This window comes from Kosakonia oryzendophytica (genome assembly GCF_027886705.1).
Classification (GTDB): Bacteria; Pseudomonadota; Gammaproteobacteria; order Enterobacterales; family Enterobacteriaceae; genus Kosakonia; species Kosakonia oryzendophytica.
Genome location: NZ_CP115659.1, coordinates 173,015 through 230,685, shown reverse-complemented (window position 1 = coordinate 230,685; position 57,671 = coordinate 173,015). Strand labels below are relative to the sequence as shown.

The 57,671-nt window shown below is 55.1% G+C and carries 46 protein-coding genes and 1 tRNA gene (2 of these 47 running past the window's edge); 19 read left to right on the top strand and 28 right to left on the bottom strand.

The annotated features are described in order from the left end of the window. Positions 1-1,612: the 3' portion of a cellulose biosynthesis protein BcsG gene (gene bcsG, locus O9K67_RS01010; RefSeq protein WP_061492595.1), read on the top strand. It extends 68 nt beyond the left edge of the window; 1,612 of the gene's 1,680 nt are visible here — the last part of the coding sequence; its start codon lies beyond the left edge, outside the window; the stop codon is at positions 1,610-1,612. 329 nt (positions 1,613-1,941) lie between these two features. On the opposite strand, the gene O9K67_RS01005 is transcribed toward bcsG, so the two are convergent. The 17 genes from O9K67_RS01005 to O9K67_RS00925 all read right to left on the bottom strand — a co-directional run bounded on the left by O9K67_RS01005 (position 1,942) and on the right by O9K67_RS00925 (position 24,923). After that, positions 1,942-2,937 carry a glycosyl hydrolase family 8 gene (locus O9K67_RS01005; protein ID WP_061492593.1) on the bottom strand — a complete coding sequence of 332 codons (996 nt, stop codon included), beginning with the start codon at positions 2,935-2,937 and terminating at the stop codon, positions 1,942-1,944. An 8-nt stretch (positions 2,938-2,945) separates the two neighbouring features. Further along, entirely contained in the window at positions 2,946-3,425 is a 480-nt protein-coding gene (bcsD, locus tag O9K67_RS01000; RefSeq protein WP_061492591.1) for a cellulose biosynthesis protein BcsD, read from the bottom strand. Next, entirely contained in the window at positions 3,425-7,408 is a 3,984-nt protein-coding gene (locus O9K67_RS00995; protein WP_061499691.1) for a cellulose biosynthesis protein BcsC, read from the bottom strand. The genes bcsD and O9K67_RS00995 overlap by 1 nt, the downstream gene beginning before the upstream one ends. Positions 7,409-7,422: 14 nt before the next feature. Then, on the bottom strand, positions 7,423-9,699 hold the full coding sequence (bcsB, locus tag O9K67_RS00990; protein ID WP_061492590.1) for a cellulose biosynthesis cyclic di-GMP-binding regulatory protein BcsB: 2,277 nt from the start codon (positions 9,697-9,699) through the stop codon (positions 7,423-7,425). Further along, the gene (gene bcsA / locus O9K67_RS00985) at positions 9,696-11,810 is read right to left on the bottom strand and encodes a UDP-forming cellulose synthase catalytic subunit (RefSeq protein ID WP_061492587.1); all 2,115 of its coding nucleotides are present in this window, start codon (positions 11,808-11,810) and stop codon (positions 9,696-9,698) included. Before bcsA ends, bcsB begins: the two co-directional genes overlap by 4 nt. 17 nt (positions 11,811-11,827) lie before the next feature. Beyond that, entirely contained in the window at positions 11,828-12,631 is an 804-nt protein-coding gene (gene bcsQ / locus O9K67_RS00980) for a cellulose biosynthesis protein BcsQ (protein WP_061492585.1), read from the bottom strand. After that, complete coding sequence (bcsO, locus tag O9K67_RS00975) at positions 12,622-13,158, bottom strand: cellulose biosynthesis protein BcsO (protein ID WP_061492583.1); 537 nt, start codon at positions 13,156-13,158, stop codon at positions 12,622-12,624. Before bcsO ends, bcsQ begins: the two co-directional genes overlap by 10 nt. Before the next feature lie 620 nt (positions 13,159-13,778). Continuing rightward, the gene (dppF, locus tag O9K67_RS00970) at positions 13,779-14,792 is read right to left on the bottom strand and encodes a dipeptide ABC transporter ATP-binding subunit DppF (RefSeq protein WP_061492581.1); all 1,014 of its coding nucleotides are present in this window, start codon (positions 14,790-14,792) and stop codon (positions 13,779-13,781) included. Further along, positions 14,789-15,772 carry a dipeptide ABC transporter ATP-binding protein gene (gene dppD, locus O9K67_RS00965; protein WP_061492579.1) on the bottom strand — a complete coding sequence of 328 codons (984 nt, stop codon included), beginning with the start codon at positions 15,770-15,772 and terminating at the stop codon, positions 14,789-14,791. The genes dppF and dppD overlap by 4 nt, the downstream gene beginning before the upstream one ends. A gap of 10 nt (positions 15,773-15,782) precedes the next feature. Continuing rightward, entirely contained in the window at positions 15,783-16,685 is a 903-nt protein-coding gene (gene dppC / locus O9K67_RS00960) for a dipeptide ABC transporter permease DppC (RefSeq protein ID WP_061492577.1), read from the bottom strand. A gap of 9 nt (positions 16,686-16,694) precedes the next feature. Beyond that, complete coding sequence (gene dppB, locus O9K67_RS00955) at positions 16,695-17,714, bottom strand: dipeptide ABC transporter permease DppB (RefSeq protein ID WP_061492576.1); 1,020 nt, start codon at positions 17,712-17,714, stop codon at positions 16,695-16,697. 135 nt (positions 17,715-17,849) lie between these two features. After that, complete coding sequence (dppA, locus tag O9K67_RS00950) at positions 17,850-19,457, bottom strand: dipeptide ABC transporter periplasmic-binding protein DppA (protein ID WP_061492574.1); 1,608 nt, start codon at positions 19,455-19,457, stop codon at positions 17,850-17,852. 716 nt (positions 19,458-20,173) lie between these two features. Further along, positions 20,174-20,250: transfer RNA gene (locus O9K67_RS00945), tRNA-Pro, on the bottom strand. Positions 20,251-20,341: 91 nt separating this feature from the next. After that, entirely contained in the window at positions 20,342-22,021 is a 1,680-nt protein-coding gene (gene eptB, locus O9K67_RS00940) for a kdo(2)-lipid A phosphoethanolamine 7''-transferase (protein ID WP_061492572.1), read from the bottom strand. A gap of 219 nt (positions 22,022-22,240) precedes the next feature. Continuing rightward, positions 22,241-22,672, bottom strand: a complete 432-nt coding sequence (locus O9K67_RS00935; protein ID WP_061492570.1) for an organic hydroperoxide resistance protein — start codon at positions 22,670-22,672, stop codon at positions 22,241-22,243. Between the two features lie 117 nt (positions 22,673-22,789). After that, complete coding sequence (locus O9K67_RS00930) at positions 22,790-23,992, bottom strand: L-lactate MFS transporter (RefSeq protein ID WP_061492568.1); 1,203 nt, start codon at positions 23,990-23,992, stop codon at positions 22,790-22,792. A 241-nt stretch (positions 23,993-24,233) separates the two neighbouring features. Further along, positions 24,234-24,923: an autotransporter domain-containing protein gene (locus O9K67_RS00925; protein WP_061492566.1), complete on the bottom strand. Its 690-nt coding sequence runs from the start codon at positions 24,921-24,923 to the stop codon at positions 24,234-24,236. Between the two features lie 149 nt (positions 24,924-25,072). On the opposite strand from O9K67_RS00925, the gene tag reads away from it, so the two are divergent. Then, positions 25,073-25,651, top strand: coding sequence for a DNA-3-methyladenine glycosylase I (gene tag / locus O9K67_RS00920; RefSeq protein WP_061492565.1), 579 nt, complete (start codon positions 25,073-25,075; stop codon positions 25,649-25,651). Beyond that, complete coding sequence (locus O9K67_RS00915) at positions 25,632-26,078, top strand: N-acetyltransferase (protein ID WP_061492564.1); 447 nt, start codon at positions 25,632-25,634, stop codon at positions 26,076-26,078. Before tag ends, O9K67_RS00915 begins: the two co-directional genes overlap by 20 nt. Here O9K67_RS00915 and O9K67_RS00910 read toward each other — a convergent pair. Continuing rightward, on the bottom strand, positions 26,041-28,320 hold the full coding sequence (locus O9K67_RS00910; protein ID WP_271044631.1) for a molybdopterin guanine dinucleotide-containing S/N-oxide reductase: 2,280 nt from the start codon (positions 28,318-28,320) through the stop codon (positions 26,041-26,043). The two genes, O9K67_RS00915 and O9K67_RS00910, sit on opposite strands and share 38 nt — an antisense overlap. A gap of 280 nt (positions 28,321-28,600) precedes the next feature. On the opposite strand from O9K67_RS00910, the gene O9K67_RS00905 reads away from it, so the two are divergent. From O9K67_RS00905 to ghrB, 5 genes are all read left to right on the top strand, one after another. Further along, a complete protein-coding gene (locus O9K67_RS00905; protein ID WP_061492562.1) occupies positions 28,601-29,617 on the top strand; it encodes a LacI family DNA-binding transcriptional regulator in 1,017 nt (338 codons plus the stop codon). Between the two features lie 110 nt (positions 29,618-29,727). Continuing rightward, positions 29,728-30,489, top strand: a complete 762-nt coding sequence (locus O9K67_RS00900; protein WP_061492561.1) for a sugar phosphate isomerase/epimerase family protein — start codon at positions 29,728-29,730, stop codon at positions 30,487-30,489. Further along, positions 30,482-31,423: a sugar kinase gene (locus O9K67_RS00895; protein ID WP_061492560.1), complete on the top strand. Its 942-nt coding sequence runs from the start codon at positions 30,482-30,484 to the stop codon at positions 31,421-31,423. The genes O9K67_RS00900 and O9K67_RS00895 overlap by 8 nt, the downstream gene beginning before the upstream one ends. A gap of 85 nt (positions 31,424-31,508) precedes the next feature. Further along, positions 31,509-32,801 carry an MFS transporter gene (locus O9K67_RS00890; RefSeq protein ID WP_061492559.1) on the top strand — a complete coding sequence of 431 codons (1,293 nt, stop codon included), beginning with the start codon at positions 31,509-31,511 and terminating at the stop codon, positions 32,799-32,801. Continuing rightward, entirely contained in the window at positions 32,798-33,772 is a 975-nt protein-coding gene (gene ghrB / locus O9K67_RS00885; protein ID WP_061492558.1) for a glyoxylate/hydroxypyruvate reductase GhrB, read from the top strand. Before O9K67_RS00890 ends, ghrB begins: the two co-directional genes overlap by 4 nt. 62 nt (positions 33,773-33,834) lie before the next feature. Here ghrB and O9K67_RS00880 read toward each other — a convergent pair whose 3' ends face one another. Next, positions 33,835-34,548 carry a DUF3053 domain-containing protein gene (locus O9K67_RS00880; protein WP_061492557.1) on the bottom strand — a complete coding sequence of 238 codons (714 nt, stop codon included), beginning with the start codon at positions 34,546-34,548 and terminating at the stop codon, positions 33,835-33,837. A gap of 388 nt (positions 34,549-34,936) precedes the next feature. Between O9K67_RS00880 and O9K67_RS00875 the strand changes: the two genes are divergently transcribed. After that, the gene (locus O9K67_RS00875; protein ID WP_061492556.1) at positions 34,937-35,230 is read left to right on the top strand and encodes an HTH-type transcriptional regulator; all 294 of its coding nucleotides are present in this window, start codon (positions 34,937-34,939) and stop codon (positions 35,228-35,230) included. A gap of 46 nt (positions 35,231-35,276) precedes the next feature. Here the strand turns inward: O9K67_RS00875 and O9K67_RS00870 are convergent, their stop codons facing one another. Continuing rightward, positions 35,277-36,899, bottom strand: a complete 1,623-nt coding sequence (locus O9K67_RS00870; protein WP_061492555.1) for an ABC-F family ATP-binding cassette domain-containing protein — start codon at positions 36,897-36,899, stop codon at positions 35,277-35,279. Positions 36,900-37,316: 417 nt separating this feature from the next. Between O9K67_RS00870 and O9K67_RS00865 the strand changes: the two genes are divergently transcribed. The 3 genes from O9K67_RS00865 to O9K67_RS00855 are packed head-to-tail and all read left to right on the top strand — an operon-like array spanning position 37,317 to position 39,315. Continuing rightward, complete coding sequence (locus tag O9K67_RS00865) at positions 37,317-37,685, top strand: response regulator (RefSeq protein ID WP_061492554.1); 369 nt, start codon at positions 37,317-37,319, stop codon at positions 37,683-37,685. Then, positions 37,685-38,323: a chemotaxis protein CheC gene (locus O9K67_RS00860; RefSeq protein ID WP_061492553.1), complete on the top strand. Its 639-nt coding sequence runs from the start codon at positions 37,685-37,687 to the stop codon at positions 38,321-38,323. The genes O9K67_RS00865 and O9K67_RS00860 overlap by 1 nt, the downstream gene beginning before the upstream one ends. 5 nt (positions 38,324-38,328) lie before the next feature. Then, positions 38,329-39,315, top strand: coding sequence for a GGDEF domain-containing protein (locus O9K67_RS00855; protein WP_061499688.1), 987 nt, complete (start codon positions 38,329-38,331; stop codon positions 39,313-39,315). A 52-nt stretch (positions 39,316-39,367) separates the two neighbouring features. Here the strand turns inward: O9K67_RS00855 and glyS are convergent, their stop codons facing one another. The 3 genes from glyS to O9K67_RS00840 all read right to left on the bottom strand — a co-directional run bounded on the left by glyS (position 39,368) and on the right by O9K67_RS00840 (position 42,794). After that, positions 39,368-41,437, bottom strand: a complete 2,070-nt coding sequence (gene glyS / locus O9K67_RS00850; protein ID WP_061492552.1) for a glycine--tRNA ligase subunit beta — start codon at positions 41,435-41,437, stop codon at positions 39,368-39,370. 9 nt (positions 41,438-41,446) lie between these two features. Further along, entirely contained in the window at positions 41,447-42,358 is a 912-nt protein-coding gene (gene glyQ, locus O9K67_RS00845; protein WP_061492551.1) for a glycine--tRNA ligase subunit alpha, read from the bottom strand. 136 nt (positions 42,359-42,494) lie between these two features. Next, positions 42,495-42,794: a YsaB family lipoprotein gene (locus tag O9K67_RS00840; RefSeq protein WP_061492550.1), complete on the bottom strand. Its 300-nt coding sequence runs from the start codon at positions 42,792-42,794 to the stop codon at positions 42,495-42,497. Between the two features lie 168 nt (positions 42,795-42,962). On the opposite strand from O9K67_RS00840, the gene O9K67_RS00835 reads away from it, so the two are divergent. Next, on the top strand, positions 42,963-43,958 hold the full coding sequence (locus O9K67_RS00835) for an acyltransferase (protein WP_061492549.1): 996 nt from the start codon (positions 42,963-42,965) through the stop codon (positions 43,956-43,958). On the opposite strand, the gene O9K67_RS00830 is transcribed toward O9K67_RS00835, so the two are convergent. From O9K67_RS00830 to xylA, 4 genes are all read right to left on the bottom strand, one after another. Then, positions 43,951-44,868, bottom strand: coding sequence for a GlxA family transcriptional regulator (locus O9K67_RS00830; protein ID WP_061492548.1), 918 nt, complete (start codon positions 44,866-44,868; stop codon positions 43,951-43,953). The two genes, O9K67_RS00835 and O9K67_RS00830, sit on opposite strands and share 8 nt — an antisense overlap. Continuing rightward, positions 44,868-45,404 (bottom strand): cysteine hydrolase family protein, encoded by a 537-nt coding sequence (locus O9K67_RS00825; protein ID WP_061492547.1) that lies wholly within the window; start codon positions 45,402-45,404, stop codon positions 44,868-44,870. Before O9K67_RS00825 ends, O9K67_RS00830 begins: the two co-directional genes overlap by 1 nt. Positions 45,405-45,523: 119 nt before the next feature. After that, the gene (gene xylB, locus O9K67_RS00820; RefSeq protein ID WP_061492546.1) at positions 45,524-46,978 is read right to left on the bottom strand and encodes a xylulokinase; all 1,455 of its coding nucleotides are present in this window, start codon (positions 46,976-46,978) and stop codon (positions 45,524-45,526) included. A gap of 50 nt (positions 46,979-47,028) precedes the next feature. Further along, a complete protein-coding gene (gene xylA, locus O9K67_RS00815) occupies positions 47,029-48,351 on the bottom strand; it encodes a xylose isomerase (RefSeq protein WP_061492545.1) in 1,323 nt (440 codons plus the stop codon). Positions 48,352-48,711: 360 nt separating this feature from the next. Here xylA and xylF point away from each other — a divergent pair, with 360 nt between their 5' ends. The 4 genes from xylF to xylR all read left to right on the top strand — a co-directional run bounded on the left by xylF (position 48,712) and on the right by xylR (position 53,774). Further along, the gene (xylF, locus tag O9K67_RS00810; protein ID WP_061492544.1) at positions 48,712-49,704 is read left to right on the top strand and encodes a D-xylose ABC transporter substrate-binding protein; all 993 of its coding nucleotides are present in this window, start codon (positions 48,712-48,714) and stop codon (positions 49,702-49,704) included. Positions 49,705-49,792: 88 nt separating this feature from the next. Beyond that, on the top strand, positions 49,793-51,334 hold the full coding sequence (locus tag O9K67_RS00805) for a xylose ABC transporter ATP-binding protein (RefSeq protein ID WP_061492543.1): 1,542 nt from the start codon (positions 49,793-49,795) through the stop codon (positions 51,332-51,334). Continuing rightward, positions 51,312-52,493 (top strand): xylose ABC transporter permease XylH, encoded by a 1,182-nt coding sequence (xylH, locus tag O9K67_RS00800; protein ID WP_061492542.1) that lies wholly within the window; start codon positions 51,312-51,314, stop codon positions 52,491-52,493. Before O9K67_RS00805 ends, xylH begins: the two co-directional genes overlap by 23 nt. Positions 52,494-52,595: 102 nt before the next feature. Further along, complete coding sequence (xylR, locus tag O9K67_RS00795; RefSeq protein WP_061492541.1) at positions 52,596-53,774, top strand: D-xylose utilization transcriptional activator XylR; 1,179 nt, start codon at positions 52,596-52,598, stop codon at positions 53,772-53,774. Between the two features lie 43 nt (positions 53,775-53,817). Here xylR and O9K67_RS00790 read toward each other — a convergent pair whose 3' ends face one another. Further along, positions 53,818-54,648, bottom strand: coding sequence for a protein bax (locus O9K67_RS00790; protein ID WP_061492540.1), 831 nt, complete (start codon positions 54,646-54,648; stop codon positions 53,818-53,820). A gap of 303 nt (positions 54,649-54,951) precedes the next feature. Here O9K67_RS00790 and O9K67_RS00785 point away from each other — a divergent pair, with 303 nt between their 5' ends. Together O9K67_RS00785 and avtA are read left to right on the top strand one after the other, a co-directional pair. Further along, entirely contained in the window at positions 54,952-56,988 is a 2,037-nt protein-coding gene (locus O9K67_RS00785; protein WP_061492539.1) for an alpha-amylase, read from the top strand. Positions 56,989-57,137: 149 nt separating this feature from the next. Beyond that, positions 57,138-57,671: the 5' end (the start) of a valine--pyruvate transaminase gene (gene avtA / locus O9K67_RS00780; protein ID WP_408612841.1), read on the top strand. 717 nt of this gene lie beyond the right edge of the window; the window shows 534 of its 1,251 coding nt (coding positions 1-534); the start codon lies at positions 57,138-57,140; its stop codon lies off the right edge, out of view.

Here is a 57,671-nt window from a genome sequence, read left to right as displayed (position 1 = left end):
TTGGAACTTCTATTTTCTGGTGAAGTTCGGTCTGCTGTGGGCGGGATACCTTAATTTTCATCCCCTGCTGAACCTGGTATTTATGGCATTCCTGTTGATGCCGCTGCCAAACCTGCGTCTGCACCGACTGCGGCACTGGATTGCCATTCCTGTCGGCTTCGGGCTGTTCTGGCACGATACCTGGTTGCCGGGGCTGGAAAGCATGATGAGCCAGGGTTCGCAGGTTGCCGGATTCAGCGCCAGTTATCTGGCCGACCTGGCGCTGCGTTTTATTAACTGGCAAATGGTCGGTGCGTTGTTCGTTCTGCTGATTGCCTGGCTCTTTTTGTCGCAGTGGATCCGCGTGACGGTGTTTGTCGTTGCGCTGATGATCTGGCTGAACGTGTTGACTCTTACCGGTCCGGCCTTCTCGTTGTGGCCCGGAGGCCAGCCAACCACCACGGTAACCACCACCGGTGGCGCGGCGGCGGCAACCGTCGCAACGGCGGGGGATACGCCAGTGGTTGGCGATATTCCGGCGCAGACTGCTCCGCCAACCTCAGAAAACCTCAACGCATGGCTGGCCAGTTTCTACGCATCGGAAGAGAAACGTCAGAGCACGTTCCCGACTGAGCTGGCGGCAGACTCACAGCCTTTCGACCTGCTGATGATCAATATCTGCTCACTCTCCTGGGCGGATATCGAAGCCGCCGGGCTGATGTCGCATCCGCTGTGGTCACACTTCGATATGGTATTTAAACACTTTAACTCCGCCACCGCTTATAGCGGCCCGGCGGCCATTCGCCTGTTACGCGCAAGCTGCGGCCAGTCATCACATAAAAACCTCTATCAACAGGCGGGAGCGCAATGTTATCTGTTTGATAATTTGGCGAAACTTGGTTTCACCCAACAGTTGATGATGGATCACAACGGCGAATTCGGTGGTTTCCTGAAAGAGGTCCGCGACAATGGCGGCATACAAGTGCCATTGATGAACCAGGCTGGTCTGCCACCGGTCCTGCTCTCCTTTGACGGCTCGCCAATTTTTGACGATACCGCGGTGCTGAATCGCTGGATGGAGTCAGAGGCCACTAACCAGGGTAAACGTACCGCGACCTTCTACAACCTGTTGCCGCTGCACGATGGTAACCACTACCCGGGCGATCGCAAAAGCGCGGATTACAAGCTGCGGGCACAGAAGCTGTTCGATGAACTGGATGCTTTCTTCACTCAACTGGAGAAATCCGGGCGCAAAGTGATGGTGGTGCTGGTACCGGAGCATGGCGCGGCGTTGCAGGGCGATAAGATGCAGGTTTCCGGCTTGCGCGACATTCCCAGCCCGTCAATCACCAACGTGCCTGCGGCGATTAAGTTTTTTGGCATGAAAGCGCCACATCAGGGCGCGCCGCTGGAAATTACCCAGCCGAGCAGTTTTCTTGCGATTTCGGAGATTGTTACGCGCGTGCTGGATGGGAAGATTTTCACCCAGGATAGCGTGAACTGGCAGCAGTTGATCGGCAATTTGCCGCAGACCGCGCCGGTATCGGAGAATGCGAACGCGGTGGTTATTCAGTACCAGGATAGGCCCTATGTACGTCTGAACGGCGGTGACTGGGTGCCATATCCGCAATAACGCCCTTCTCCCCTCACCCTAACCCTCTCCCCAAAGGGGAGAGGGAACAGACTGCTGCAGACTTCCCCTCGCCCCAACCCTCTCCCCAAAGGAGAGAGGGGACAGACTGCTGCGGACTTCCCCTTACCCTAATCCTCTTCCCAAAGGGGAGAGGGAACCGTTGCTGCAGACTTCCTCTCTCCCTGACACTCTCCCCACAAAAGTGAGGGAACAGACCCGTGCGGATTTATCCTTACGGGTCCTTCGATAACAGGGCGAGAGTACAGAATGGTACGGTTTTCTCCCTCTCCCTTTCAGGGAGAGGGCCGGGGTGAGGGTCAGCAGCGCAGTTACTTCTGCTGCGCCAGCCACACCAGCATCTTCAGACTGGCGGAATAGTAATCGTCCTGCGCAGTGATTTGCGGCTCTGCGGGCGTTGCGCCCAGTGTGAGATCGCGCACCGCCAGCAACCCGTCGTTCATATTGTACGGCGCGGTATCGTTGGTCGTGACATTCACCCAGGCAGGCGTCTGGTTGCGGCTAAAACCTTGCCACCAGTTGCGCCATGGCGTTAATAGCGGACTTTGCGCATCCTGCCAGCTCACATACAGCGGAATACGGATCGCATCATAGCTCATGCGCGGTGGCCACTCTTTGGCTGGCGACAGTTTGCCATCTGCCGACAATGCAACCCAATCCGTCGGCAGCTGCGCCTTACCCCAAGCCATTTTGCCCAGCAGCGTTTGCGCGTCTTTGATCAGTTCCCGCCAGGCCACCAGATGGCTACGGTTGGCGAAATCTTGCCATGCCGGGAAGATAAAGTACGAGGGATTGAGGTTCACATAGGTGTTGCGGTTGAAACCATTCGCCCCTGGCAGCATCACGCGGTAACCGGCAAAACTGATCACCGTATGTTTCAACACCGCCTGCGTGATCGCATCGGATGCCGCAAGATACGCCGGGATATTCCAGCGCTGCCCGGCTTTTAACAACGCCCAGGCGATCAGTACATCGCCGTCAGTGGCATCGTTTTTATCAGGAATGGGATCGGCTTCCACCGGGTTATAACGCCAGTAATAGAGGCCGTTATCTTTGTTTTTCAGGGTGTTGTTGGTCCAGTTCCACATGCTGTCAAATGCGGTTCTGTCGTTATTTGCCACCGCCAATAGCATGGCGTAGCCCTGACCTTCGGTGTGAGAAATGCTTTTATTGCCGGTATCAACGATACGTCCATCCGGCATCAGAAACCGCGCTTTATAGCTATCCCAGGCCGCAGAGGCCTGAGAAAATGACGAAAACAGCAGACTCACCATCACCACCATCGCGGCGAAAATGCGCTTCAACATGGGTTTACTCACTGTGGTTTAGCGTAGCGGAATACTACATCTGACACAGAATAGAGACTTTCGCGCGTAAAAACGAGACCGGAATCGCCGCCCTGCCCACGCAGCCAGCGCGAATAAAGCCCTTCCAGGATGGCGCAAAACGCCGAACACCAGCGTGTCTGCAGCGCTTTATCGCGGGCAACGGGTATGCCCTGATGACGGAACGCCAGCCCATTTTCGCTAACAATCATGTCAATGCAGCCCCAATTGAACACCCGCAATTGCGCATTGATGTGGGCTTCCAACTCACCCACGGTCGCCGAAACGGGCAGCGGCGTGCGATCCGCCATGGCTTCGCCCATCTGTCGCAGGAACGGCAGGCTTTCCGCCTCGCCGACATTACGCACCATGCCATCAATCATCACGCCAAGCAGATCAAACCAGCCCGGCGGAGTCTGTTGCTGCTGAAAATAGGCCAGCAATGCGGCGTTGGCATTATCCGTTTTCATTATTTGTCTCCCAGCATATACCGGAGATAAAGTCCGGCGGTGCTTTCGTTATAGCTACCGAAGGTGTCGTAACTGACGTTACCGCCCACCGTCATTTTGTTATTCACGTTGTAATCCAGACCCGCATGGACGTTATAGCCGATGCCGTTTTGCGAACGGCCGCCATACTGCGCTTCTTTGACAAAGCCCATATCAGCCAGTTGTTGCATCATCTGCTGCGCTTCCGGCGCGGTCGGGAAATAGTCGCTCTTATCCTGGCTGTAGGATTGATAGCCCACCGAACCCCCAAGCCGCAGTTTCCAGTTGTCGATTTTCTGCGAGAAATCTACCGGCAACGCCACGCTGACGTAGTTCTGCGGGCTGAAGTAGCCCCCCTGCCCATAGGTGAAGTAGCTGAGGTTCTTCGAGAAATCCATCCAGCTCACGCTAAGGCCGGTCTGCAACTGGCGGAAACTGTCATGCAACGGGCGCAGATAGACCCCGGCGCTGGCGTTCATACTGGTGTTGCTCGCCACGTTCTCACCAAGATAGCTATAACCGCCGCCACCCACGTAGAAACCGGCGTCGCCATCATCGTAGCTCAACTGCGCGCTACCGCCGTTTTTGGTGACACGCCCCCAGCGCTCACCGGAATATTTATCATACAGGCCCACATAGGAGAGCAGACTGTCGGTTACGGCGCGGCGCTCACCCGTCAGGATCAACGTGAGGTAGTTGGTCAGTTTCGGCGACCATTTCACGCCGCCCACGAGCGTACTGAGATCCTGACCCAGCGGCGTTGTTCCGATATCCAGCTTATAGCTGTCGCCGCTCAACGCCATATTCAGCTCAACGCCGCTGGCGTTTTGTGAATCGGTCGAGGCGTTAATCGCATCGTTATAATTCTTCTTATAATTCGATTCGCTCAGGCTTTGTAAGCGGCTCGAATTCAGCAGCGAGGTCAGATTGCTATACCCTTCTGCCGTAAAAGGCGACAGTTTGCTGGCATTCGCATAGCTGGCGAGATCGGTGAACTTATCGCTACCATCCGTTGCCGTGGAACTGTTGGCCGTTTTGATTGAGGTGCTGATGTTGCTCACCGCATCTGCCAGCGGGTTGGAGCCATAGCGGCGCCAGGCATCGCCCGAAGCGCTGCCCGAGCTCAGGGAAACCGGAGTGGCGGTAAACTCAAAACGCGACTCGCCAAACGGCGAACTGGACCAGGTGAGCGGTGCTTTTGCTTCCGTCAGTTTACTGGTGCCGGTTTCGCCATCGCGCCCGCGGATCTCCACGTTGCCCTGCAGCCACATACCGGTTTTCTCGTCCATTTGCTGCATCATGTCATCGACCTGACGCAGCGTACGGGACTGTGCGGTTTCAACCGGTAAATCGGTGCGGGTGGTGCCTGGCAACGTACTGCCCGGTTCACGAGCCACCTGCGCTACTTGCCACGGCAGGGTCTGCCCGTACAGCGATTGCGGAGCGGTGGTTTTACTGGTGGTCATAAACGGGTTATCCGCCAGCAGTACACCGCCGATGGTTGGCGTTGCCGCACTGTTGGAAGAGTCCAGACCCACCAGTTTGCCGCGCGCGCTGCGCAGGTAGGTCATCGCCTGCTGGTGGTTGCCTTTCGCCTCTTCCAGACGCGCCAGCAACAGTAAACGCTCTGGCGATGCGTTGCTGCGCAGACCATTGGCCAGGCTTTGCGCTTTCTCCACATTGTTTTCCGCCAGCGCCACATCGATAGCGCCCACACGTGCGGCCTGATCTTCGCTGTCCCGCGTCATCAGGTAGTCATACAGCACGCCCGCTTCTTTGTTCATTTTGCCCGTTTGATACAAACGGCCCATCGCGAACATTAAATCCGTATTCTGCGGATCGTTTTGCAATGCGCGAATGAGCTTGTCGTACGCAGCGGCATAGTTGCCCTGCTCACGCAGCCGATCGGCTTCATTAATCACATAACCATTACGCACGCCCGCCAATTGCGCAGGGGTGCTGCGCGATTGCAGTTCCGGGCTGGCGACAAAACTCTGCGCTTCCTGGTTCAGACCGGCCTGGTTGAGCACGGCAACCTGATCGGCATAATCACCGGCGTTACCCTGCACACCCTGTTTCATGTTGTCACGCACCAGCGACACCGCGGTAGTCAAATCACCGGTTCGGGCCAGCATGCGCGCCAGTTTCCCGGCATCGACCGGGTTTTTCGGCGGCGTTGCCGACAGCGCTTTTAGCGTGTTAGACGCTGCGGTCATATTGCCCTGGGCGAGGTAACGTTCTGCGGTCGCCATTTGCAGGTTGTAATTCACCCGCTGCGCAAGATCGCGCATCTGGCTGTTTTGACTGGACGGAGAGATACGCGCCAGCAACGAACTGGCCTGCTGCCAGCCGCCATTCTCACTGGCAAACAGCGCCCCGGCATACAGCGAGCTGGCGCCTGCGCCGTCGCGCCCGGTGGGCATCATGACGGTTGCGCCTTCGCTCTCGCGCCCGGTTTGCTGAAGCAAGCGCGCCAGGTCAAGACGCAGCCACGGATCGTCCGGTAGTCGCGCCACACCCTGGCGTAATACGTTGATCGCCTGCTCCGTGTTCCCCGCAGCGACCAGTTGCTGTGCCTGGCGGCGCAGCGGGTCGCCAGGGGTTCCGGTGACCACACGTGGTTGCAACTTCGCCTGCAAGCCCGCTGGTAACGTATTCAGCATGGCCTGCGCTTCCGCGGCCTTGTTCTGGTCACGCAGCACGTAGTAGAGATTTTCTCGTGCCGGGGCATTCTGCGGTTGTTCGTTCAGAATGCCGCGCAGCGTCTGTTCGGCCTGGCTGTAATCTTTGTTCTGCCGCAACACATCCGCACGGAACAGTTTCGCCGCCGTTCCGCGTTCGCCACTCTGTTGCGCCAGCGGCGCAGAGAGCGCCAGCGCTTCGCTAACGTTGCCCTGTTTTAAGGCGTGTTGGGCCTGCGCCAGCTGACCGTAAAATGCCGCGTCCTCTGCTTGCGCACGGCGTTCGCCGGAGGCGTCGCCGCCCTGACTCGCCGCGCGGTTAAGGTACTGAGCAGCAGCCTGATAGTCGCCATTGCGCTGGGCAATATAGCCCAGGCCTGCTAACGCATCAGCATCGTCCGGGTTCGCTTGTAATACCTGGGCGAACTTCTGTTTCGCCAGGCTGCTGTCTCCGCTGTTGAGAGCGTTAAAGCCGGCCCCTTTCGCCGCGCCGCCAACATTTTTGCGATAGTACGCCTGCACTTCGCTGTCCTGTGGATGGCGCTGCAACCAAGTGTCGTAAAAACGCTCATCGCCGGGTTGCGGCCCCAGCCATAACAGCGCCTGTCGCAAACCGTCATCAGCCTCGCGGCTGCCGCTGGACATCGGTTCCAGCAATAAAATTCCGTCGCGACGCGTCTCTTCACGCCAGGTCAACATTTTACCCAATGCGATACGGGCGGCCGTGTCCTGTGGATACTGCGCCACAAAACGGCGCATCTGCGACAACGCCTGCGGATAGAGCGCTTTGTCGCTCGCCATGGTCTGGTAATATTCCGGCGCCAGGCTTGGCGGCGGCGTGTCGCCGTTAAACATGCTGCGCCACGTCTCCAGCGCAGCCGGGACGTTGCCGCTACGCGCTTGCTGGCGGGCGAGCGTAAGCTGCCCCTGCGGCACCTGCGCGAGCTGTTTTGCGTTATCCAGCGCCTGCAAACTGCTGTCTCCCGGCGCAGCTTTCGCCAGTCGCGCGCGCCACTGTGCCGCAGTTTGCAGATCACCATTTTGCTGCGCCCACAGCGCCATCAGATACATCGCCTGGGCGTTGTTGGCATCGACCATTAAGATCTTTTTCAGTGACTCCATGGCCAGATCGTCGTGGGACTTTTCATGCCAGTAATTGGCCTGATCGAACAGCGCCTTCAGCGCAGCATCATTTGCTGCGGCGTGCACCAGCCCCGGAGTGCTGAAGATCAGAGCGCCGGAGAGGCAGAATGTGGATAACCGACGGGCGGTTTTTACGCTCATGGTGGTGACCTTTTTCACTTGTCGCTCTCCGGATCAAGACGTTTACGCTCGCGTTTTTTCAGCGTGATATACAGCACCCCGCCGACCAGCGAGCCAAACAGCAACCCGAGGATCGCCAGCAACGCTGAGTGCTGGTTGGCATACCAAATCACCATCATATGCACCGGCATTTCACCGCTCGGGAATTGCTCGCCCACGCGGAAACTGCGCACGCCGGTTTCGTTGGTAATGATGGCCGCATCGCCGCGTATCCCGGCATTAATGCGCGCGGAACTGAGGTCAGCGTGCAATCGGGAGAGTTGCTCGTCGTTGCTACCTAATGCCAGCACCACCAGCCGTTCGTCATTCCACGGTGAGCGGAAACTGACAAAACCGCGCCACGCTTCGTTAGAAGAGAAGTAGCGGTCGGCTTCAATGCCCTGCGACGCCCAGTCGCCGCTGATCCAACGGCGGATTTTCTGCCAGCTCCCCGGCTCGCGGACGCCCAGCGTGCTGTCGTGCAGAGTAAACGGTGAGTTCGCCAACAGTGCGCGGTTAAACGCGTGCTGGTCCATACCGGTAACCGCCAGCACATCGCGGTCGCGCATCAGCTCGCTATCGGTCGGTAGACCCAGTACCACACGGTTATGCCCAAGCGCAGTGCCGGTAGCATTCCCGGCGCGCGCTGTCATATCCAGCAGGGTCGCGACTTGCGTCTCTGTCGGTTGTGCGGGCAGCATCAGCAACGTTTCTGAATAGTCTGCCTGTCGGGTAAACGGAAAAGAGGCACCGACAAAGTAAGAGAGGTTCGGCAACAGGGCAAAGTGGCGGGTGTGGCTCAAATCAATCCACGAGTCGTCATCAATGCGGCTTTTGATGTTGTTATTCAGCAACGTGCTGCACGGCGCGTTCTCTTTCGGCACGATGTTGAAATAGAGCGAAAGTTGGTTGTCGCCGTAAATCATGTATGGCTCCAGCGGCATATCAAACGACTCCTGCCGCGCATCGCCACCCAGTTTGTGCCACAACGTCTCCAGCGCGCCCTGCTTGTTAACCGGCAGGTTATGCAGGAAGGCGTCGTTCAGGGTCATACTCAGCCATGAGCGCTGCTCATCAATCCAGTTTTCCGTCGGGAAGCGGTAGCCGACATGCAGCGGAATGGTTTCTCCGTCCCACAGGAAGAGATCCGGCGCTGCGCGAAACGCCACCTGCAACGGCGAATGCCAGATCCCGGTCGTAGTCAGGCTTTGATCTTTGCGGATCAACTCCGTCAATTTCACCGGGCGATCCGTCGGGATCCAGCGTGGTGCATCATACGGTTTGCTCAACGGAATAGTTTGCGCCTCCACCTCCACGGACGGCGTTTGTGCGGCAAAGTTACCGCGCGTTAAACGCCAGGCCGCAGCACGCAATTCGGTATCGTCTTTTCCGACCACCAGCAGCAGTTTGTAAACCGGGTTCGCCGGGTTATCGACAATTTTCAGTAGTGGTTGCGTGGTTTGCGGCAGCGTCAGGCCGCCGATCTGCTCGCCGGGATGACCGATCAGGATGCCGTTTTTCTCCGGCAGACGATCGTGATACGTCGCAAAAGAGACGCCGCGATAATCCGCCTGGATCCCCAGCCATGAGGCGATCAATGCCGCCGCGCTAATGGTATCTGCGCTAAGTTTTGGCCCAAACGCCACAGCGATAGCCGCAGGCGTCATCTGCATGCTGTCAAAGAACGGACGCGGGAAGTGGCTCAGATCCGCACCGATATCCAGCTGTTGCCCTTCCAGTTCAAAATGCGAATCCGGCAGCACAGTGACGCGGTATTTGTCGCTCAGGTCGCGCTGACACTGCATCGCGTCACCGTCGTTAATTTTCACGCTCAGGCTGTTGCTGGAGACCATCAACGCAGCCGGAACATCCAGTTGATAACGAGCGATATCCCCTTCGGCGGCGCTCAGCGGTACGGTGCCCAATGGTTGACCGTTAAGCATCAGTTGCAGCGTGGCGTTACGCGCCGCCATTGCCGGGGAAATTTTTAAATTCAGCGCCAGTCGGGCATTGGTCATCACCTGGTCCAGCGGCAGGGTAAAATCCACTCCGCCCTGGAATTGCCCACCGCTTAGGGTGATGCCCTGTGGCAGACCCATTTGCGCAATGCTGATATTGTTCACCACCGAGGGGACAAAAGTCGGCGGCGTTGGCGCCTGTGTAGGCGCGGGCAGGTTGAGTGGCAACAGCGACTCAACCGGGGTTTCTTCACTGTGCAACGGGGCGATAAACAGCGCGCTCACCAGCACCGCCAGCGTGGTCAGACGTTTCATACTCGCCCCTCTTCAGACGCCGCAGTGGCCGCTTGTTCAGCGCGCAGACGTCGGTTTTCGCGGCGCGATGTCCAGGTCATCCAGAACAGATCAAACACGCAGCGCACAATGGTGGCCATCGAACGGAACGGATTGTCCTGCGGTTTCGGCGGGTGAATCCATGCATCGGCGCGGGAAAGCACCACCCGCACCAGCTCGCGGCGGCGCGACAGCGGAATATCATCAAACATCAGGCGGATATACTCTTCGTCACTGGCCACCGTGTTGACCGGGATGCTGATCGCCCCCGATTGCAACAGCAGCTCCACTTCTTCGATTTCATCGTTCAGATGGCGGTCATCCGGCGCGATAACGCGACAGCCACCCATCGACAAGTCTGCGGTTTTGCTGCGCGAGGTGATGCCGCTGGCATAATGCAGCAACACCGGAATATCCACATCGATACGGATCGTTTTGCGTGTCTGTCGCGTTTCACGCGCCACGGCGATGGCCGCCAGCAGGAAGATCAGACTGTACAATCCCCAACCGACGTTCAGGGCGATAACGCGCGGATCCACGCCAAAATAGTCATGGGCAAAGGCGCGCGCGAGACCGGCTATCACACCCGCGCCGAGTAACACCGCGATAATCAAATGCAGACGCACTACGCTAAAGTCGAAGTAGCCAACGTTTAACAGGCCACCTTTATCGGTCACGTTAAATTTCCCGCGTTTCGGGAAGAACATGGTGACGACCGTCGGCAGCACAATGTGGAACGCCAGCACGATGTCGTAGATCTCCCCCCAGAAGCTATAACGGTAACGCCCGTTTAGCCGTGAGTTGACGTAGACCGACAAGAACAGATGCGGCAGCGCATACGCAAATACCAGGCTCGCCGACGAGTGAATAATGTTCAGGTTAAACAGCAGATAGGCCAGCGGCGCGGTTAAAAACGCGATGCGCGGCAGCGCGAACTGGTAATAGAGCATGGCGCTCAGGTAGCACAACCGCTGCTGGATGGTTAGCCCGCGGCCAAACAGCGGGTTGTCGAGGCGGAAAATCTGCGTCATACCACGAGCCCAACGGGTACGTTGAATCACGTGCAGCACCAGGCGTTCAGTGGCCAGGCCTGCCGCCAGTGGAATATCAAGAAATGCCGAGCCCCAGCCCAGACGCTGCATTTTCAGCGCAGTGTGGGCATCTTCCGTCACGGTTTCGACGGCGAAACCACCAATCTCTTCCAGCGCGCTGCGGCGAATAACCGCACAGGATCCACAGAAGAATGTGGCGTTCCAGTTATCATTCCCCCGCTGGATTGGGCCATAAAACAGCGAGCCTTCGTTGGGGATATCTCGCCCCAGCGAGAGGTTACGTTCGAACGGATCGGGAGAGTAAAAATAGTGCGGCGTCTGCACCAGCGCCAGTTTCGGATCTTTCAGGAACCCACCCACTGTAGCCTGCAGGAAAATACGGGTGGCCACATGGTCACAGTCGAACACGCAAATCAGCTCGCCGTTGGTGAGTTTCATGGCGTGGTTCAGGTTACCGGCTTTGGCGTGCGCATTATCATTACGGGTGATGTAGCCTACGCCCACATCGGCGGCGAATACCGCAAACTCGCGACGTTTACCGTCGTCGAGCAGATAGATTTGCATCTTGTTGCGCGGGTAATCAATACACTGCGCCGACAGCACCGTGTCGCGCACCACGTCCAGCGGTTCGTTATAGGTTGGAATGTAAATATCGACGGTCGGCCACTGGTTCATATCGTCCGGCAACTGGACGATTTCACGCTTCAGCGGCCATGCGGTCTGCAAATAGCTGAGCAGCAGCATCACCCAGACGTAGACTTCCGCCAGAAATAACCCCATACCGAGGATCGTTTCGACTTCGGAATTAAAATGCAGGGTTTGCGTCAGACGGAAATACATATAACGCGTCGACAGCAATATCGACATCACTACCATAATCAGTGAGATGCTGCGCTTTTTGCTGAAGCCGAGCAGAAATAAAATACCGATACTGATCAGGCCAAAAATGTACTGTTTTTGGCTGTCCATCGGCGTAATGACCACTAAAAGGGCAACCGGAACCATTGCCAGCGCCAGCAATATATAAAGAAACTTTTTCATGGGGGTGCCCGTGAGCGTTAGAAGCCAGACATCTTAGGTTTACTGTGAACGGTACCGTCGCCGATCTTGACGCCTAAAATACCGGCGACGCGTTTGGCAATGAGTTCAATATCAAATGCCGCTGCGGAGGCCGGACTGAAGTCAAAGATGGACTGTTGCGATGCATTCGCTTCCGCAACGCTCTCATCCCGGTGCAGGACACCCAGCAGCTTATTGCCCAGGCGCTGCTCCATAAATGCCGTCACATCGCGGCTGATCTGGCGGCGGCTGTCGCTCTGATTCACCACAAAATAGTGACCGGCTCTACGGTTGAGGACTTCACCCGTCAGGCGGTTATTATCAATGTGTGGCAGCAGGGAGAGCGATGCGGTATCCGCCAGCAGCGTAACCAGATGCACATCGGCAAGCCGCGACATGGCTTTTAATGCCGCCGACGGCCCGGGAGGGAAGTCGGCAACAATAATCAGACCGGGATAATTAAGCAGCGTATTCAGCCCGCGCGTCAGGAAGTGTTCGTCGTGAGTCAGACGCTCTTCAAACGCGACACGCTCTTCCTCAGTGGCATCACCATACGGCAGAACAAAAATATTGCCGCCCGCCGTGAGGACAAACTGGCTCCAGTCGGAGGATTCCGCTGCCTTCGCCACGAAACCGCGCCCGTCAGAGAGTGGCACGCCGAAATGCAGACGCAGCGCATTTTGCACATCGAAGTCCAGCGCCAGAACTTTGCTGCCAGAACGGGCAAGAGCATACGCCAGGTTAGCCGTCAGCGTCGTTTTTCCGACGCCGCCTTTCGGCGAACAAACACAAATTAACGGCATGACGCGATCCTTTCTAACAACGATTGTAAGGGCTGATTTTTTTCAATGGCCGGTTCCGCTTCCGGTGCTTTTGGCGCAAAGAGTCGGGCAAAATTTGCGGGCTCTGAAGACGATCCACCAGAGACCGTTCGCGGTGCTGGCATTTGCATCACCGGCGCATATCTGTCTGGCTCCGGAAGATTCGCCGCAGCGTTAAACGCGGGCGCGACGGCATCAAGCTGGCTGGCGACATCTTTAAAAATGGAGGCCGACGGCACAGGCGTCACGTCACGGAGAACCGGAACGGCAAGCGGAGCCTCTTCTTCGGCGTTGATGGCGAAGAGATCGGGCTCAACGGCATGAGGAACCGGAACGGACACATGACCGCCCATTGCCAGCGTGGAGGTTTCGGTTGCAGGAGAAAGCTGATTAATAATGGTCCAACTGCCCTGGTCGTGTGCTAAGTGCTGTGCAGAGAGATCCTTGAAATCGTGTTTCTGGTTACGAGTCTTGTCCTTGAACCTCTGCAAATCATCGTAATGATTCATAGTTATTCTCATGATTTACAAAAAAATATTGTACCCACCACCGCCATGATCTTAGTGACCTGGTATAGGTAGTCGTATGATTTTTTATTTTCGCGGTGCTGTCGTGCGCGGGTACGTGATAACGCGTTTTCTATTATCCACAGCCTGTTTTTGCGGTTGAAATTGTAGCGCCGCTAACACACTGTTAATTTCCAGCAAATATATAAATATTCTCTATACATGTGCTATCTTTTTTTTTCACAATTACCATTACAGCATTTACGACTATAAAAAAGCGTCATCAACAGATGAATAAATCAACTTAAATAAAATTTATATATTTCTGAATTAATTTTAATTAAATCAATAGAATAATAAACTGCGATAAATAACCATTGGTTTAATTTTTTATTACTTAGCGAAATATTTTGAAATAAAAATTTGCAGTTAAAAAAGCCGTAATTAATCTAACTCGTTCTTACTGCTGGACTTATTCCGAAACTACCTTTTTTGGCAGTTTTTTGGAAATATTTAAAATAAACCGGAATTTTACTCAGTTTTTAAGATTATCGCCAGAGTGGGGAAAGGATAAAAAAAAGCCCGGTAAATAGACGTTACCGGGCAGTACGTTACAGCGATGTTTATGCCAGCGGTTTCTCGCCGTTCTCGTCCTGGTCAACCGCAAAACAGGCAACCAGCTGACCGCCGTAGTCCTTCAGTTGCGGCTGCAACTGGGTGCAGGGTCCAAAACGGCGACGGCAGCGGGCGTTAAATGCGCACCCCGGCGGTGGATTCAGCGGGCTTGGCAGCTCACCGGTCAGTTTAATACGCTCGCGACGCTCATCCGGGTTCAGACGTGGTGTTGCCGACAGCAGCGCCTGCGTGTACGGATGGCGTGGATTGGAGAAGATCTGATCTTTGGTGCCCTTCTCCACGCAGCGGCCGAGGTACATCACCATCACTTCATCGGCAATGTGCTCAACGACCGACAGATCGTGAGAAATAAACACATAAGACAGCCCCAGGTCCTGCTGCAAATCCATCATCAGGTTCAGTACCTGCGCACGCACGGAAACGTCCAGCGCGGAGACCGGTTCATCGGCAATCACCACGTCCGGGTCGAGCATCAGGCCGCGGGCAATGGCAATACGCTGGCGCTGCCCACCCGAGAACATATGTGGGTAGCGATCGTAATGCTCGGTTTTCAGGCCGACTTTTGCCATCATCGCCAACGCTTTTTCCCGGCGCGCTTCTTTGCTCAGAGCCGTGTTAATCAGCAACGGCTCTTCGAGGATTTGCCCCACTTTTTTACGTGGGTTCAGCGAACCATACGGGTTCTGGAAAACGATCTGAATTTTCTGGCGGCGCAGCTTTTGCGCATGCGGATCGTGCTTAAGCAGATCCTGACCTTGATAATAGAGTTCCCCCCCGGTTGGGGTTTCGATCATCGTCAGCAGACGACCAAGCGTGGATTTACCACAGCCAGACTCGCCCACCACCGCGAGGGTTTTACCGCGCTCCAGCGTAAATGAAACGCCATCCAACGCTTTGACCAGGCGCTCCGGGGCAAACAGCCCTTTCTTCACCGGGTAGTGTTTCTTCAGGTCGATAGCCTGCAACAGCGGCTGTTGCGAGGTGGCCTCGTGCGTACTCATAGTGTCGGCCTCCCGGCGTCATCGAGTGGGTAGTGGCATTTAGACTGACGGCCGCCGTCGACGGTGTTCAGCTCAGGCTCTTGCTCACGGCATTTGTCCGTTGCATAGGGGCAGCGCGGGTTGAGCAGGCAACCGGTCGGGCGGTCATATTTGCCCGGCACCACACCAGGCAATGACGCCAGACGGGCTTTGTCCTGCGCGAACTCCGGCAGCGCGCGCAGTAGCGCCTGCGTATAGGGGTGACGCGGCGCACGGAAGATATCGCGCGCTTCGCCGGTTTCCACTACCTGGCCTGCATACATCACAATGATTTTGTGCGCCGCTTCCGCCACCAGCGCCAGATCGTGGGTAATCAGGATCAGCGCCATATTCTCTTTTTGCTGAAGCTCCAGCAAAAGTTCGATGATCTGCGCCTGAATCGTTACATCCAGTGCGGTGGTCGGTTCATCGGCAATCAGCAGTTTTGGCTGGCAGGCTATCGCCATCGCGATCATGACACGCTGACTCATCCCTCCAGAAAGCTGGTGCGGGTAAACGTCCAGACGCGAGGCTGGATCGGGAATACCCACCTGCGTCAGCAGGTCAATCGCGCGCTGACGTCGGGTTTTTTTATTCCCGCCCTGGTGCACTTTGATGGCTTCCATGATCTGGAAGCCGACCGTATAGCACGGGTTCAGGCTGGTCATAGGATCCTGAAAAATCATCGCCACTTCGGAGCCCACCAAACTGCGGCGTTCTTTTTCCGAAATGCGTTTCAGATCCTGGCCGTTGAACTCCAGCTTGTCGGCCATCACGCGGCCGGGGAAATCAATCAGTCCCATGATTGCCAACGAGCTGACGGATTTTCCGGAGCCGGACTCGCCGACGATGCCGACCACTTCGCCCTGGTTTACGCTATAGCTAACGCGGTCTACGGCGCGGAACTCGGAGCCCACGTCGCCGAAGTGCACCGATAATTTATCTACATTTAATAACGCCATCTCGAACCTCTTACTGCTTCAGTTTGGGATCGAGCGCATCGCGCAGGCCGTCACCCATCAGGTTAAATGCCAGCACCGTCAGCAAGATCGCGACGCCCGGGAAGGTCACGACCCACCAGGCACTTTGTGCGAACTGCAACACGTCGGAGAGCATGGTGCCCCACTCCGGTGTTGGCGGCTGCGCACCCATGCCAAGGAAGCCAAGGGCGGCCATATCGAGAATGGCGTTAGAGAAACCGAGCGACGCCTGAACAATCAGCGGCGCAAGGCAGTTCGGGAAAATGTTAACGAACATCTGGCGCATCGCACCCGCACCGGCGACGCGGGAGGCAGTCACATAGTCGCGATTCACCTCCACCAGCACGGCGGCGCGGGTGAGTCGGACATAATGTGGCAACGCCACAAAAGTGAGCGCCAGCGAAGCATTGACTATCGACGGACCAAAAATGGCCACCAGAACCAGCGCCAGCAGCAAGCTCGGCAGGGCCAGCATAATGTCGACAATACGCATGATAACGTTGTCGATAACACCGCCAAAGTAACCTGCGACCAGGCCAAGGATGATACCGGCAATCAACGACAGCACCACTACCAGACAACCGACCAGCAGCGACAGGCGCGCGCCGAACATCAAACGCGACAGCGTATCGCGGCCCACATCATCCGTCCCCAGAATGTGCGACCAGGTGCCGCCATCCTGCCAGACCGGTGGTGCGAGCAGCGCATCACGGAATTGATCCGCCGGGTTATGCGGTGCCAGGTAATTGGCGAACACGGCGATAATCAGCATGATAAGAACGTAAACCAGCCCTACAACGGCGCCTTTGTTACGTTTGAAATAGTGCCAGAACTCCTGCAACGGGGTCATCGGCACCGGTGCGGTTACAACTTTATTTTCAGTGACTTGTGACATGATGGCCCCTTACTTCTTATGCCGGATACGCGGGTTCACCACGCCGTAGAGCAGGTCGACCAGCAGGTTGACGAGGATGATCATCGTCGCGACCAGTAATACCCCACCCTGTACAACCGGATAGTCGCGGCGTTGCAGCGCATCAATCAGCCAGCGGCCAAGGCCCGGCCAGGAAAAGATGGTTTCGGTCAGAATAGCGCCCGCCAGCAACGTGCCGACTTGCAGACCAATAACCGTCACCACCGGCAACATCGCATTACGCAGGGCATGAACGATAATCACGCGCATACGGGTCAGCCCTTTTGCACGCGCGGTACGAATATAATCTTCACCCAGCACTTCCAGCATTGAGGAGCGCGTCATACGCACAATCACCGCCAGTGGAATCGTACCGAGCACAATTGCCGGCAGGATCATATGCACGAGGGCGTCAATAAAGTTCCCCTCTTCCCCCCAGATGGCGGTATCGATCAGCATAAACCCGGTGAGCGGGTTACTGTCGTCGAGGAACACCATATCACTGACACGCCCGGAGACCGGCGTCAGGTTGAGTTGCACGGATACCAGCATGATAAGCATCATGCCCCACCAGAAGATAGGCATCGAATAACCGGTCAGCGCGAGGCTCACTGCGGTGTGATCGAAAATGGAACCGCGCTTCACGGCAGCCATAACGCCGACCGGAATACCCACGGCAACGGCAAAAATCATGGCGCAGATGCCGAGTTCAAGCGTCGCTTTAAAACGCGGCACGAACTCGTCCCACACCGGAAGACGGCTCTTAAGAGAGAGACCTAAATCACCGTGCAATACGCCCCATACATAATGGACGTACTGTTCCCAGAGCGGCTTGTCGAGCCCAAGCTCGGCCAGCAACTGGGCGTGACGCTCAGGAGAGATACCACGCTCACCTGCCATGATCATCACCGGATCGCCGGGGATCATATGGACAAAGGCAAAGGTGAGAAGGGTGATACCGATAAACGTGGGGATAACCAGCCCCAAACGTCGGAGAATGAACTGCAACATAACCCGGATTCTCAGTAGTGACGCAGCGCCTGGCGACGATGCATCTGTATTGCTCACAAATGTAAATTCCCTGCAAGCAGGAAATACGCTTACCCCCTCTCCCCGGAGGGAAGAGGGGGTAAAGCTTCGTGCTTTTTATTCGACAGACACGTTTTCGAAGTGGTGTTTGCCTAATGGGTCAACCACGTAGCCTTTGACTTCTTTACGCACTGGCTCGTAAACGGTGGAGTGTGCCACGATCAGCGCCGGAGCCTGGTCATGCATCACTACCTGCGCCTGTTTGTAAAGTTCAATACGCTTGTTGTGGTCGTCGGTGGCACGCGCCGGTTGAATCAGATCTTCAAACGGTTTATAGCACCAGCGGGAGTAGTTGGAGCCATCTTTTGCCGCAGCGCAGCTAAACAGGGTGGCGAAGAAGTTATCCGGATCCCCGTTGTCGCCGGTCCAGCCCATCATCACCGCCTGGTGTTCGCCTGCTTTCGCACGCTTCAGGTATTCACCCCACTCGTAAGTGACGATCTTGGCCTGCACGCCGACTTTCGCCCAGTCAGCCTGAATCATCTCTGCCATACGGCGAGCGTTCGGGTTGTACGGACGCTGTACCGGCATCGCCCACAGCTCAACGGTAAAGCCTTTATCCTGACCGGCTTCTTTCAGCAGTTGTTTCGCCTTCTCAGGATCGTAGGTGTAATCTTTAACGTCGTCGTTATAGCCCCACATGGTCGGCGGGATCAGGTTTTTCGCCGCAACGCCCGCGCCTTGGTACACCGCTTTGATGATCGCTTCTTTATTCACCGCATAAGTCAGCGCCTGACGCACTTTCACGTCATCAAACGGTTTTTTCTCGGTGTTGAAAGACATGTAGCCGACGTTCAGACCCGCCTGCTCCATCAGGTTGATACTTTTGTCTTCCTTCATGCGCGCAATGTCTGCCGGGTTCGGGTACGGCATAACCTGGCATTCGTTTTTCTGCAGTTTGGCATAACGTACAGAGGCATCAGGCGTGATGGAGAAGACCAGACGGTCAATTTTCGGCTTGGTACCCCAGAAGCCTTCAAACGCTTTGTACAGAATACGGGAGTCTTTCTGGTACTGCAGCAGCTGGAACGGACCGGTACCGATCGGATCGAGGTCAACTTTCTCCGGGGTGCCTGCTTTCAGCATGTTGTCTGCGTATTCTTTGGACAGGATGGAAGCAAAGTCCATTGCCAGGTCAGCCAGGAACGGCGACTCAGGACGCGTCAGCACGAACTGCACCGTGTGATCGTCGACTTTCTTCACTTCGCTAATCAGGTCTGGCAGCCCCATGCCTTCAAAGTATTCGTAGCTGCCACCAGAGACTTTGTGGTACGGGTTTTGCGCGTTTTTCTGACGATCAAAAGAGAACACGACGTCGTCAGCGTTGAATTCACGCGTCGGTTTGAAATCTTTGTTGTTCTGCCACTTCACGCCTTTACGCAGGTGGAAAGTGTAGGTTTTGCCATCGGCGCTGACTTCCCACTTTTCAGCCAGACCCGGAATGACTTCAGTGGTGCCGGTTTTAAATTCTACCAGACGGTTATAGATCGGCACTGAGCTGGCATCGTAAGTAGTACCAGAGGTGAAAAGCTGTGGGTTGAAGCCTTCAGGCGAACCTTCAGAACAATAAACCAGGGTTTTTGCTTGCACGCTGGCCGCGACGGTCATTGCCACCAGGCTAAGACCGAGCTTCAGCATCCCTGACTTCTTCAAGGAAATACTCATTGATTCTGCTCCAATGTGATATGTGTTGTTACCCATGCATGGGTATATCCGACAGGCCTTTATTAGTTTTTTACCCGGTCTGGTCGGTAGTGCCCGAGGGCGTTATGAGAGATGGGGATTCCTTTCACAAGGTTGACTGAGTTGCAGTACAGATTCTCCTTGAAATGCCCCTCATGCCCTACAATCTGTCAACAGAATGTCAAAACGTCAATACAGGTAACCGGGATTTACACCGGCGGTGAGAATCCGCAGACAAAGTTTAAAAAAACTTCAAGCCTCTATTTTCAGCAGAGAAAATTGTGCTACCGCCATGATGGCAGAATAATCACCTTGCTATCAGAAAGTATCCAGTGATTAACATTCATCCAGATTATGAAAAAATTCTTACGGAATGCTGAATATATGAGCGATTAATACCGAGAACGTTAAAACGCACAGCGTAATATGCTGACTCTATCTATAAGCAACGCGAAAAAAGATTCATCTATATATAAAAAAATACAATGGAATATCTCACAAAACAGGGAGCTGGCAGTGAGAAGTGAGGATAAGGGCGATTTCAGACGCCCTTGTCCGGTTTCGTTTGTATCGGTAGGTCAGATTACCCTGCCGACAGGATCGTTCAGCGCGGAAAGAGAAGATGAAGCCGTACTCAGGCAAATTTTTCAAAGGCAGAAAGCAAAAAACCCAACCTCGCGGTTGGGTTTTTCTGAATTTGGTCGGTGATAGAGGATTCGAACCTCCGACCCCTTCGTCCCGAACGAAGTGCGCTACCAGGCTGCGCCAATCACCGAATGCGGGGCGCATCTTACTGCCCCCAACATGCTCCGTCAATCCCTTAATGTAAAAAAGCGTACTGACTGATGATAAAGCCAGCAGAGCACTTACTTCGCGGGCTGAGCCGGGAGATGGCACCAGTTGTTGTTCTCGTTTATCCCGCCATTCGGCGAGGTGTAACCGAGGCATCCCATAATGGTGTCATACAGTTCAACGTGGCGGCGCGCAGTCTTGTACTCCGCCTGTTGCTTCAGTTGAGCAAACATCTTCGCCTTGTCCGGATCCTGTAAGTACTTATCCGACATCCACACCATCATCGGCACGCGGAACTGCTCTGGTGGTGCCATTTTACGCGGCGTACCGTGCAGGTGCTCTTTATCGTTAATAGACTCACCATGGTCAGCGGCATAGAAGATAATCGCTTTACGGTCACGCAGCTTATCGATCACCGTATCGATAAAGGAATCTACATAGGTCACCGAGTTATCATACGAGTTAATCAACTCCTCTTTGCTGCATTTACCCGAGGCCTGACACTCCGGTGTCCACTGCGCGAAACTGCGCGGATAACGCTGGGTGTAGTTAAAGTGCGACCCTTTGGTATGCAAGATAATCATGTGCTTACCATTTTTCTTATTGTCCAGCGAGCGTTGCATCTCATCGATAAGCAACATGTCATCCACGCTTTTGCCGCGGTTGCGCGGCTCCGCGCCAATCTGTTCACGGTAGGCAATGTTATCTGCCATTGTGTTGCTGTAGAACCACATCTCGCTTTGCATTGCATATAAATCAGTGGTGAATCCCAACTGCTTGAGTACAGAAAAGACATTTTGCTCTTTCAACGTGCGTTGCGGGTTATCATCCGCACCGCCTTCACGGACAAACATGCAGCGCAACGAGAGTTTTGTCGCCGTATCGCAAGACTCACCGCGAAACGCGACAAGATTTTTCTCCTGCGCCAGTTTCGGCGTGGTATTACGGGAGTAGCCCAGCATGCCCATATGATCCCAGCGCGTGGTCTCACCGATAATAAACACCACCCAGGTATCGTCGATGCCCTTCGGCGCCACGTAGGTAAATTTTGTCGCCGGGTTTATCAGCGATTTATTGTCCGAGGATTCATCCACCTGCGCCCAGGCATAGAGCCCCAGTGCAGAGAGCCAGTTCGACGGTAAATAGGAATTCGCCACCACGCCGCCATAGCTTGGCATATCGACGCCAGAGATTTTCTCGTCATCTTTTTGCTGCATATCGAGCAGGCGAATCGGTCCCCAGACCATTAACCCCGCCAGCACCACCACCGTGACGCTGCGAAGGCGCTGCCCCGGAGTGTGCAACTGGCGCAGTAAGGTATAACGGCAGCGGTTGCTCCAGATAAACAGCAGCGGAAGCGCGCTGACCATCACCACCCAGACAATAAGCCGCCAACCCACCACTTCCTTCGATAAATCGATATCGGTGGTCATCACTGAGGCAATAATGCCATAGCCAATCACCACGTTGAGGAAGGTCATATAGAAGCTGGCGCTGGCGGAGAACAACACGACCAGCGAGGCCAGTACACGCCAGGCGCGACGGCCGAATAACGACAAAACACGCAGTAAGAAAAACGTGACCAGTACCGTACCAACAAGTTCGACTACCGCAGAGAGTCCTTTCAAAACGGTGAACGCTTGCGCATAACCGTCAAACCGACGGTAAAAAACTGCGCTATTCATAAACAGACCGATATACAACGCCAGAAAGAAGCTCAGCTTCTGCTGGGTCATCGTTTTGATGTAACTCATGCAAACAACCCTGGTAAAGGGGAAGAATACGCTCCTGACAAACGTCGACCAGTAACGGATGCAGGCTAATATGTCGCGGTGGAAGTTAACACAGGAAACTTCTAAAGCGCGGTAAGTAGACCATAGCGGGGCGGAAAAGTGTCAACCGGGAGTGCTCGCCGACCACATATTTACAAAAATATCAGGTCGGCGTCAGAAAAATGTCACTGAAAGCGGTTATCAGGAGGTGATAACGTTAAGCTTAACGTCAATGTTACCGCGTGTTGCATTGGAGTAGGGGCAAACAATGTGCGCTTTTTGCACCAGCGCTTCGGCTTCCTGATGATCCATGCCTGGCAGGTGAATGTCGAGTTGCGCTTCGATACCAAAGCCGGTCGGCAACGGGCCAATGCCTACCTGTCCCTCAATGTATGCCTCCTGCGGTACTTTCTTTTTCTCTACCGAGGCAACGTGTTTCAGTGCGCCAAGAAAACAGGCAGAGTAGCCCGCAGCAAAGAGTTGCTCCGGATTGGTGACTTCGCCGCCTGCCCCACCCATCTCCTTCGGCACACCCAGTTTCACATCCAGCACACCATCAGAAGAGACCGCGCGACCATCACGGCCTCCGGTTGCTTTGGCTTTCGCACGGTAAACTACTTTTTCTAAAGACATGTAAGACTCCTTCTGTTGGAAGAACCTGACAAGTAAGGATAGTCGCTCTGGCGGAAATTTGCGGTAGGGACAAAAAAACCGCCGTTGCAGCGGCGGTTTTCAGACAGCGAAGACGATTCAGGCATGGGCTTCTTTATAGAGGCGGCGTTGCGGTTGACGAATGGTGCTCGACAGCGCCAACGACACAATCAGCAGGGCAAAGATAACGCAAAAAGTGACATAAAAGCCGCCAAACAGCGAGGCGATAATCGAACCGCAAATACTGCCAATACCAAAGCCCAGATAAATCACCCCGTAGTTTTTCGCCAGGTTGTTCAGGCCGAAGAACTCGCTCACCAGTGACGGGAACACGGTGATGGTGCCGCCAAAGTTAAACGCAACACAGGCAATAGCGGCGAAGAACGTTGTGGCATTCAACGGTGCGAACAGCAGTGCCGCCATTCCCACCAGCGAAATCACCTGGCCGAGGGTGATCACGCGGATACGTGCCATCTTGTCAGACAGGATCCCCAGTACCAGGCGGCCGCTCAGGTTGGCAATGGCAATCACCGTCACCGCATTAGCAGCTGTCGCCACATCCAGATGCACCATGCCCTGCGCAATATCTTTCGCCACACCAATCACATACAGGCCGCTCATGCAGGCGGTCAGGAACATCACCGCCAGCATCCAGTACTGCGGTTTACGCATTGACTGCGCCAGCGTGAAGTCATTTTCCACAACACCGTTGACGGAGGCGGTTTTCTGCAGTGGAGCATCGGTCATCAAGGTGGCACCGAACACAATCATTACCAGCACCATCGCCCCCCAGATCATAAAGGTGTTTTCCAGACCAACGGTGGCAAGCAGGTGGCTGTCGATAAATTTGAATCCCAGACTGCCAAGACCATAAGAGCCAATGGAAAAGGCCGAAATCAGCCCTTTGCGTTCCGGGAACCATTTAACACAGTTGGAGAGGGTTAACAGATAACCTGCGCCGTCCGCCAACCCGACCAGCACGCCTGCGCTGAGCCACAACATCAGCAGGCTATGGGAGTGTGCTGTCAGAAAGAAACCCACACCAAGCAGGATCCCGGAGGCCATCGTGACGCGTTTTACACCAAAACGTTCCTGTAATTTACCGGCCACAGACGACGAGAGCGCCAGACCCAAGCTCAGCAAACCAAAGGAGAAAGCCACCTGGCTTACCGGCTGATCCAGCTTTTCCGCCAGCGAACTATTGAACAGACTCCAGGTATAAACAGACCCTAACGCAAATTGCGTAATGATAGTGCCGACCAGCGTCAGCCAGCGCGTGCGATTAACAGTTGAAGTATTCATGGCAGTCGTCCTGCAGAAAGTAAAAAAGAATTCACTGCAGACAACCATAACGAAGCGCATTTCATGCCAGGGTGAAAAAGGCATGAAATGCAGTAAGGAGGGAATGAAATGCATCTGTACGGGAATGAACGGCACAGTGAAAATTCACCGTCGCCATTTGCTTATGTGAGTTAGTGCATACTATCGACAGAACACGCGCCGTTATTGTTTCTCAAGTGTAAAATATTTGTTTTAAATACACTTAAAAACGCGCACTTACACCCATGCTATAAAGGTAATTCAGCCCGAGGGTCTCATTTTCTGACTGCGACATCGACGCATAGGCAGCCAGGTGTCTGCTCAGCAGCATATCTGCCCCGAGGGAGACATCCAGCCAGTTGCCGTACTGATTAGCGGGAGTGAGACGGGAAACGCCGGACTGACTCTTCCAGACGTTTTCGCCAACTTGCTGGTTATAGCTAACTTGCGCCCAGGGGCGCAGATCGCCGAAGCGGCTATCCAGGCGCCATCCCAGCGAGCTGACGCTGGCATGCCACAGCGGATCGCTGTACTGCATGGTGGTCGCGCTGTCGCCGAATTCGTTATACATTGAAGTCATTGAACCATCGTAATGCCACACCGCTACCGGCCCCGTTGTCACATCACGCGCCAGCGGGAAATTCAGCCCCACACTCATGGTATTAGTGGCATCCAGCGGTGTGTCATCTGGCAGGTTAAAAGCAATGCCCGGCGAATTCTGCGTGGAGCGGATACGCTCTTCCAGAATGTCGTTGTAGCGCGGCTGACGTTCACTATCCCAGATATAGCGTTCAGGCGGCGTACTCTGATGCCCGGTAACAGAATATTCTTGCTGCCAGGCTATTGCCGCCTGGCAAAAAAAGAGACAGACAGGCACCAGTGCAAGCGAGAGGCCACTATTGGTTATTCTCATCAATATGCGACTCCAGAAAAAGAGCCGGATCCGGCGTAATAGTTATCGTTTTTGGCGGGTCTATAACCCTTATTTAACTATTGCCTTTTTAACACACTCGTCAAGACAGGCTGACGATTATTTGAATATATCGCGAACGGAGTAACACTATGCAACGTTGTGGTTGGGTCACTCAGGATCCGCTCTATCTTGCTTACCACGATACGGAGTGGGGAGTTGCGGAAAAGGACGGCAAAAAATTGTTTGAAATGATCTGCCTGGAAGGGCAACAGGCCGGGTTGTCGTGGATCACCGTATTGAAAAAACGCGAAAATTACCGCAACGCGTTCCATCAGTTCGACCCTGAACGTGTGGCAGCAATGACGGCTGAGGATGTGGAACATCTGCTGCAAAATGCCGGAATTATTCGCCATCGCGGCAAGATTGAAGCGATCATTGGCAACGCCCGCGCCTACCTGTCGATGGCGCAAAACGGCGAATCATTTTCAGATTTTGTCTGGGGCTTCGTCGACCACACACCGCAAATCACAAGCGCTGCCGCACTGAGTGAAATCCCAACGTCAACACCCGCGTCAGATGCATTATCAAAGGCGCTAAAAAAACGTGGCTTCAAATTCGTCGGCACCACCATCTGTTACTCCTTTATGCAAGCCTGCGGTCTGGTTAACGATCATATTACCGGCTGCCTCTGCCACCCCGGGGGACAGCATGATCCGCGCGTGGCGTAGTCAGGATCTGTCACCGCTGCTGAACTTATGGCTGGAAAGCACTATCTATGCGCATCCGTTTATTGAGGTGCGCTACTGGTACGAGAGCGAAGCGCTGGTGCGCGACGCTTACCTTCCGTCGGCGAAAACCTGGGTATGGGAAAAAAACGGGACACTGGAAGGGTTTATCAGCGTTATGGATGCGCAGTTTATTGGCGCGCTGTTCGTGCGCCCTACCGCCATAGGCCAGGGAATTGGTAAGGCGCTGATGGATCATGCCAAACAGCGCTTTCCCTGGCTAAGCCTTGAGGTGTATCAGAAAAACGAACGGGCGGTGAACTTCTACCATGCGCAGGGTTTTCGTATTGAAGACAGCGCATGGCAGGAAGAAACACACCACCCGACGTGGATCATGAACTGGCAGGCGGATCAAACGCCGTCAGCGTAAGCGGCGGGCCCTGGTATTTCTCTACCCATGCCAGCGCCGTATTACCCGCGCAACCGTTGCCCAGACGCGAGCTGGGCAAATCTTTGGTCAGCACGTTCACCGCACCGTTTTTACAGATGCCCCCCGCCGCCGGGTCGAGATCCGGCCATGCACCTTCATGAATGCAGATAACGCCAGGCTTAATGCCTTCAGTCACCACGGCACCGGCCAACACCTGGCCGCGCCCATTCCACACACGCACCACATCGCCCGCCGCAATGCCCCGCGCCCGGGCATCCTGTGGATGCATGGTCACCGGTTCGCGGCCTGCGACGGCATATTCCTCACGCAAGCGGCTAAAGTTGAGCTGACTGTGCAGGCGATGCGCCGGATGCGCAGATAACACCTGCAACTGCTGCGGTTTGGCGTTACCGTGCCATTCGTCCGGCTCCAGCCACATCGGATGCGGCGGGCAATCCGCATAACCAAAGCTTTGGATACGTTGCGAGAAGATTTCGATTTTCCCACTCGGCGTTTTCAGCGGATTCGCTTGCGGGTCGCGGCGGAAATCGCCAAAGCGCACGAAGCGCGCGTTCTGCTCACTCTCCGGCATCTCAATCAACTGATTGGCTTGCCAGAACGCATCAAACGGCGGCAGCGTCACGTGCTGGCTGGCTCCGCGCTGTGCAGCGATGTTATAAAACGTCTCCAGCCATTGCAGTTCGCTTTTCCCTTCCGTAAAACGCTCGCGGCCACCGGCTTCCCAACGCTCGCTCAACTCAGCAAACACCGACCAATCATCCCGCGCTTCATACTGCGGCGCGACGACCTGTTTCATCGGCACCAGATGCTGGTTGCTGTAATCGCCGGTCATGGTCAGATCGTTGCGTTCAAACGAGGTGGTAGCGGGCAACACGATATCGGCGTGCTTCGCCGCCGCCGTCCAGAAGCATTCGGAAATGACCACCAACTCTGGCTTCTGCCAGGCGCGGATGAGCCGGTTGGTATCCTGATGGTGGGTAAAGTTAGCGCCGCCTGCCCACCAGACAAAGCGGATATCCGGAAAGTGGCGATCCATCCCGTTGTGCTGGTACGGCGCACCGGGGTTTTCCAGCGCCTCAATAATGCGGGCAACGGGAATTTTATCCACCGCATCGACACCGTCTTTCACCGTACCCTGCATGGATGCCAGCACCGCTGCACGTCGCGTCGGGTTACCGCCATTCGCGAAATGGTAAGAGAGACCAAAACCCCCGCCAGGGGTGCCAATCTGCCCGAGCATGGCAGCGAGGGTGACCAGCATCCAGTGTTTTTGTTCGCCAAACTGCTGGCGCTGCATCCCCCACCCCGACATCAGCATCGTGGTGTTTTCATGGAAAATGGTGGCCAGTTCGCGGATTTTAGCCGCCTCTATGCCGCAAATGCTCGCTGCCCATTCAGCAGTTTTTGCCACGCCATCGCGCTCACCGGTCAGGTAAGTGGCGAACGTGTCGTAACCGACGGTACAACGGGAGAGAAAGTCGTCATCCTGCCAGCCATTCTCCACCAGCGTATGGGCGATACCGAGCATTAAGGCCACGTCCGTGCCCATGTGCGGGGCAATCCACTCAATACTCTCACCGAAGAAGTCGACGGTTTCCGAGCGCATCGGATCGATGCAGATGACCCGCTTGCCGCTTTTGCGCAGCGCGTCAAAGTAAGGGATGCCCTGCTCATCGGTGGCGTTCCAGGCAATCTTCAACGTATTGAGCGGGTTAGCGCTCCACAGCACCACCACATCGCTGTGTTCAAGGATCAACGGCCAGCTGGTCTGCTGCTGGTACACTTCGTTGCTGCCGACGACGTACGGCATAATCGCCTGCGCGGCCCCGGTGGAATAATCCCCAAGATGCCCGGTGTAGCCACCTGCCAGACTCATATACCGCTGTAACAACGTCGCCGCTTTGTGCAGCACACCGTTCGAGCGCCAGCCGTAGGAACCGGCAAAGATGGACGCCGGCCCGTACGTGTCGCGAATACGTTTATGCTGTCGATGAATCAGCTCCAGCGCCTCGTCCCAACTCACGCGTACAAACTCATCCTGCCCACGGACACCCTGCGGGTTTGAGGGCGAGGCCAGAAAACCTTTCCGCACCATTGGATAGCGCACACGCGTTTCGCTATGTACCTGATCCTGCACCACGGTTTGCAGTGAGTTGGGGTGACGGGTTGGCAGTGCGCCACGGGACGCGAGAACCTTTTCGCCGTCAGTGTCGACCAGCATAGGCCCCCAGTGGGCTGCAGTTAGAATCGTTTTGATAGCAGGGTTTGCCAAAGCGCGCTCCTGAATAGCTTGCAGGTGGCGGCGGTTGTTCGCCGCTTTGAATGTATCCTTCTTTGCGTTCTATCATCCACGGCGGCGGCGAGATAGCAAAGAATTAAACGTCATGACACCCTCACTGCGGGTGATAAGCAACGTGCAGAGCTTATCTTAGTGCTTGATTGCCCGCCATTTCGCGCTAAGGTGTGGGCACATATTCACGTTCATGGCGAGGGAAGCAATCATGGCGAAAACGACGCGCGCCACCATCAGCGATGTCGCAAAAGCAGCGAAAACGGGCAAAACCAGTATTTCCCGCTATTTGAACGGTGAAAAACACCTGCTTTCCGACAATCTGCTGGCGCGAATTGAACAGGCGATCGCCGAACTGGATTACCGCCCAAGCCTGATGGCGCGCGGACTGAAACGCGGGCGCACGCGCCTTATCGGCCTGATCATCGCCGATATCACCAATCCCTATTCCGTGCATGTGTTAAGCGGCATCGAAGCGGCGTGCCGCGAAAAGGGGTTCACCCCGCTGGTGTGTAACACCAACAACGAAGTGGATCAGGAACTGCACTATCTCGATCTTCTGCGCAGTTACCAGGTGGAAGGTATTGTGGTCAACGCGGTGGGGATGCGTGAAGAGGGGCTGAATCGCCTGCAACAATCGTCGCTGCCAATGGTGTTAATCGATCGCAAAATCCCTGACTTTGCCTGCGATGTTGTCGGGCTGGATAACACGCAAGCCGCCACCACCGCGACCGAACATCTCATTGAACAGGGTTTTGAAGCGTTGCTGTTTCTGAGCGAACCGCTGGGCACGGTGAATACCCGCCGCGAGCGGCTGAGCGCCTTTCACACCACCCTCGCCCGCTACCCAGGTATGGTGGCGGAAAACGCCGAAACGCCGCTGCATGAAGCCGCGCAAATGGACAATACTCTGCGCCAGTTTCATGCCAGCCACCGGGGAATGCGTAAAGCGATCATCTCCGCCAACGGCGCGCTTACCCTGCAGGTTGCCCGCTCGTTAAAGCGCATTGGTCTGAACTGGGGCAGCGATATCGGTTTGCTCGGTTTTGATGAACTGGAGTGGGCCGAGCTGGCAGGAGTGGGTATCACCACTCTCAAACAGCCAACCTGGCAAATCGGTTATGCTGCCGTAGAGCAGGTGGTTCGCCGTATTGAAGGCCACAGCGACACGGTGCGCGAACAGGTTTTCTCCGGCGAACTGATCGTTCGCGGCTCCACATCCCGCTAATAACCTTCGTGATGACGATCATAATTTCACCATTGTGATCTTTTCTTTGGAACCGGTTCCATCTAGCGTTAAAGGCAGATGAACGCAATGTCGATGCCTGGAGCCGGACTATGCCAAGAAAAATTATCGTCGTCACCACCGCCTACGGCCATGACTACCTTCACGCGCAGGGTGGGCAGATTGCCGTCCTGCCGATCATTGCCAATGCGGGTGCCGACGGCGTGGAAATCCGCCGTGAACTGCTGAGCGACGAGGAACTGGCGCATCTGCCTTCGCTGGCGTTCGCCGTCGAAGTCAACAATCTGCTGGCCTGTTATTCTGCTCCCGAGCCGCTGTGCCTGGCAGATGGGGCGCTCAATCCCTGTTTACCCGCGCTGCTGGAAGAAACACGCTTGCTCAACGCGCTGTGGCTGAAAGTCTCGCTTGGTCATTTTCAGGACAGTGCCGTGCTGGCAACGTTGGGCGACTGGCTGGCGAGCAGTGGGGTTGCGCTGGTGGTGGAAAACGATCAAACAGCATGCGGCACACTGGCGGCGATGCAACGTTTTCAGGCAGCCTGCCAGGCCCAAGCTTTGCCGGTCACGCTGACCTTTGATACCGGCAACTGGTTATGGGCAGGAGATGCGCCTGAACAGGCCGCCCGCCAGCTTGCTCCCGCCGTCAGCTATATCCATGTCAAAGCCGCCGTCGCCGATGGCGAACGTTTTCGCGCGGTGCCGCCGGACCAGGCCGACCCTCGCTGGTTAGCCCTGCTTAATGCCTTACCCGCCGATGCGCCACGCGGTATTGAATTCCCGCTTACCGGGGATTCCCCCATCGACGTCACCCGTTATTACGTCAACTTATTACGTGAGGAGCCACGCCATGCATAACCCGTTGGATGTGATCACTGTCGGTGAAGCGATGGCGATGTTTGTCGCCACCGAAACCGGCACGCTTGCTGATGCGACGCAGTTTATTAAACGCGCGGCCGGCGCGGAACTGAATGTCGCAACCGGGCTGGCACGGCTTGGGTTAAAAGTGAGTTGGGTCAGCCGTGTTGGCGATGACAGCTTTGGCCATTTTATTCTCAACACATTGCGTAAAGAGGGAATCGATAGTACCGGTGTGACCCTCGACGGGCGCTACGCAACGGGTTTTCAGTTGAAATCGAAAGCTGAAAATGGAACCGATCCCATCGTCGAGTATTTCCGTAAAGGTTCCGCTGCCAGTCACCTGTCGCCAGAAGATTTTAATGCCGCTGCCTTTCACCAGGCACGTCATCTGCATCTGAGCGGGGTAGCGGCGGCATTGTCGACCACCTCTTATGCATTACTGGACCATGCCGCGCGGAGCATGAAAGCGCAGGGTAAGAGCATCTCGTTTGATCCTAATCTGCGCCCGGTGTTATGGCGTAGCGAGGCGGAAATGGTAACGAAGCTGAACCATCTCGCTTTTCAGGCCGACTGGGTGCTGCCGGGGCTCAAAGAGGGCATCGTTCTCACCGGCCAGCGTACCCCTGAAGGTATCGCTGATTTCTACCTGCAACACGGCGTGAAGGCAGTGGTGATCAAGACCGGGGCGGATGGCGCGTGGTTTAAAACGGCCAGCGGCGAACAGGGAGCGGTCGCGCCGGTAAAAGTGGAAAACGTGGTGGACACCGTCGGTGCCGGAGATGGCTTCGCCGTGGGCGTGATCAGCGCCCTGCTGGAAGGCAAATCCCTGCCTGACGCCGTGCGTCGGGGTAATGCTATTGGCGCACTGGCAATACAGGTGCCGGGAGACAGCGAGGGATTGCCAACGCGTGAACAACTCGGGGCGTTATAACGTTAGCGCCCGTTTTATCGCAACTCACTACCGCGCTGTACCCTACATACAGACGGCAAACAACCTCCACTCCAGAGGCAATATTATGAATAATGCGACTAATGCTTCAAAACGCTGGCTGTACATCATGCCGATTGTGTTTATTACCTACAGTCTGGCCTATCTCGATCGGGCGAACTTCAGCTTCGCCTCTGCCGCCGGGATCAATGACGATTTGGGTATCACCAAAGGCGTCTCTTCACTGCTCGGCGCCCTCTTTTTCCTTGGCTATTTCTTTTTCCAGATCCCCGGTGCGGTTTACGCAGAACGCCGCAGCGTACGCAAATTGATTTTTATCTGCCTGATTTTATGGGGTGGCTGCGCCTCGCTCACCGGGATGGTAAGCAATATCCCGATGCTGGCCGCCATCCGATTTATTCTCGGCGTGGTAGAAGCGGCGGTGATGCCGGCGATGCTGATTTATATCAGCAACTGGTTTACCAAATCAGAGCGCTCACGCGCCAATACGTTCCTGATCCTCGGTAACCCGGTGACTGTACTGTGGATGTCGGTGGTTTCCGGCTATCTGATCCAGTCTTTTGGCTGGCGCGAAATGTTTATTATTGAAGGCATTCCGGCGGTGATCTGGGCCTTTTGCTGGTGGGTGCTGGTGAAAGATAAACCTGCGCAGGCCACCTGGCTTTCCGGGGATGAAAAAGCCGCGCTTCAGGCACAGCTTGATAAAGAACAGCAAGGTATTAAAGCCGTTCGCAACTACGGTGAAGCATTCCGTTCCCGCAATGTAGTGCTGCTGTGCCTGCAATATTTTGCCTGGAGCATCGGCGTATACGGTTTTGTGCTGTGGCTGCCCTCGATTATTCGAAGCGGCGGTGAAAACCTTGGCATGGTCGAAGTGGGCTGGCTCTCTGCAGTGCCTTATCTGGCGGCGACGCTGGCGATGATCCTTGCCTCATGGGCATCAGACAAGCTGCAAAACCGTAAACTGTTCGTCTGGCCATTGCTGCTGATTGCCGCGTTTGCTTTTATTGGCTCCTGGGCGGTCGGAGCCAACCATTTCTGGATCTCCTACACCCTGTTGGTTGTCGCCGGGGCGGCAATGTATGCCCCTTATGGGCCCTTCTTCGCCATTATTCCGGAGATGCTGCCGCGCAATGTCGCCGGTGGAGCGATGGCGCTCATCAACAGCATGGGGGCGCTGGGCTCCTTCTGCGGCTCGTGGTTCGTGGGTTATCTGAATGGAGCCACAGGCAGTCCGGCTGCTTCGTACATTTTCATGGGGGTAGCGCTTTTCGCCTCTGTGTGGCTTACTTTAATTGTTAAGCCTGCTAACAATACCGTGATTCAGGCAGGCGCATCATCACAAGGGAGAACCGCATGAAGCCGTCCATCATCCTGTACAAAGCCTTGCCCGATGTTCTGCAACAACGCCTGGAAACGCACTTTTCCGTCACGCGTGTGCCGGATCTGAAGCCAGAAACTGTCGCGCAGTTCGCCGACGCGTTCGCCAGTGCGCAAGGCCTGCTGGGTTCCAGTGAAAAAGTGGACCAGGCGCTGCTGGAGAAGATGCCGCAACTGCGGGCAACATCGACCATTTCCGTGGGCTATGACAACTTTGATGTGGATGCGCTGAACGCACGTAATATCGTGCTAATGCACACACCCACCGTACTGACGGAAACCGTTGCCGACACCCTGATGGCGCTGGTACTGAGCAGCGCCCGTCGGGTGGTGGAAGTCGCTGAACGCGTGAAAGTGGGCGAGTGGACCTCCAGCATTGGTCCTGACTGGTTTGGCGTGGATGTGCACCACAAAACCCTGGGGATTATCGGGATGGGCCGTATTGGCCTGGCGTTGGCGCAGCGCGCACATTTCGGCTTCGGTATGCCGATTCTCTATAATGCCCGCCGCCATCATACGGAAGCGGAAGAACGCTTTCAGGCGCGCTATGGCGACCTGGAAACCGTGCTGAAAGAGTCCGACTTTGTCTGCGTGGTGCTGCCGCTCACGGAAGAAACACATCACCTGATTGGCGAGAAGCAGTTCGCGATAATGAAAAAATCCGCCATTTTCATTAACGCAGGCCGTGGGCCGGTCGTTGATGAAACGGCACTGGTGGAAGCATTGCGTAACGGCGAGATCCTGGCCGCTGGTCTGGACGTTTTCGAAAAAGAGCCGTTGCCAATAGACTCGCCGTTACTGTCGCTGCCGAATGTGGTGGCACTGCCGCACATTGGTTCGGCAACCCATGAGACACGCTACAATATGGCGGCCTGCGCGGTGGATAACCTGATTGATGCGCTGAATGGCAAGGTAGAAAAAAACTGCGTCAACCCACAGGCGGCACGCTAACCCCCTGCCGGATGCACCATAAAAAAGAGGCGCCATAGCGCCTCTTTTTTTGCCCGCCCGGCTTACTGCTGGGTGGCATTTACGGCCGCGGTCCAGGCCTGAGTAAAGGCCTGATGCTGCGCCGCCAGAGGGCCAATCAGCGCATTGTACTGGCTGGCCTGCTGAGAGGTCGGGAACTGAATACCATTGGCGACAAAGCTCACCTGGTTATTCTGCTGGGCAATAAAATCCCCCACCTGCACCAGTTGCTGCGTGAAGATTTGCGCCGCCGGGATCAGCGGTTGCAGCGCGTTAGCGGGGTTGGTGACCACTTTGGTAAACACCTGATCGTAAACCGGCTTCAGATCATCGGCCTGTTTCAACGCCGCATGTGACGCATCCGCCTGCATTTTTGCGTTTTGCAGTTGCTGGCTCAGCACGCCGAGAGAACCATTGGCCTGACGGAGCGGCTCGCGCTGCGTCATATAATCCTGCGGTACGCGAATCGCGTTAACGCTGTCCACTACCGGGCGCAGACCTGAATCCATCGCCTGATTTACCTGCTGGGAATAGCCGTAAATGACCGCATAATCGGACACAAACGGGCCAAACTGTTTTTTCTGATCCGCCGTCAGGGCTGGCAGACGTTCGCTGCTCCGCATCGCGGTATTTTGCAGGAAATCGATAAACGCCTTGCGCTGATCGCCTTCTTTGTCGAAACACCCACTCAGGCTAACTACCATTAATAACGCCGCAAGAGGCGCAAACCAGCGAGAGCAGGACTTTCCTGTCGCCATTTCATTACTCCTTTCACCCAAAAAAGCGCACATCGGCACCCGTGTGCCAGTGGCTTACAAGGATAGTCCAGGTCAGCGTTGCAAGATACCCCTTCCTTACATTCCTGGGCGGAAAAAAGCCACCGGCAGGAGGTTTACCTGCGCTTTGCCACGCAATCGTCTTCATGCCACTTTTCGCTGACGATTTACAAAAAAAGTCTATCTGCATTCAGCATTTGAGGAATCAAGCAATTAAGCGGAAAAAAGTGCCTGAAGATGCATTTCATGCGCATTAAAACGCGTTTACCGCACGATAAATCACTGCGACCACCACACACCAGGACTTTTCCCGACTATCCTTAGTGAGATGTATCACGATCCCGCTGTGTGATTTTAAGAGGAGTTCTCAATGGAATATAAAGATCCTATGGTTGAACTGCTAAGTAGTCTGGAACAGATTGTTTTCAAAAAAGAGATAACGCAGGCGGTTATCCTGAGCCAAAAGCCGAATTCCTTTAACGAGTTTGAACAATTACGCCGGGGAACCGGGTTGAAAATTGATGATTTCGCACGTGCAATGGGAGTCAGTGTGGCCATGGTTCAGGAGTGGGAATCACGACGTGTAAAACCCACCGCCACCGAAATGAAATTGATGCGTCTGATTCATGCAAATCCAACACTAAGCAAACAGTTAATTGAATGATTTCAGGAAGATATAACCCCCGCCAGGTCGGGGGTTTACGTCCACCTCAATCGCCTTCGCAATACCACCCTGTTTCTCGCCACGTTAATGAATGCGTAAGCTTTAATCCCTGAAGAAACGCCTCATCATGCGATACCACCAGCATCGCGCCGGGAAAGGCCGCCAGTGCAGCTTCAATCGCCTGCGTGGAGGTCAAATCGAGATGGTTTGTCGGTTCATCCAGCAGTAATAGCTGCGTTGCTTCACGGCGCCACAACACGCAGGCCAGCGCCGCTTTCAAACGCTCCCCACCACTGAGCGCCGCCAGAGGCAGCGTCACTTTATCCGCACCAAGCTGAAGCTGCGCCAGACGGGTACGCAACGCCCCCTCATCCAGCGGGGTGTCATCAAGACGCAAGTGAGCTATGACCGACAGTGTGAGATCCAACTGCGACAAATGTTGGTCAAGGTAAGCGGGAACGACCGAAAGATGACATTTGCCAGACAGCGGGGCCAGTTCGCCCAGAATCAGTTTTAACAGAGTTGATTTGCCACAACCATTTGGCCCGCGGACGGCAACACGCATCGGCCCATCCATACGCCAGTTCAGCGGGGGAAGTTCAGCATATGGCAATACCAGATCTTCCATCACCAATACCTGTTTCCCCTCCGCAAGACGATTGCCAGGTAGCGTGAACAGCACCGGCGCCTCTTCCATCACCCGCTCGCGCGCCTGGTTAACAGCGATATTGAGCGTATCGTTTTGTTCACGATGCTGTTTACGCCAACTGCCGGGACGCTCTTTCGCTGCGTTCTTGTATTTTACCCGCTCAAACGACGCAATATTCAGCGTGTCTACCGTACGTAAGGTCTGTGCCGAACGACGTTGGCTGGCATCATGCTCACGTTGTAATCGGCTGCGGGTACGCCGACGCTCAGTGACAGCATGTTCCAACAAGGCCTGGGCAGCTTGCTGCTCGCTCTCCCGCTGGCGTTGGTAATCCGCATAATTTCCGCCATAGCTGCGCAACCCTGCCGCTGGCGATAACTCCAGAATACGGGACATCAGTGCCAGTAGTTCCCGATCATGAGTGGCAACCAACGCGCCGCCACGCCGCCGGGATAAACAGGCGTAAAACCACTCACGTCCGGCTCTGTCGAGATGATTGGTCGGTTCATCAAGCAGCAGATAATCGGCATCCGCCATCAACGCACCGCAGAGTAACGCACGCATACGCTCGCCACCGCTTAGCGTGATGGCATAGCGACCGGGTTCAAACGCAGGCAGGCTGGCTTCAGCAAATGCGGCTGTCAGGCGCTCCTGGAGATCCCAAAAGCCATCCAGACTTTCGAGGTCGTCAGGTCGATACTCACCGCGTTCCACCCGCAGACGGGCGGCAAAAGCCTCGCCATAACCGAGCAGATCCGCAAGCGTGGTAGTCGCAGAGATCGCATGTTGTTGAGCAACGTATGCCCGTGAACCCACGCACTCGATATGCCCGGAAGTCGGTGTTTCCAGGCCCGCCAGCATACGTAATAGCTGCGTTTTACCGGATCCGTTACGGCCGACCAGACCGCACAATGCAGGTTCAAGCGACAAATTGAAAGGGCCAAAAAGCGTCTCGCCTGTCGCAAACTGGCAGGTGAGCTGGTGCAGAATAAAAGCAGAGGGCTGCGCACAATGAGCCATAAACACTCCTGAATGAAATCAAAAACGCCCCCGCACATGCCATCGCATGTCGCAAGGATATGGATTCATCAGTGGTGTTTGTTCATTTTCCGGGTGCGCTCCAGTGAGACGAGAAGTTCGTCGGGGCTAAGAATAGCCACACCCCATCCTCCCTTCAAGATTAAATTTTCACCACTCGTCTTAAAGGGGCTAATTATTTGCATCTTTTTGCCGATGAGTAAGGTGACTTAACTGAAAGCAGCAGGCCGTGCGTGTTGTCCAGATGCTCAGCTTCAGAAAGGAAACGATCAGACAAAAATTTATGCCGCACGCGTGAGCCTGTTGGATCGAACAAAGTCATTCATCAGGGAAGAGAGACCCCCAGAGGAACGGTGCATTGCGCTGCGGTTGTGCCAATGGACCATTTAAAGAGAATGAATGATGTCCAGATATGTTCTGATTGTTGATGACAGCCGTCTGTCACGAATGATTTCCCGACAATATATAACGAACCTGCATAGCGACTGGAAAATTGATGAAGCTGGCACCGGTGAAGAGGCCATCGAACTGGCGTCGGTGGATCATCCCTGGTTAATCCTGCTGGATGTGAATATGCCCGGTATCGGCGGCATTGAAACCGCAGCGCGCATTCGCAAAACCCACCCTGAAACGTACATTGTTCTGTTAACGGCGAACGTTCAGCACTCAATACAAGCCGCTGCGGAAGAACTCGGCCTCGGTTTTCTGTCAAAACCGCTGAAAGAACCTCAGCTCCATGAGTTATTGAATAGCCTGGAGACCCCGTGATGAGCGAATTGCCGGATATCAGCGAAATCGAATCTGACAGCCTGATGGAGATCTTCAACATTGGCGTCGGTCACGCCGCCGCCGCGATGAGCAGTATCGTCAATGAAGAAGTGCGCATGTCTGTTCCTACAATCCGCTTCGCTCCTCGCTCTGAAGCCGCAGATGAGTTGGGTGCAGGAATATCGCTGTTTGGCATCAGCCAGCATTATGAGGGTGCGTACGCCACTGAAGCGATTCTGATGTTTCCTGAAGAGGCCAGCTTTGAAATCGTGCGCATGATGGTAGGCGACATGATCCCGGCCCATGAATTGGGGGAGATGGAACGTGAAGCCATGAGCGAGATAGGCAATATCGTGCTCAATGCCTGTGTGGGGACGCTGGCCAACATGTTCCAGCAAGAGCTGCAAGGATCTCTGCCCGTCGTGCGGGTTGGCAGCAGCAAGCAGATCCTCAACCCGAATAAGGATGACAGCGATCCGCTGGTCATGATGCTACGCATCGATTTTTCACTCGAGCGGCAGCAAATCCAAGGGTATCTGGCGTTTATTCTTGATATGTCTGCGTTGCGTGACTTACGCGAGCAAATCCGGCTTTATATCAGCCGTTTAGAATCCGGCAGTGTTCCAGACGGAATGTAATGATCATGAAAGATAAGTTGTTGTTGGATGCATTTTCAGCCCTCAGCCTCGGTGTGATCATCGTGGATGCACACTATCGTATTACCCAGTGGAATGCGTGGTTAGAAGCGCACACGGGTTATGCAGCCAGTGACACCACCGGCGAGGATTTTTTTAGTGTATTCCCGGACTTAGAATATCACCGCGTCGGTGATGCTATCCGTCAGGCGATCAGTCACAATTTATCTTCACTGCTTTCTCAATCTTTGCACCGTTCACCTTTCCCGCTCTATGCCGAACCTGCCCGACCGGGCGCGCGCCTGAGTCAGGCCATCACCATTGTTCCGTTGGGCGATGAAGAGCGCTACTGCCTGATTCAGATTGTTGATGTCAGTGCCGCTGTTCGCCGTGAATCCCTGCTACGCGATCAGGCGCACGAACTGTTGGCGCAATCCCTGTCTGATGGCCTGACCGGTGTGGGTAACAGGCGCTATTTCGATCTCTGCATTGAGCGAGAATGGCGGGCCAGCAAACGCAATAACAAGTCGTTATCGCTGCTGTTGATTGATGTCGACTTCTTCAAACTGTACAACGACTGTTATGGTCACCAGCGCGGCGACGAGTGCCTGCAAAAAGTTGCGAATGCCATGCGCGGTGCGCTGCAAAACCCGTGCGATATCTTGTTCCGCTACGGCGGTGAAGAGTTCTGTGCACTGTTGCCGGAAACTCGCTCAGCCGACGCGGTGGAGATCGCTGAGAAACTGCGCACCAGCGTACAGCAACTGGACTTACCCCATGCTAATGCGCCCGACGGCATCGTCAGCGTCAGCATCGGCGTTGCCAGTCATTGCCAGAAAAATCACGCGGAATATGGCCAGTTGATCCAGAGCGCAGATAACGCGTTGTACGCAGCGAAACGCGCCGGACGCAATACCGTGCGCGTCAAAACGACCTTCAGAAAGTTCTCTCCGTACGCCCGCGTGACGGGAGGGGAAATCCCGCCTCATGCCTGAATCGGCAGCAAAAAAAACCCGCCAGAAGCGGGTTTTTTTATGACAGCTATCGTTACTGCAGCAGAGAAATATCCGCAACCTGCAGGAACAATTCGCGTAACTTCGCCAGCAGTGTCAGGCGGTTGATACGCACGTCTTTATCCTCGGCGTTAACCATCACCTGCTCAAAGAACTCATCCACCGGCTCGCGCAGTGCCGCCAGTTCGATCAGCGCTTCCTGATAACGGCCTTGCGCAAAGTACGGTTGCAGTTTATCGCGCAGAACGACCAGGTTGCCCGCCAGCTTGATTTCCGCCGCTTCTTTCAGTACCGATGCGTGAACAGTATCGTTCAGCGTTTCATCGGACTTCGCCAGAATGTTGGACACACGCTTGTTGGCAGCGGCCAGCGCAGCAGCTTCTTCCAGCGTACGGAAATGGGACACCGCTTTCATGCGCGCATCGAAGTCCGCCGGTTTGGTCGGACGACGCGCCAGCACAGCCTGAATGGTATCAACGCTGTAGCCTTCGTCCTGATACCAGGCGCGGAAACGACCCAGCATAAAGTCGATCACATCATCGACCACGTTGGCGTTGGTCAGCTTGTCGCCATACAGACGCACCGCTTCTTCGGTCAGGGTTTGCAGATCCAGCGCCAGGTTTTTCTCAACGATAATACGCAGTACGCCCAGCGCAGCACGGCGCAGTGCGAACGGGTCTTTGTCGCCTTTCGGATACTGCCCGATACCGAAAATACCCGCCAGGGTGTCCATCTTATCGGCGATCGCCAGCGCACAGGCAATCGGGTTGGACGGCAGTTCATCACCGGCAAAACGTGGCTGATACTGCTCGTTCAGCGCAACGGCAACATCTTCTGCTTCACCATCATGACGCGCATAGTGCATGCCCATCACGCCCTGGGTGTCAGTAAACTCAAACACCATGTTGGTCATCAGGTCGCATTTGGAGAGCAGACCCGCACGGGTGGCATGATTCACATCAGCGCCCGTCTGTGCAGCAATCCAGCCCGCCAGCGCCTGAATACGATCGGTCTTGTCGCGCAGCGTACCCAGTTGCTGCTGGAACAGCACGGTTTGCAGACGCGGCAAATGATCTTCAAGACGTTTTTTGCGGTCGGTATTGAAGAAGAACTCGGCATCCGCCAGACGCGGGCGCACCACTTTCTCGTTACCGGAGATAATCTGCTGCGGATCTTTCGACTCAATGTTGGCCACAAAGATAAAGTTAGGCAGCAACTTGCCGTCGTTACCATAAACCGGGAAGTACTTCTGGTCGCCCTTCATGGTATAAACCAGCGCTTCCGCCGGAACAGCGAGGAATTTCTCTTCGAATTTCGCGGTCAGCACCACCGGCCACTCCACCAGCGAAGTGACTTCTTCCAGCAGGCTGTCGCTCAGATCGGCATTACCGCCGATTTTACGCGCCGCTTCTTCGGCATCCGCTTTGATTTTGGCTTTACGCGCCGCGTAGTCAGCAACGACTTTGCCACGCTCCAGCAGAATGTGCGGATACTGATCGGCGTTATCGATGGTGAACTCCGGCTCGCCCATAAAACGATGACCACGGATCACGCGATCGGAGGCAATGCCCAGAATCGTCGCCGGTACTACGGTGTCGCCCAACAGCAGAGTCACGGTATGTACCGGACGCACGAAGTGAACATCAGACGCGCCCCAGCGCATCAGTTTCGGGATCGGCAGTTTGCCAAGGGAGGTTGCCACCATGTTCGGCAGCAGCGTTTCGACGCTTTCACCCTTAACATGCGCGCGATAGAGCAGCCATTCGCCTTTGTCGGTGCGCAGACGCTCGGCCTGATCAACCGTAATGCCGCAACCGCGAGCCCAGCCTTCGGCGGCTTTGCTCGGTTTACCTTCAGCATCAAATGCTTGTGCAATCGCCGGGCCGCGTTTTTCGACTTCGCGATCCGGCTGCGACGCAGCCAGTTTCGCCACTTTCAGCGCCAGACGGCGCGGCGCAGCAAACCACTGGATATCACCGTGCGCAACGCCCGCCGCATCCAGTTCCGCTGTAAAGTTGGCAGCGAAGGACTCGGCCAGGCTGCGCAGTGCTTTTGGTGGCAGCTCTTCGGTGCCGATTTCCACCAGGAAAGTTTTTTCAGACATGGCCGCCTCTTATTTGTTTCTGTTGCACATCGGGAAGCCAAGGGCTTCACGGGAAGCGTAATACGCTTCAGCCACTGCTTTGGTCAGCGTGCGGATGCGCAAAATGTAGCGCTGACGTTCCGTCACGGAGATGGCTTTACGCGCATCCAGCAGGTTGAAGCTATGGGCGGCTTTCAGAATGCGTTCGTAAGCAGGCAGAGGCAGCGGGTTTTCCAGTGCCAGCAGTTGCTGTGCTTCCTTTTCATATTGCTCAAAGCAGGTGAACAGGAAGTCGACATCCGCATATTCGAAGTTGTAAGTGGACTGCTCCACTTCGTTCTGATGGAACACGTCGCCGTAGGTGGTTTTACCCAGCGGGCCGTCGCTCCAGACGAGGTCATAAACGCTGTCGACACCCTGAATGTACATCGCCAGACGTTCCAGACCGTAGGTAATTTCGCCGGTCACCGGTTTGCACTCAAGACCGCCAACCTGCTGGAAGTAAGTGAACTGCGTCACTTCCATGCCGTTGAGCCACACTTCCCAGCCCAGTCCCCAGGCGCCCAGCGTCGGGTTTTCCCAGTTATCTTCCACGAAGCGAATATCGTGAATGGTCGGGTCCATACCCAGCTCTTTCAACGACCCGAGATACAGTTCCTGGATGTTGTCCGGGGAAGGTTTAATCACTACCTGGAACTGGTAATAGTGCTGTAAGCGGTTCGGGTTTTCGCCGTAGCGCCCGTCAGTCGGACGGCGGGAAGGTTGCACATACGCGGTAGCCATAGGTTCTGGCCCTAATGCGCGCAGACAGGTCATCGGGTGGGAGGTGCCGGCGCCGACTTCCATGTCCAGAGGTTGAACAATGGTGCAGCCCTGGCGAGCCCAGTAATCCTGTAAGGTCAGGATCAGGCCCTGAAAGGTCCTGGTATCAAACTTTTGCATATTATTTCGTGCTGGATACGTGTGGATTTAAAGGAAGCGCCCAGTATACCCGCTGGCTGCAAGATATACAGTACGAAACGGACCTGTTTAAGGAAAATTGGGCAAAACGGGGAGGATAAAGCCGTTGCCTGGCTGATTAGCGCATCGAAAGGTGTAAAAATTGGCCTTCCGAATCAAAAGCGCAGACAAACGCTTCACGACGGGGCGTTACACCGCGCATCTCATAGCTGCCCTGAAATTGTTCAAAACCGGTCACATCAATCTGCTGCGCGACGGTGTTATAGCGATGCGCGGCATTTTGCCGGCACAGTTGTTCCATTTCCAGCGAGTGCAATGGACCTGGCTTCGCTTTTTGCGCTTTTTGAGCGGGAATATCCTGGGATGCGCTGCATCCGACTAACAGCAGCATGAGTACCGGGGCAAAACGCTTCATCATTTTTATCACCGCTCTGTTCGCAGGCTGTTATTTTTAAAGGTCAGGAAACACAATTTTTGCAAATCAGTGGAAAACTGCACAAGCGCTAACGGGAAAACTCAGAATTATCCAACGGGACAGGCGAAACAACCGCGAGTCAGAGAGTATTTAACGGAACCAGAGGAACAGATGCAGTCGAAAATTTACTGGATAGATAATCTGCGAGGGATAGCCTGTCTGATGGTGGTGATGATCCATACCACCACCTGGTACATCACCAACCCTGGCAGTGTAACGCCCTTCGACTGGGGTATCGCCAACCTCCTGAACTCGGCTTCTCGTGTTAGCGTACCGCTGTTTTTTATGATCTCCGGCTATCTCTTTTTCGGTGAACGCAGCGCACAGCCGCGCCACTTCTTACGCATCGCACTCTGCCTGCTGTTCTACAGTGCTATCGCGCTGCTCTATATCGTGCTTTTCACGTCGATTAACAGTGAGTTATCGTTGAAGTACCTGCTGCAAAAGCCGGTGTTTTATCACCTGTGGTTTTTCTTCGCGATTATCGTGATGTATCTCGTTTCACCACTGATTCAGGTGAAAGCCGTCAGCGGTGGAATGTTGCTGGCGCTGGTGGTGGTGCTGGGTATTGTGGCGAACCCCAATACTGTGGCGCAGAAAGTCGACGGGTTTCAGTGGTTGCCGATCAATCTTTACATCGGCGGCGACACCTTCTACTACATCCTCTACGGTATGTTGGGGCGCGCGATTGGCATGATGCATACGCAACAACGCGTGTTCACCTGGGCCTGTGCAGCCCTGTTCGTCCTGGCGGTGTGGGTGATTTCACGCGGAACGCTACACGAGCTGAAATGGCGCGGGAATTTCGCCGACACCTGGTATCTCTACTGTGGCCCGATGGTGTTTCTGTGCGCTGTCGCCCTGTTTACAGTGGTCAAAAATACGCTGAACAGCCGTACGTTACCTGGTTTAACGCTCATTTCGCATCATTCGCTGGGGATTTACGGCTTTCATGCACTGATTATCCACGCACTACGCACCCGTGGTATTGAGCTGCAACGCTGGCCGCTGCTCGATATTGTCTGGATCTTCGCCGCCACACTTCTGGCGAGTCTCGCACTCTCAATGCTGGTACAGCGTATCGACAGACGCCGTTTGGTTAGTTAAGCCCCCGCGCCCGCGCACGGTGTAACTGGCGCGGAGAGGAAAACCCGGCCGCCTGCGCCGCTTGCTCCGCGCCATGCCCCTGCAACAGCCACTGTTCGGCAATGACCAGCCTGAGCTGCTCCAGATAGTCGCGTACGCTGATCCCCAGATGCTGCTGAAACAAGCGCGTTAAATGGCGTGGACTGACATGCGCCCGCTCGGCGATCTCAGCCAGTTGCCACGCCCGCTGTGGCTCAGCCGTCAACGCATCCTGCGCCCGGTGAATAGCCGGATGCAGGTGGTTGCGGTATCGCAGCCACGGCGAAATCTGCGGATCGTCACCGGAGCGGCGAAACCAGACCACCATTTCCCGCGCCACCGCCAGCGCCGCTTCCGGCCCGCTGAGTCGGTTAATCAGATGCAACGCCAGATCGATACCCGATGTAATGCCCGCGCTGGTCCAGATGCTGCGATCTTCAATGAAAATACGATTTTCTTTGACCTGGGCGGCGGGGGCAATCGCACGCAGACGCGCAACCACATCATGATGAGTGGTGCACTGAATGCCATTCAACAGCCCGGCTTTTGCCGCCAACACGGAACCGGAACAGACGCACATCAAGGTAATTTTCTGACTGTGGATCAGCGGTTGTATGCGCATCAACCAGTGGCGAACCAGGTTTGCCTGCGGGGTATCGAAAAAACGCGAGGAGTCGAACACCCCCGGCAGCACCAACAGGCTTCCTTCCGGTAGCGTCTCCGGCAGTGGCGCAATATTGCCCATCGTCAGTCCAATGGAGGTTGGCACCTCTGTTTCCGGCCCGATGTAATGCAGGCGAAACGCGTCCGCCAGCGCAAAGGTCTCCGCCGGGCCGCTCATATCCAGCGCCAGTACGCCGGGCAACATGACAAACCAGACATCAGTGGTCATCAGCGTTCCAGTATTTCGTGAACAGTTTTAATGGCAGCAAAGCGGCCTTCCAGCACGGTTTCCGTGCGGTGACGCAGCGCGTTACAGTCAAGCGTAATGCCTTTATGCGTCATCGGGAAGGTCAGCGTCGCTTCGCTGACGAACGTCACGCGATAACCCAGATCCGACGCCACACGCGCGGTGGTTTCGCAGCACTGCTCGGTGCGGATCCCGCAGATAATCAAGTGATTGATATCGCGCGTACGCAGCCAGTGATCCAGGCCGGTGTCAGTGAACGCATTATGCACATGTTTGTAGAAAGTGACTGCTGGCTGGTGCTGTAAAAATGGCATCGGCGCCACAAAACCACTGTCGAGAGAAAACGGGCCACTGTCGGACACATGGAAAATATCCACTACCGGGACACCCCGCGCCTGGCAGCCATCGATCAGCGCCAGAATGGCTTGCTGAAAAGCAGGGTAATCACTCTCCTGCCAGTAGTCGCGGTGGAAAAAAGATTGCTGAGTGTCGATGTTGATAAGGGCGGTGCGTGACATTTCAGGACTCCTTGCTCAGTGGGTGTAACACCATTCTGGCAAGGAGTTGCCTGTCTGCGAATACCAAAAAAGGACAACGTTATGCTGATTCAGGCCCACCATAACGGCGGGCTCAGAAGCTATGACATTAAGGGCAGCAGTTGCTGATAGATGCGCCGGAAGGTCTCCCGTCGTGAAGCATAGTGGGCATGACGCGCGGCATCCGGCGTGTGTTGCTGTTCAATGGGAAGCTGCGGCAGAAGCGTTGCCAGCGGCGTGTGCGGGTGAATGGCGATTTGCGCCAGTTTTGCCGCCCCCAGCGCCGGGCCGACATCCCCCCCGGTGCGATAATCAAGCTGCAACCCACTGATATCTGCCAACATTTGCCGCCACCAGGCGCTACGTGCGCCGCCGCCGATAAGCGTAATGCTTTGCGGCGTTACGCCACAGGAGTGCACCACATCCATGCCATCCGCCAGCGCATACCCGACCCCTTCCAGCACCGCACGGGCCAGTTCACCTTGGCCATGCTGGTGCGTCAGGCCAAAGAATACGCCTTTCGCCTGCGGGTTATTATGCGGGGTGCGTTCCCCGGAAAGGTACGGTAAGAACCATAAATCGCCAGCATTGTCGTCAGCCTGTTCCGCCGCGCTAATCAGCGCCGGCACCGATCCTAACCCCGTTAACTTCGCCGCCCAATCCAGGCAGGATGCCGCACTCAGCATCACCGACATCAGATGCCAGCGCCCCGGAAGGGCATGACAAAAACTGTGAACCGCGCTTTCCGGTTTACTGAGGAAACCTTCGCTCACGGCAAAATAGACGCCGGAGGTGCCAAGCGACAGCATCGCCTGACCGGCATCCGCCATACCCACACCCACCGCGCCTGCGGCATTATCGCCACCGCCCGCCACAACCGGCACAACCGGCATGGCCCAGCGCCGTGCGACCTCCGGCAACAGTTCACCGGTGATTTCGCAGCCTTCAAACAACGCAGGCATTTGCGCGCGAGATAAATGACAGGCGGTGAGCATCTCATCGCTCCAGTCACGCTTCGCCACATCCAGCCACATCGTTCCCGCTGCATCGGACATATCGCTGGCAAACACGCCAGCCATACGCAAGCGCAGGTAATCTTTTGGCAGTAAGACCTTCGCCACCCTGGCAAAGATATCGGGTTCATGGCGCTGCACCCATAGCAGCTTGGGCGCGGTAAAACCCGGCATCATCAGATTGCCGGTAATGGTGCGGGAATTTTTTACCTGCGCTTCCAGTAAAGCGCACTCTTCACCGCAGCGACCATCGTTCCACAAAATGGCCGGGCGCAGTACGCGGTTTTCGCTATCGAGCAGCGTTGCGCCGTGCATCTGCCCGGCAAGACCGATGGCTTTCACCTGCGCCAGCGAGTGCGCCGCGCCAAGCGCCTGAATCGCGCGGTCCGTTGCCTGCCACCACTGTTCGGGATCCTGCTCCGACCAAAGAGGATGCGGGCGCGAGACGCTGAGTTTTTCCGTATGGGAGGCCAGCACATCGCCCTGCTCGCTTAACAGAATCGCCTTCACGCCAGAGGTGCCGAGATCGATCCCGATATACATAGTGACCACTCCTTTTGTTCTGCGCCGCGTTGTCTGCGGCGCAGCGCCGGTTATTTATCGAACAGGTAGTAATTGACCAGGTTTTCCAGCTGTTCCTGATGACCGCTCTGATGGCGCGGTGCCAGGTTCTGCTGCTCAGCGTACTTCGCCAGTTCCGCCAGGCTAAGCTGCCCCTGCAAAATTTGCTGGCCCAGTTCACCATTCCAGCCCGCATAACGCTTCGCAACGCGTTTATCCAGCTCACCGTCTTCCACCATCCGCGCCGCCACTTTCAACGCCAGTGCCATCGTATCCATCGCGCCGATATGACCGTAGAAGAGATCGTATTTATCGGTACTCTGACGTCGTACTTTGGCATCGAAGTTCAACCCACCGGTGGTGAAGCCGCCCGCTTTCAGGATTTCATACATCACCAGCGCGTTCTCTTCGACGCTGTTCGGGAACTGGTCGGTATCCCAGCCCAGTTGCGCATCACCGCGGTTAGCATCCACAGAGCCAAACAGCCCCAGCGCAATGGCAGTAGCGATTTCATGGTGGAAGGAATGGCCCGCCAGCGTGGCATGGTTAGCCTCGATATTGAGTTTAATCTCTTTTTCCAGACCAAACTGTTTCAGGAAGCCATACACCGTCGCGGCGTCATAATCATACTGATGCTTGGTCGGTTCCTGCGGTTTCGGCTCAATAAGCAGCGTACCGCGGAAGCCGATTTTGTGTTTATGCTCGACCACCATATGCATGAAGCGACCAATCTGTTCGCGTTCCTGACGCAGATCGGTATTGAGTAGAGTTTCATACCCTTCACGACCGCCCCATAGCACGTAGTTTTCGCCACCGAGCTTATGGGTCGCATTCATGGCGCTCACCACTTGTGTCGCCGCCCAGCTAAACACTTCAGGATCCGGGTTAGTCGCCGCCCCTGCACCATAGCGCGGATTGGTGAAGCAGTTCGCTGTGCCCCACAGCAGTTTTACGCCGCTTTGTTGCTGTTTTTCACCCAGCACATCCACCATTTGCGCGAAATTGTTCAGGTACTCCTTCAGGGACGCGCCTTCCGGGGAGACGTCCACATCATGGAAGCAGTAGTAAGGCACATTCAGCTTGTGGAAAAACTCAAAAGCAACATCTGCTTTGCGCTTCGCCTGCGCCAGTGCCTCACCCGGCTGTTGCCACGGGCGGTCAAAAGAGCCAACACCAAACATATCCGCGCCATTCCAGCAGAAGGTATGCCAGTAGCAGGCAGCAAAGCGCAAGTGATCTTCCATACGCTTGCCAAGTACTAACTCATCCGGATTGTAATGACGGAACGCTAAAGGATTAGCTGTTTTCGGGCCTTCATAACGAACGCGATCCAGCTGGTCGAAATAGGTTTGCATAATGAGCTCCATTGACAGATATGCTTCGAGTGTTCAAGTCTGCATTAATACTGGGTCCTCATGCTGCGTTGCTCAATTACGTTATTTCACACTGCCATTGAGAGAATGCTCAAACGTGCGCTGGCTCGCAAAATAATGTGTGTTACCGCTGCGCTGCGCATTCCCGTTTTTTATGCAAAATCGGTTTTGCATTTTTTAAAATAAGATCGTGGTCATAAATCCAGAAATAAACCAAAAAACGTAATGCCCGGATAAAAATCTGTAATTGCCAGCCTGAGATTATGCGTGAAGAATTTGCTCGTCCAAAGCAGTGCATGTTTCTTTTATCTCGCTCACCACCCTACAAAAGGTATTACTATTATGAAGATAAAGAACCTTTGCCTTACTCTCTGCGCCTCCCTGCTGCTTGCAAGCGTCGCCAGTCATGCCAAAGAGGTGAAAATCGGCATGGCAATTGACGATCTCCGTCTGGAACGCTGGCAAAAAGATCGCGATATTTTTGTAAAAAAAGCAGAATCGCTCGGCGCCAATGTGTTTGTTCAGTCCGCCAACGGTAATGAAGAAACACAAATGTCGCAAATTGAAAATATGATCAACCGTGGCGTTGATGTGCTGGTCATTATTCCTTACAACGGTCAGGTATTAAGTAATGTCGTGAAAGAAGCCAAACAGGAAGGAATTAAAGTACTGGCTTATGATCGCATGATTAATAATGCCGACATCGACTTCTATATTTCTTTCGATAATGAAAAAGTGGGGGAATTACAGGCGCAAAGCCTGGTCAGTAAAGTCCCACAGGGGAATTACTTCCTGATGGGCGGTTCGCCGGTGGATAATAACGCCAAACTGTTCCGCGCCGGGCAGATGAAAGTATTAAAACCCTATATCGACAGCGGGAAAATTAAAATTGTTGGCGATCAGTGGGTCGATGGATGGCTACCGGAAAATGCGCTGAAAATAATGGAAAACGCATTGACCGCCAATAACAACAAAATAGACGCGGTGGTGGCGTCTAACGACGCGACCGCAGGCGGCGCGATTCAGGCATTAAGCGCACAAGGGCTGGCGGGCAAAGTAGCGATCTCTGGCCAGGATGCCGATCTTGCCGGAGTGAAACGCCTGATTAACGGTAGCCAGACCATGACTGTCTACAAACCGATCACCCAGCTTGCCAACACGGCGGCAGAGATCGCCGTCGAACTGGGCAATGGCAAACAACCGAAGGCGGATGCTTCGCTGAATAACGGCCTGAAAGATGTTCCGGCTCGCCTGCTGACACCCATTGAGGTGACCAAAGACAACATCGACGCGACCGTTATCAAAGACGGTTTCCATCAGAAGAATCAGCTCTGACCACGGTGGCGCGCCGTTTCCTTTGACAGGCGCGCCCTCCGCCATTTCTTTCGGGCGCTGTAATACCAGCGAATGACGTGGAGCAGCCATGCCTTATTTACTCGAAATGAAGAACATCACCAAAGCCTTTGGCGCGGTAAAAGCCATCGATAATGTCAGCCTGCGGCTTAATGCGGGCGAGGTGCTGTCGCTGTGCGGCGAAAATGGGTCGGGCAAATCCACACTCATGAAAGTGCTGTGCGGGATCTATCCGGTGGGAAGCTACGAAGGGGAGATCGTCTTTTCGGGCGAAACCCTGCAAGCCACCCATATTCGCGATACCGAGCGCAAAGGCATTGCCATCATCCATCAGGAACTGGCGCTGGTGAAACATCTGACGGTACTGGAGAATATCTTTCTCGGTACAGAAATCACCCGTAACGGCGTAATGGACTATGACCAGATGACGCTACGCTGTGAAAAACTGCTCAAACAGGTCAGCCTTGCCATTTCGCCTGATACCCGCGTGGGAGATTTGGGTCTTGGGCAACAGCAACTGGTGGAAATCGCGAAGGCGCTGAACAAGCAGGTGCGGTTGCTGATCCTCGACGAGCCCACCGCTTCGCTCACTGAGCAGGAAACCGCCATCCTGCTGGATATCATCCGCGATCTGCGCAATCACGATATCGCCTGCATCTATATTTCCCACAAGCTCAACGAGGTAAAAGCGATATCGGATGTGATCACCGTCATTCGCGACGGTCTGCACATCGGCACGCGCGACGCAGCCGGGATGAGTGAAGACGATATCATTACCATGATGGTTGGTCGTGAACTGACCGCGCTGTATCCCAATGAACCGCATACCACAGGGGATGAGATCCTGCGGGTCGAACATCTCACCGCCTGGCATCCGGTTAACCGCCATATCAAACGTGTCAACGACATCTCCTTTAGCCTGAAGCGTGGCGAAATTCTCGGTATCGCCGGGCTGGTTGGTGCAGGCCGAACCGAAGCGGTGCAGTGCTTATTTGGCGTCTGGCCCGGTCGCTGGGAAGGCACCATTTACCTCGACGGCCAGCCGGTACAGATTTCTAACTGCCAGCAGGCTATCGCCCACGGTATCGCCATGGTGCCGGAAGATCGTAAAAAAGATGGCATTGTGCCGGTGATGGCGGTCGGCAAGAACATTACGCTGGCGGCCTTAAACCAGTTCACCGGTGCGTTGAGCAGCCTGGATGATGCCGCAGAACAAGCGTGCATTTTGCAGTCCTTACAACGTCTGAAAGTCAAAACCTCCTCACCAGAGCTGGCGATTGGTCGCCTCAGTGGGGGGAACCAGCAAAAAGCCATTCTTGCCCGCTGTCTGTTGCTCAACCCACGCATTCTCATCCTTGATGAGCCAACGCGCGGCATCGACATCGGCGCGAAGTACGAGATCTACAAACTGATTAACCAACTGGTGCAGCAGGGGATTGCCGTCATCGTTATCTCATCTGAGCTGCCCGAAGTGCTTGGGCTAAGCGATCGGGTGCTGGTGATGCACGAAGGCAAGCTAAAGGCCGATCTTATCAATCGTAATCTGACCCAGGAGCAGGTCATGGAAGCGGCGCTGAGGAGCGAACATCATGTCGAAAAGCAACCCGTCTGAAATCAAGTTATCCAGCGCATCGCCGGGAGTCTTCTCCGGGCTAAAATCCCTGAATTTGCAAGTCTTTGTAATGATTGCGGCGATTGTGGTAATCATGCTGTTCTTTACCGGCATGACCGATGGTGCTTACCTGAGCGCGCGCAATATCTCTAACCTGCTGCGTCAGACTGCCATTACCGGCATCCTGGCGGTGGGCATGGTATTTGTGATTATTTCCGCCGAAATCGACCTTTCCGTTGGCTCGATGATGGGTCTGCTGGGGGGCGCCGCGGCGATTTTTGATGTCTGGCTCGGCTGGCCGCTGCCGTTGACCGTGGCGGTCACCCTGGTGCTCGGTTTACTGCTGGGAGCATGGAATGGTTGGTGGGTGGCATACCGCAAAGTCCCGTCGTTCATTGTCACGCTCGCCGGGATGCTGGCATTTCGCGGCGTGCTGATCGGCATCACCAACGGGACCACCGTTTCCCCCACCAGCGCAGCGATGTCGCAGATCGGTCAGAGCTATTTGCCTGATGGCGTCGGTTTTGGTGTCGGCTTACTGGGACTGGTTGTCTTTGTGCTGTGGCAATGGCGTGGGCGCCTTCGTCGGCAATCTCTCGGCCTGGCAACACCTGCCTCCACCGCCGCCGTTGGCCGTCAGGCCATTATTGCGGTCATTGTGCTTGGTGCCATTTGGTTGTTGAATGACTACCGTGGTGTCCCGACGCCGGTTCTGCTGCTGGCTTTCCTGCTGCTGGCCGGGATGTTTATGGCTACCCGCACCGCCTTTGGTCGACGTATTTACGCCATCGGTGGCAACCTGGAAGCGGCGCGCCTTTCCGGTATCAATGTGGAACGCACCAAACTGGCGGTGTTTGCCATTAACGGTTTGATGGTGGCGATTGCCGGGTTGATCCTGAGCTCGCGCCTCGGCGCGGGTTCACCCTCTGCGGGGAATATCGCCGAACTGGACGCCATCGCCGCCTGCGTGATTGGCGGCACCAGCCTGGCGGGCGGGATCGGCAGCGTAGCGGGTGCGGTAATGGGGGCGTTTATTATGGCCTCACTGGATAACGGCATGAGCATGATGGACGTGCCTACCTTCTGGCAATACATCGTGAAGGGAGCGATATTACTGCTGGCGGTATGGATGGATTCCGCCACCAAACGTCGGGCCTGAGTACAACGAATACCGGGACGATCACACTGCCGGATCTTTTTTATCCGGCAGTGTGCTGAATATGGTAATCAGAACTGACGAATCTTCAGGAAGCGAATCGACATGTTTGAGAAACGCCATCGCATCACGCTGTTATTCAATGCCAACAAAGCCTACGACCGCCAGGTGGTTGAAGGCGTTGGGGAATATTTGCAGGCGTCGCAATCGGAGTGGGATATCTTTATCGAAGAAGATTTCCGCGCCCGCATCGAAAACATCAAAGAGTGGCTTGGCGACGGGGTGATCGCCGATTACGACGACCGGGAAATAGAGCGCCTGCTGGCGGATGTCGATGTCCCCATTGTCGGCGTCGGCGGCTCCTATCACATCCCCGAACATTATCCTCCGGTGCACTACATCGCCACCGACAACTTTGCGCTGGTGGAAAGCGCATTCCTGCATCTGAAAGAAAAAGGCGTGCACCGCTTCGCCTTTTACGGACTCCCTGCCTCCAGCGGTAAACGCTGGGCTGCTGAACGGGAGTACGCGTTTTGCCAACTGGTGGCGCAGGAAAAATACCGCGGCGTGGTGTACCAGGGGCTGACCACGGCACCGGAAAACTGGCAGCATGCGCAAAACCGCCTGGCGGACTGGTTGCAAACACTGCCGCCGCAAACCGGCATCATCGCAGTAACCGATGCGCGCGCACGCCATGTACTGCAGGTGTGCGACCATTTGCATATTCCGGTGCCGGAAAAGCTGTGCGTCATTGGTATTGATAACGAAGAACTCACCCGCTATCTCTCCCGGGTTGCCCTCTCTTCCGTGGCGCAGGGCACGCGGCAGATGGGGTATCAGGCAGCGAAACTGCTGCACCGCCTGCTGGATAATGAAACCCTGCCGCTACAACGCCTGCTGGTACCGCCGGTGCGCGTGGTGGAGCGGCGTTCCACGGATTACCGCTCACTGAACGATCCGGCCGTGATCCAGGCAATGCACTATATCCGCAACCATGCCTGTAAGGGCATTAAAGTGGATCAGGTGCTGGATGCGGTAGGGATCTCGCGTTCGAATCTGGAAAAGCGCTTTAAAGAAGAGGTGGGCGAGACGATTCACGCGGTGATTCATGCGGAGAAACTGGAAAAAGCCCGCAGTCTGCTGGTATCGACATCGTTGTCGATCAACGAAATCTCACAGATGTGCGGTTACCCGTCGTTGCAGTATTTCTATTCCGTGTTCCGCAAGGAGTACGACAGCACGCCGAAAGATTATCGCGACCGCTACAGTGAAGTTCTGATTTAGCGCCCAAAGAAAAATGCCTTCCGGGTGGAAGGCATTTGGCAGATTACATATGAGAGGCAATTAACTGCTGATTGTCCTGATACATGGCAAACAGATAGTTATTGTAACTGGCGCCCCGGGTCGAATAACCCTGCAGCTTATGGATCATGTTGGTCGCTGTCACTTCCTGATCCGCTTTACGCAACTGCGCCCGTGACTTACGGAAAGAGGCGTACGCAGAGTGTGTATTCAGGTTGGTAACATAGGCGTCAACAGACTCCTGCACGGACTCAAAGTGAGAGTAACCTTTCACCTTACCCGGCCCATTTTTACATGCCCCTTTGGCACACTTCATACCAAACAGGTTGTTGTTCGTCCGCGCCAGCTTCGAGGTTCCCCAACCGCTTTCCGCTGCCGCCATTGTCGCCACCATGCTGTCCGGGATGATGTCCACACGCTCCAGCAGCACGTTCCACGGAATACGGCGCGTATTCCCGGACCAGCTCACTTTGTAGCGTTTGGTCAGTTCCTTCAGACGCGTGCGTTCGGCAGGCGACCACTGACTGTCGTATTGTTTACTGAGCAACCAGTTACGCTCGGCTGCAATCGCTGAGTTTTTGCTGGTGATATAAGGCATTACTGTCCGGAGAAACGCTTTTTTCCTTGGGGTTCCGGAAGGGTATTTTCGCAAATCAGGAAGTGAACTGCTATTTACACTATTGCGAGAATACTCTTGTTTACTGCTTGCCTGTTTTTTTACGCTTGCCTTAGTGACGTGGGCTTTGTGACTCGCTGTTTCTGCTGTGTGTGTCTTTGCCAGCACCCCCCCTGAAAACATCAGGGTGAAAAACATGAGTATCGTCGCCCCAGGTCGTCGCATGGGTATCGATATCATTAAGTCTCCTGGTCGGATATGAACATTCCAACACCTTCTTTTTTGCACAATTTTGAGAGCTGAATCTCAAATCATACCAAAAATAGCCTGCAAGAGCACGTACAGAAATAATCCAATTCTGAAATCATGTCACGGAGAAACTGCACATAAAACAAACAATCTCCCGTAAATGTGGTGTTTATCGCAAATAAACCGGGTTCGATCCCCCTTTCCCCTCCTCCCCCGCAATACGTCTTGCGGGAGGAGTTCTCCGCACGTCCATCGTGGCAAACTGAGCCACAATCGCTCTCACAGGGACTGCATATGAAACACGCCGCGCTGTTACTGCTTTTTTTGCCCACGCTCGCGCTCGCCGATTGGACTGTCCGCGGTTTCCCGCCCTTCAGCAGCAGTGGCGCTGGCGTCTGGCACAGTGAAGCTGCGTTAAAGAAGGGCGCGCAGCCCTTTACCTTGCAGGATGGTCAACAGTGCTGGCAGCCAGCGGATGGCATTAAACTGAACCAGACGCTGTCGCTGATACCCTGTACCGGTCACGCGCCGCCGTGGCGGATCTTCCGCGATGGCGATTATCGGTTACAGATAGATACCCGCTCCGGCACACCCACGCTGATGCTCACTGTGAAAAATGACGTTGCGGCGACGCCTGCTACCGCACAGCGTCAATGCCCGGTTCGCGACGACAAACCGCTCACCATTGCGGTAGGTAACACGTTCGCGGAAGGCAGTCAGGTGCGGGATTTTTACAGTCAGCGCACGGCTACCGTGCGCGATGGCAAGGTCACCTTACAGCCAGCCGCAAACAGTGACGGTTTATTACTGCTGGAGTCAGCAGACACGCAAGGTACAGCCCCCTTTCAATGGCACAACGCGACTGTCTATTTCGTGCTCACCGACCGCTACGTCAACGGTGATCCGGGTAACGATAACAGCTACGGTCGGCATAAAGATGGTCTGCAGGACATTGGTACCTTTCACGGCGGTGACCTGAAAGGACTGACGACCAAACTGGATTATCTGCAACAACTTGGCATCAACGCACTGTGGATAAGTTCACCGCTGGAACAGATCCACGGCTGGGTGGGCGGTGGAACCAAAGGGGACTTCCCTCATTATGCCTATCACGGTTATTACACTCAGGACTGGACCCGTCTCGACGCCAACATGGGCACCGAAAATGATCTCCGTACTCTGGTGGACGAAGCGCACAAACGGGGGATCCGCGTCCTGTTTGATGTGGTGATGAACCACACCGGCTATGCAACGCTGGCGGATATGCAAACCTTCGGCTTTGGTGCGCTCTATCTGAGAGAGGGTGAGCGCGAGAAAATCCTGGGTCAGCACTGGACAGACTGGCGTCCCGCGGCCGGACAGAACTGGCACAGCTTTAACGATTACATCAACTTCAGCGATAAAACCGCCTGGCAAAACTGGTGGGGAAAAGCGTGGATCCGCACCGACATTGGCGATTACGACAGCCCCGGCGTTGACGATCTGACCATGTCGCTGGCGTTTCTGCCCGACCTGAAAACCGAATCCACCACGCCTTCCGGTCTGCCGGTCTTTTACCGGCATAAACCCGATACCCATGCGCAGGAAATCAGCGGCTTTACGCCACGGGATTACCTCACCCACTGGCTGAGCCAATGGGTACGGGACTATGGCATTGATGGCTTTCGCGTGGACACCGCCAAACACGTTGAACGGGATGCCTGGCAACAACTGAAAACCCAGGCGACGCAGGCATTGGCGGAGTGGAAACAGGCCAATCCGCAGAAGAAAATTGACGATGCCCCCTTCTGGATGACCGGTGAATCCTGGGGCCACGGCGTGATGCGCAGCGACTATTACCAGCATGGTTTTGATGCGATGATCAACTTCGATTATCAGGAGCAGGCGGCCAGTGCTGTGCCCTGTCTGGCGAATATGGATGCGATCTGGCAGCAGATGGCCGATAAATTGCAGAACTTCAACGTGCTGAGTTATCTCTCCTCGCACGACACCCGCCTGTTCCGCGAGGGGGGACAGCAGGCGGCAGAACTTCTGCTGCTTGCCCCGGGCGCGGTGCAGATCTTTTACGGCGATGAATCGGCGCGTCCCTTTGGCCCCACCGGTTCGGACCCGTTACAGGGCACGCGCTCAGATATGAACTGGCAGGATTTGAACGGTAGCGCCGCCCAGAGCTTGCGCCACTGGCAGACACTGGGCCAGTTCCGTGCTCGCCATCCGGCGCTCGGCGCAGGGAAACAGACAACGCTAACGCTGCCGCAGGGTTACGGATTCGTTCGCGAATCGGGCAATGACAAAGTGATGGTGATTTGGGCCGGGCTGCCGCAGCGCTGAGTCATAAGGCAAATATCAGCATATAACTCCAAATTATTGGACCGAACAGGAATAAAGTACGACAGAGAGCATCGGGGTGCAATTTGCACCCTGCCTTTCAGAGCGCTATGGTTAGCCACTTTGAACAGCAGTCCGGCAGAACAGTAGCGATGACATTTTCACTTTTCGGCGACAAATTCACCCGCCATGCAGGCATTACACGCCTGATGGAGGATCTCAACGACGGTTTACGCACGCCTGGCGCGATCATGCTTGGCGGCGGTAACCCGGCGCAAATTCCGGCGATGACCGATTATTTCCACAAGCTGCTGGCAGAGATGGTGGAAAACGGCAAAGCGACTGATGCGCTGTGCAATTATGACGGTCCGCAGGGCAAAACCGAGCTGCTGACCGCGCTGGCAGGCATGCTGCGCGAAGAATTAGGTTGGGATATTGAGCCGCAGAATATTGCACTGACAAATGGCAGTCAGAGCGCTTTTTTCTACTTATTCAATCTGTTTGCCGGTCGCCGCGCCGATGGAAGCACCAGAAAAGTGTTGTTCCCACTGGCACCGGAGTATATCGGTTACGCGGATTCAGGGCTGGAAGAAGACCTGTTCGTCTCCGCACGGCCCAATATTGAACTGTTACCCGAAGGCCAGTTCAAATACCACGTCGATTTCGAACACCTACACATTGGCGAA

Bases quoted from the DNA above. Each gene is read 5' to 3' on its own strand.
- O9K67_RS01005 (WP_061492593.1), bottom strand. From the start codon at position 2,937: ATGTTGAAGCGCATTTTCGCCGCGATGGTGGTGATGGTGAGTCTGCTG.
- bcsD (WP_061492591.1), bottom strand. From the start codon at position 3,425: ATGAAAACGGATAATGCCAACGCCGCATTGCTGGCCTATTTTCAGCAG.
- O9K67_RS00995 (WP_061499691.1), bottom strand. From the start codon at position 7,408: ATGAGCGTAAAAACCGCCCGTCGGTTATCCACATTCTGCCTCTCCGGC.
- bcsB (WP_061492590.1), bottom strand. From the start codon at position 9,699: ATGAAACGTCTGACCACGCTGGCGGTGCTGGTGAGCGCGCTGTTTATC.
- bcsA (WP_061492587.1), bottom strand. From the start codon at position 11,810: ATGAAAAAGTTTCTTTATATATTGCTGGCGCTGGCAATGGTTCCGGTT.
- bcsQ (WP_061492585.1), bottom strand. From the start codon at position 12,631: ATGCCGTTAATTTGTGTTTGTTCGCCGAAAGGCGGCGTCGGAAAAACG.
- bcsO (WP_061492583.1), bottom strand. From the start codon at position 13,158: ATGAATCATTACGATGATTTGCAGAGGTTCAAGGACAAGACTCGTAAC.
- dppF (WP_061492581.1), bottom strand. From the start codon at position 14,792: ATGAGTACGCACGAGGCCACCTCGCAACAGCCGCTGTTGCAGGCTATC.
- dppD (WP_061492579.1), bottom strand. From the start codon at position 15,772: ATGGCGTTATTAAATGTAGATAAATTATCGGTGCACTTCGGCGACGTG.
- dppC (WP_061492577.1), bottom strand. From the start codon at position 16,685: ATGTCACAAGTCACTGAAAATAAAGTTGTAACCGCACCGGTGCCGATG.
- dppB (WP_061492576.1), bottom strand. From the start codon at position 17,714: ATGTTGCAGTTCATTCTCCGACGTTTGGGGCTGGTTATCCCCACGTTT.
- dppA (WP_061492574.1), bottom strand. From the start codon at position 19,457: ATGAGTATTTCCTTGAAGAAGTCAGGGATGCTGAAGCTCGGTCTTAGC.
- eptB (WP_061492572.1), bottom strand. From the start codon at position 22,021: ATGAGTTACATCAAAACGATGACCCAGCAGAAGCTGAGCTTCTTTCTG.
- O9K67_RS00935 (WP_061492570.1), bottom strand. From the start codon at position 22,672: ATGTCTTTAGAAAAAGTAGTTTACCGTGCGAAAGCCAAAGCAACCGGA.
- O9K67_RS00930 (WP_061492568.1), bottom strand. From the start codon at position 23,992: ATGAATACTTCAACTGTTAATCGCACGCGCTGGCTGACGCTGGTCGGC.
- O9K67_RS00925 (WP_061492566.1), bottom strand. From the start codon at position 24,923: ATGAGAATAACCAATAGTGGCCTCTCGCTTGCACTGGTGCCTGTCTGT.
- tag (WP_061492565.1), top strand. From the start codon at position 25,073: ATGCAACGTTGTGGTTGGGTCACTCAGGATCCGCTCTATCTTGCTTAC.
- O9K67_RS00915 (WP_061492564.1), top strand. From the start codon at position 25,632: ATGATCCGCGCGTGGCGTAGTCAGGATCTGTCACCGCTGCTGAACTTA.
- O9K67_RS00910 (WP_271044631.1), bottom strand. From the start codon at position 28,320: ATGCTGGTCGACACTGACGGCGAAAAGGTTCTCGCGTCCCGTGGCGCA.
- O9K67_RS00905 (WP_061492562.1), top strand. From the start codon at position 28,601: ATGGCGAAAACGACGCGCGCCACCATCAGCGATGTCGCAAAAGCAGCG.
- O9K67_RS00900 (WP_061492561.1), top strand. From the start codon at position 29,728: ATGCCAAGAAAAATTATCGTCGTCACCACCGCCTACGGCCATGACTAC.
- O9K67_RS00895 (WP_061492560.1), top strand. From the start codon at position 30,482: ATGCATAACCCGTTGGATGTGATCACTGTCGGTGAAGCGATGGCGATG.
- O9K67_RS00890 (WP_061492559.1), top strand. From the start codon at position 31,509: ATGAATAATGCGACTAATGCTTCAAAACGCTGGCTGTACATCATGCCG.
- ghrB (WP_061492558.1), top strand. From the start codon at position 32,798: ATGAAGCCGTCCATCATCCTGTACAAAGCCTTGCCCGATGTTCTGCAA.
- O9K67_RS00880 (WP_061492557.1), bottom strand. From the start codon at position 34,548: ATGGCGACAGGAAAGTCCTGCTCTCGCTGGTTTGCGCCTCTTGCGGCG.
- O9K67_RS00875 (WP_061492556.1), top strand. From the start codon at position 34,937: ATGGAATATAAAGATCCTATGGTTGAACTGCTAAGTAGTCTGGAACAG.
- O9K67_RS00870 (WP_061492555.1), bottom strand. From the start codon at position 36,899: ATGGCTCATTGTGCGCAGCCCTCTGCTTTTATTCTGCACCAGCTCACC.
- O9K67_RS00865 (WP_061492554.1), top strand. From the start codon at position 37,317: ATGATGTCCAGATATGTTCTGATTGTTGATGACAGCCGTCTGTCACGA.
- O9K67_RS00860 (WP_061492553.1), top strand. From the start codon at position 37,685: ATGAGCGAATTGCCGGATATCAGCGAAATCGAATCTGACAGCCTGATG.
- O9K67_RS00855 (WP_061499688.1), top strand. From the start codon at position 38,329: ATGAAAGATAAGTTGTTGTTGGATGCATTTTCAGCCCTCAGCCTCGGT.
- glyS (WP_061492552.1), bottom strand. From the start codon at position 41,437: ATGTCTGAAAAAACTTTCCTGGTGGAAATCGGCACCGAAGAGCTGCCA.
- glyQ (WP_061492551.1), bottom strand. From the start codon at position 42,358: ATGCAAAAGTTTGATACCAGGACCTTTCAGGGCCTGATCCTGACCTTA.
- O9K67_RS00840 (WP_061492550.1), bottom strand. From the start codon at position 42,794: ATGATGAAGCGTTTTGCCCCGGTACTCATGCTGCTGTTAGTCGGATGC.
- O9K67_RS00835 (WP_061492549.1), top strand. From the start codon at position 42,963: ATGCAGTCGAAAATTTACTGGATAGATAATCTGCGAGGGATAGCCTGT.
- O9K67_RS00830 (WP_061492548.1), bottom strand. From the start codon at position 44,868: ATGACCACTGATGTCTGGTTTGTCATGTTGCCCGGCGTACTGGCGCTG.
- O9K67_RS00825 (WP_061492547.1), bottom strand. From the start codon at position 45,404: ATGTCACGCACCGCCCTTATCAACATCGACACTCAGCAATCTTTTTTC.
- xylB (WP_061492546.1), bottom strand. From the start codon at position 46,978: ATGTATATCGGGATCGATCTCGGCACCTCTGGCGTGAAGGCGATTCTG.
- xylA (WP_061492545.1), bottom strand. From the start codon at position 48,351: ATGCAAACCTATTTCGACCAGCTGGATCGCGTTCGTTATGAAGGCCCG.
- xylF (WP_061492544.1), top strand. From the start codon at position 48,712: ATGAAGATAAAGAACCTTTGCCTTACTCTCTGCGCCTCCCTGCTGCTT.
- O9K67_RS00805 (WP_061492543.1), top strand. From the start codon at position 49,793: ATGCCTTATTTACTCGAAATGAAGAACATCACCAAAGCCTTTGGCGCG.
- xylH (WP_061492542.1), top strand. From the start codon at position 51,312: ATGTCGAAAAGCAACCCGTCTGAAATCAAGTTATCCAGCGCATCGCCG.
- xylR (WP_061492541.1), top strand. From the start codon at position 52,596: ATGTTTGAGAAACGCCATCGCATCACGCTGTTATTCAATGCCAACAAA.
- O9K67_RS00790 (WP_061492540.1), bottom strand. From the start codon at position 54,648: ATGATATCGATACCCATGCGACGACCTGGGGCGACGATACTCATGTTT.
- O9K67_RS00785 (WP_061492539.1), top strand. From the start codon at position 54,952: ATGAAACACGCCGCGCTGTTACTGCTTTTTTTGCCCACGCTCGCGCTC.